This window comes from Sphaerisporangium aureirubrum (assembly GCF_042658925.1).
Classification (GTDB): Bacteria; Actinomycetota; Actinomycetes; order Streptosporangiales; family Streptosporangiaceae; genus Sphaerisporangium; species Sphaerisporangium aureirubrum.
Map to the genome: position 1 here is coordinate 2,794 of NZ_JBHSRF010000010.1, position 57,671 is coordinate 60,464.

The following is a 57,671-nucleotide window of genomic DNA, read 5'->3' on the forward strand; positions in this document are numbered from 1 at the left end:
GGCGGGGGTCACGGGGTCCGTGGCGGGGGTCACGGGGTCCGTGGCGGGGGTCACGGGGTCCGTGGCGGGGGTCACGGGGTCCGTGGCGGGGGTCACGGCTTCGGGGCCGTGTTGGAGGAGGGTCTGGAAGGACTCCTCGTCGAGGATGGGGACGCCTAGTTTTTCGGCCTTGTCGTACTTGGAGCCGGCGTTCTCGCCGGCCACCAGGAAGCTGGTCTTCTTGGAGACCGAGCCGGTGACCTTGCCGCCGCGGCCGGTGATGGCCTCGCCGGCCTCGTCGCGGGTGAAGGCCTCCAGGGTGCCGGTGACGACGAAGGTCAGGCCGGTGAGGAACTGCGGGCCCTGGGCCACGGGGGGATCGTCGGCCATGCGGACGCCGGCGGCGCGCCAGCGGTCGACGATCTCGCGGTGCCAGTCCTCGGCGTACCACTCGTGGATGGAGGCGGCGATGGTGGGGCCCACGCCCTCCACCGCGGCGAGTTCCTCCTCGGAGGCTCCGAAAATGCGGTCCAGGGAGAGGAACGCCGTGGCGAGGGCCTGGGCGGCGGTGGGGCCCACGTGGCGGATGGAGAGGGCGACGAGGACGCGCCACAGGGGCTGCTGCTTGGCCTTCTCCAACTGGGCGAGCATGAGCTCGGCGTTCTTGCTGGGCTTGCCGTCCATGTTGGCGAAGAGCGTGACGATCTTGGGCTGGCCGGTCTCCGGGTCGGTCTTGGGCAGGCCGGTGTCCTGGTCGCGCACCACCGATCTGATCGGCAGCAACTGGTCGATGGTCAGGTCGAACAGATCGGCCTCGGTGCGCACCGGCGGCTGCTCCGGCGGCTCGGGGGCGGTCAGCGCGGTCGCCGCGACGTAACCGAGCCCCTCGATGTAGAACGCGCCCCGGCCCGCCGCGAAGAAGATGCGCTCGCGCAGCTGCGCGGGGCACGAGCGGGCGTTGGGACAGCGGATGTCGACGTCCGCCTCCTTCATGTGCCGCAACTCGGTGCCGCACTCCGGGCAGTGGGTGGGCATGACGAACTCGCGCTCGGTACCGTCGCGCAGGCTGGCGACGGGGCCGACGATCTCGGGGATCACGTCGCCCGCCTTGCGCAGCACCACGGTGTCGCCGATCAGCACCCCCTTGCGCGCCACCTCGGAGGCGTTGTGCAGCGTGGCCCGCTCCACCGTGGACTGAGCCACGATCACCGGCGCCATCACGCCGTACGGGGTGACACGGCCGGTGCGGCCGACGCCGACCTGGATGTCCAGGAGCTTGGTGTTGACCTCCTCCGGCGGGTACTTGAAGGCGATCGCCCACCGGGGCGCCCGGGAGGTGGAGCCGAGCTGCCGCTGCAGCTCGATGCGGTCGATCTTGACCACCACGCCGTCGATCTCGTACTCGGTGTCGTGGCGGTGCTGCCGGTAGTACTCGACGAACTCGTCGATCTCGGTGAGGCCGCCGAGGACCTTGTACAGCTCGCTGACCGGCAGCCCGAAGTCCCGCAGCTTCTCGTAGACGCCGGACTGGGTGGACGGGAACGCCGGCCCGCCCTCCCAGACGCCGACGCCGTGCACGATCATGCGCAGCGCCCGCTGGGCGGTGATCCGCGGGTCCTTCTGCCGCAGCGAGCCCGCCCCCGAGTTGCGCGGGTTGGCGAACGGCGGCTTGCCGGACGCGATCAACTGCTCGTTGAGCCTCTCGAAGCCCTCGACCGAGAGGTAGACCTCACCGCGGACCTCCAGCAGGTCCGGCACGTCCCCGGTGAGCCGGTGCGGGATGTTGGCGATGGTGCGCACGTTGGGGGTCACGTCCTCGCCGACCCGGCCGTCGCCGCGGGTGGCGCCCCTGACCAGGCGGCCCTTCTCGTACACCAGGGCGATAGCCAGCCCGTCGATCTTCAGCTCGCACAGGTACGGCGCGGGGTCTCGCTCCAGCAGCCGCTCGGCCCTCGCCTGCCAGCCGGCGAGGTCGGCGCCGTTGAAGGCGTTGTCCAGGCTCTCCAGGCGCCTCAGGTGGCTGACCCGCGCGAACTCGGTGGAGATCGGCGCGCCGACCTTCTGGGTGGGTGAATCGGGGGTCCGCAGGCTGGGATGCGCCTCCTCCAGCTCACGCAGCTCGCGCATCCACGCGTCGTACTCCCCATCGCTGACGGTGGGCGCGTCGAGCACGTAGTACCGCCAGTTGGCCTCGTCGGCCAGCTCGGCGAGCTCGGCGTGACGATCCCGCGCACTCACCGGAACGCCCTCCACCTCAGCAGTCATGCCATCTCCCCTCATCGCTCGCCCCCCTGCAGAACGCTACGGCCGGCGACGGGCTCCAGCACCCCCGCTTAGCCGCTCTACCTGGGGAATCGTTACTCCTACCATGCCATCCAGCACCGACATTTCTCCACGAACCTCGCCATAGCCACCATCCCCCCACAACCCCCACCATTCCAACCCCTACCAGGCGTCAGCTCTCATGGCTCTCCGGGTCCTCGTGCAGGACCCGGGCCGCCTCGCGGCAGCGGGCGAGCGCGGCGCGGGCGTAGGGCGGGGAGGCGCCCGCGAGGCCGCAGGACGGGGTGAGGACGACCTGGTCGGCCAGGCGGCCGGGGGGGAAGCCCAGGCGGCGCCAGAGCTCGATGGCGGGCTTGGCCACGACGCCCTTGTCAGGGAGGCGGGTTCCGGTGCCGGGGACCACGCCGAGGAACAGGGCGGTGCCGGCCTCGATGGCCTCGCCGAGGTGGTCCTCGTCGCGGCGGCGCAGCAGGCCGAGGTCCAGCGAGAGGCCACCGGCGCCGGTGGAGCTCAGCACGTCGAACGGCACGCCGGGGGCGCAGCAGTGGATCACGGTGAAGGCGTCGGCGGGCACCACGGCTCTCAGCCGTTCGGCCACCAGTGGCGGCTCCACCGCGGCCAGCCGCCCGAAGCCCGAGGCGGTGGGCACGTCGCCGGCCAGCACGCCGGGCAGCCCCGGCTCGTCCAGCTGGACGAGCACCCGCGCGCCCGGCACCCGGGTGCGCACCGCCGTGATGTGCGCGGCCAGGCCCTCGGCCAGCGAGTCGGTGAGGTCGCGCACCGCGCCGGGATCGGCCAGCATCTTGTCGCCGTACCGCAGCTCGATGGCGCCCGCGAGAGTCCACGGGCCGCAGACCTGGATCTTCAGCGGCCCCTCGTAGCCCAGCGCGAGCTCCTCCAGCCCGTCCAGGTCGCGGGACAGGTGATCGCCGGCGCGGCGCGCGTCCCGCCCCGGGTGGCCGGCCATCCGCCAGCCGGACGGCTGCACCTCGACCGGCAGCTCAAGCAGCAGGGAGGCGGTGCGCCCGATCATGTCGGCCCCCACCCCGCGCTCCGGCAACTCGGGGAGGTAGGGCAGGTCGGGCAACTCGCCGAACACCACGCGCAGCGCCTCGACGTGGTCGGTACCCGGATGGGACCCGACCCCGGTCGCCGTAGCGGTATTCCAGGGAAAGTCGTTCACAGCCCGAAGCTTAGGACCGGCGGCACCCGCCGGTCCCCGCCCTGTGGACGAACGACGGGGCTGTGGACAGAGCGAGGCCCCTCGGGCCGAGATGTGGTAACGCGGCCTGGAGTCCGGGATCCGCCGTCCGGTCTTCAGGATCCCCCGTCCGCTTTCCTGTCCGCGGTCCAGTATTTCCGCGGCTGGGATCGGGTGGCGGATGGGAGTGGTGAGGTGATGCGGGTCATGATGGGAGGTATGAAGCTCACCAAACATGGGCACGCGTGCGTGCGGCTGGAGAAGGACGGGGCCACGCTGGTCATCGATCCCGGCGGGCTCACCGAGGAGTCGGCGCTGGACGGGGCGGACGCCGTCCTGATCACGCATGAGCACTTCGACCATCTGGAGGTCAAGCGTCTGGCCGCGCTGGGGCCTCAGGTGCAGATCTGGACGTGCGGGGCGGTGGCCGCGCAGCTGGAAGGGCTCAGCACGAAGGTCAACGTCGTGGGGGAAGGGGACTCGTTCAGCGCGGCCGGGTTCGAGGTCGGGGTGCTCGGGCGGGACCACGCGCGTGTCGCGTTCGACATGCCGGTGGTGCCGAACATCGGCTTCCTGGTGGACGGCGAGGTGTTCCACCCCGGCGACGCGTTCACCGTGCCGAGTGTCCCGGTGGGCACGCTGCTCACGCCCACCACGGGACCATGGCTCAAGGCCTCCGAGTACGTCGACTACCTGCGTGAGGTCGCCCCTCGGCGGGCCTATTCGATCCACGACGGCCTGTACAACGACATCGGGCTGTTCCTGGTCGACAGCATCCTGGAGCGCCGCGGCAAGGACCAGGCAGGCGATTTCCGCCGCCTCAAGCCCGGCGAGAGCGTCACCCTGCCCTGAGCGCCCGGGGGCCAGGGCTCAGGACGAGGAGGTGATGGTGGCGGAGCCGATGACGGTGTCGCCGTCGTAGAGGACGGCCGCCTGGCCCGCCGCCACACCCGTCGCCGGGGTGTCGAGCTGGATGTGCAGCTCGTCGCCGGACAGCTGCACCCGGCACCCGTACACCTCGCCGTGGGCACGCAGCTGGACCTGGCACGCCAGAGGCTGGTGCGGCTCAGCGGCGGGGCCGTTCCAGACCGGGCGCTCCGCCACGATCGAGGAGACCGCCAGGGCCGAGCGGGGCCCCACCGTCACCGTGTTGGACACCGGCTCGATGGACAGGACGTAACGAGGACGGCCGTCAGGGGTGGGCCGGTCGATCCGCAGCCCCTTGCGCTGCCCGACGGTGAAGCCATAGGCCCCGTTGTGCCCGCCGACGACCTCGCCGGACTCGTCCACGATCGGGCCGGGCTCGGACCCGAGCCGCTCGGCCAGGAAGCCGCGGGTGTCGCCGTCCGCGATGAAGCAGATGTCGTGGCTGTCGGGCTTGTCGGCGACGGTGAGCCCACGCGCGGCGGCCTCGACCCGCACCTCGGCCTTGGTCGAATCGCCCAGCGGGAAGATCGCCCGTCCGAGCTGCTCACGGGTCAGCACCCCGAGCACGTACGACTGGTCCTTGCCGGAGTCCACGCTGCGCCGCAGCACCCCGTCGTCCAGCCGCGCGTGATGCCCGGTGACCACCGCGTCGAACCCGAGCGCCACCGCCCGGTCCAGCACGGCCGTGAACTTGATCTTCTCGTTGCAGCGCAGGCAGGGGTTCGGGGTGCGCCCCGCCGCGTACTCACTGACGAAGTCCTCGACCACGTCCCGGTGGAACCGCTCCGCCATGTCCCACACATAGAACGGAATCCCGATCACGTCGGCCGCCCGCCGCGCGTCCCGGGAGTCCTCCAGCGTGCAACACCCCCGCGCCCCGGTCCGATACGACTGAGGATTGGACGACAAGGCGAGATGAACCCCGGTCACGTCATACCCGGCCTCAGCCGCCCGGGCCGCCGCCACCGCGGAATCGACACCGCCCGACATGGCGGCAAGCACACGAAGACTCATAACCCTTCGAGACTACCTTTCCCCGCACCCCCGGCGCCCCGCCCACCACCTGAACGTTGACGGCCCACCTCACCGCTGCTCTTCTGTCACCGCAAGACCACGCCCCTCCAGCACCAGCAATATGGACTTGGCCGCACCCACGACCACGCCCTCTTCGCGGCCCTCTTCGCGGCCTTGGGCGCGGATTTCGGAGATGTAGGCGTGGGTCTTGGTGGCCATGAGAGTCCTCCAGAGGTTGCGGCGTCACCTTCGCCGAGGCCCGCTTCGGTGAATTCGGCCAGGTTGGCGGCCTCTTTCTCGTCGATCTGCTGAAGTGCGCGCCGTCAGGTGTGAGCGCGGAGGGCCTTGCCGATCCAGTCGTGGGCGGCGGTCTGTGGGTGTGGCCATGGGGCGCCGGTGATGATCGCGGCGAGTTCCCACTGGCGGGTGGCGCGCGGGTCGTGCTCCTTGTACGCCCGCGCCAGGGCCCGGCGGTGCTCCGGTCCGTCCTCGGTGCCGTGCATGCCGGCGAGCAGGGTGATCACCTTCTCCAGTACCGGCACGGCCTCCGGCGAGGCGGGGTCCACGCCGTCCTCTATGGCGGCGAGCACGGTGTCCGCGACCACCTGGTTGTCGTCTCGCCACCGTTCCAGATCGGTCGGCCCCTCCCGCTCCTGCTTCTCCCAGAACTCCTCGCTCTGGCGGCGCAGGCTGGCCCGGTAGTCCTCGTCGGCCATCAGCTCCACCAGCTCCAGCCAGGCGTCCAGCTGACGCGAGGTGGGCTCGGCGGGCAGGTCGGGCACCATCGCCTCACGCAGCCCCGTCAGCCACTGCTCGCGGGCCCGGTTGCCCCCGCCCACCTCGGCGACGAACGAGTCCAGCAGCGCCGCCCGCTCGGCCGCCCCGAGCCGCCCGAGGGTGTTGAGCCTGCGCAGATCGCCCTCCGACGGATCCCCCTTGTCAAGGGTCGCCCGCAGCACCGCCCTGGTCCGCTGGAGGTTCTTGAGCTGGGTCTCCACGGTGCGCAGGTGCAGCATGAGCACCTGCTTGAGGTCTCGCTCCCCCAGCGACCGGATGGTGGCCAGATCGACCCCGATGTCGCGCAGCGCCCGCACCAGCTCCAGCCGCGCCAGGTCGTCCTCGCCGTACACGCGGTACCCGGCCGACGTGCGCTCCCGCTCGGGCAGCACACCGGCGTCGGAGTAGAAACGGATCGTCTTCACCGGCAGACCGGACATCCGGGAGAGCTGCCCGATGGTGTACCCGTCCCGCGGTGACGCCATGGCTCCGGCTCCTCATTTGACCCGTCGAGTCTCCAGCGAATGGATACTTTACCGATTCGCGCGACGGCGCGAAGTCATTCGCTTCACCTGCCGCGATCTTGATTGGGCGGTCATACCTCCGCCGGACGCCTGAATGAGCCGTCCGCGGGTGGACCAGGCGTTTCTCCCGGCCCACGGGGCGGCGGGGCCTATCACTTCAGTGAGTTACAGCGATCTTGCAGAGAATTTGGAGCACGTCGGAGTTTCGTTTGTCTCGACCGATACCGAGAGGAACGACTTCTATGAACCCTCCGCACGCACGGCCCCGCCGGGCACCGCGAAACGCCAAGCGGCCCGCCGGTCTGGTAGCGGCGATCTCGACAGGGCTGATATTAGCCTTCCCCACCGCCGCGGCGGCCGACCCCACGCCCTCGCCGAAAGCCAGTGACGTCAACGCGGCGCGGGCCCTCGCGGCGTGCGACCCCGCCGGGCCCACGTCCGCCGACGCCCGCCTCGCCGCGGAGTTGAACGGCAAGCTCAGGGCGAAGATGCGCGGTTACATGTCGGCGTACCGGGTGTCGTGCGCCCGGATGGTGATCAAAGCGGTCGCCGACAGGGGCCTGCACTCGCGGGCCGCCGTGATCGCGATCACCACGACGATCGTCGAGAGCAGCATCGACAACATCAGCGAGGAACTCGACCACGACAGCCTGGGGCTGTTCCAGCAGCGGGCGTCCTGGGGCACCAGGGCTCAGCGTCTCAATCCGACCTGGGCGACGAGCGCGTTCCTGAACAAGATGCAGTCGAAGTATCCGAACGGTTCCTGGCGGACGGCCCCCATCGGCGAGGTCTGCCAGGCGGTCCAGGTCTCGGCCTACCCGGACCGGTACCAGCCGCAGGCCGGCGACGCGCAGATCATCGTGGACACCGTCTCGGGCGGGCTCTCACGCACCGATTTCAGCGGTGACGGGAACGCCGACGTGTTAGCGCGGAACGCCACCACGAAGGATCTGCATCTCTACCGGGGCAACGGTTCGGGTGGCTTTGCCAGCGGGACCGGCGAGAACATCAGCAACAACTGGTCCGCCTTCGACACCATCTTCTCCCCCGGCGACTTCAACGGCGACGGAAAGACCGACATCCTGGCACGCAACGCCACCACAAAAGACCTCCACCTCTACCGCGGCAACGGCACCGGCGGCTTCGCCAGCGGCACCGGCGAAAACATCAGCAACAACTGGTCCGCCTTCGACACCATCTTCTCCCCCGGCGACTTCAACGGCGACGGAAACGCCGACATCCTCGCCCGCAACGCCACCACAAAAGACCTCCACCTCTACCGAGGCAACGGCTCAGGCGGCTTCGCCAGCGGCACCGGCGAAAACATCAGCAACAACTGGTCCGCCTTCGACACCATCTTCTCCCCCGGCGACTTCAACGGCGACGGAAACGCCGACATCCTGGCACGCAACGCCACCACAAAGGACCTCCACCTCTACCGAGGCAACGGCTCCGGCGGCTTCGCCAGCGGCACCGGCGAAAACATCAGCAACAACTGGTCCGCCTTCGACACCATCTTCTCCCCCGGCGACTTCAACGGCGACGGAAAGACCGACATCCTCGCCCGCAACGCCACCACAAAAGACCTCCACCTCTACCGAGGCAACGGCACCGGCGGCTTCGCCAGCGGCACCGGCGAAAACATCAGCAACAACTGGTCCGCCTTCGACATGATCTTCTGAACGGCCGGTCGCTCTATCGAGAACTTCCAGAGGATCCGCAGCGACGCGTATCGGTCTTCCACCCACAGGAATCCCTAAGGAAAGCAGCCATGTACCAATCAGCCATCCGCCTGACCTTGTTCCGCGCCGTCGCCATATTCGCGGCGCTCGTCACCGCCATGTTCGCCCTCGTCGCCCTCGACGTGGGCATGAAGAGGAACCACGCGAGCGCGGCGAGTACCGCCGGCGGGCCCATCACACGTTCTGAGGTGCTTACTCGGGCGCAGAACTGGGTGAGCCGCAACGTTCAGTACAACCTGACGCGCCGGTCCAACACGCTTGTCACCGATGTGGACGGGTCGCACAGGTACGGGCCCGACTGTTCCGGGCTGGTGTCCATGGCTTGGCACATCACGGCGAACTCCGGCAAGGGAGGGAACAGCACCTCCGATTTCGCGGGCTGGTCCGGCAAGCGCTACCTGTCGAGCCTGCACGATCTTCGGCCGGGGGACGCCATCCTCAAGGACGGGCACATGGAGCTGTTCGCCCGGTGGAAGAACTCCGCCGACCACAGCCAGGGCGCCTGGACGTACTCCCTGAACGGCGGCGCCGACCCGGACGGCGACGGCTGGCAGAACGACTGGGCCAAGGGGCCGAGCACGAACTCCCACGGCCAGGTCGGCAGCGAGTCCTGGTCGAGCATGCAGGACTACCGCCCGATCCGCTACAACAACATCGTCGAGGACGGCGGCGCCGGCGGTGACTTCAGCGGTGATGGGAACGCCGACGTGTTAGCCCGCAACGCCACCACGAAGGATCTGCACCTCTACCGGGGCAACGGCTCAGGCGGCTTCGCCAGCGGCACCGGCGAGAACATCAGCAACAACTGGTCCGCCTTCGACACCATCTTCTCCCCCGGCGACTTCAACGGCGACGGAAAGACCGACATCCTGGCACGCAACGCCACCACAAAGGATCTGCACCTCTACCGGGGCAACGGCTCAGGCGGCTTCGCCAGCGGCACCGGCGAAAACATCAGCAACAACTGGTCCGCCTTCGACACCATCTTCTCCCCCGGCGACTTCAACGGCGACGGAAACGCCGACATCCTCGCCCGCAACGCCACCACAAAAGACCTCCACCTCTACCGAGGCAACGGCTCAGGCGGCTTCGCCAGCGGCACCGGCGAAAACATCAGCAACAACTGGTCCGCCTTCGACACCATCTTCTCCCCCGGCGACTTCAACGGCGACGGAAACGCCGACATCCTGGCACGCAACGCCACCACGAAGGATCTGCACCTCTACCGGGGCAACGGCTCGGGTGGCTTCGCCAGCGGGACCGGCGAGAACATCAGCAACAACTGGTCCGCCTTCGACACCATCTTCTCCCCCGGCGACTTCAACGGCGACGGAAAGACCGACATCCTCGCCCGCAACGCCACCACAAAAGACCTCCACCTCTACCGAGGCAACGGCACCGGCGGCTTCGCCAGCGGCACCGGCGAGAACATCAGCAACAACTGGTCCGCCTTCGACGTGATCTTCTAGACGACAAAGCCCGAAACCCGGCCGCCGAGAACCGGCTGGCCGGTTTCGCGCGACCGGCGTGGCCGACGCCGGCTTGGGTTCAGCCGACCCCGGCGCGCCGGGCGCGTTCGACGACCGGGCCGAGGACCTCCAGCAGGCGGTCCACGTCGGCCAGGGTGGAGGTGTGGCCGAGGGAGAAGCGCAGGGAGCCTCTCGCGCGGACGGCGTCCGAGCCCATGGCGAGCAGGACGTGGGACGGCTGGGCGACGCCCGCCGAGCAGGCCGAGCCGGTGGAGCACTCGATGCCCTTGGCGTCCAGGAGCATCAGCAACGCGTCGCCTTCGCAGCCGGGGAAGGAGAAGTGGGCGTTGCCGGGGAGGCGGTCGTCGGGGTGGCCGTTGAGGATCACGTCGGGGACCGCCGCGCGGACTCCGGCGATCAGATGGTCCCGCAGGGAGCGCAGGTGGGCGACGTTCTCGTCGCGGCGCTCCACGGCCGTGCGCACGGCCGCCGCGAAGCCGGCGATGGCGGGGGTGTCCAGGGTGCCCGACCTGACTTCGCGCTCCTGGCCGCCGCCGTGCAGCACGGGGACCGGGTCGACGCCGCGGGCCAGCAGCAGCGCGCCGACGCCCATCGGGCCGCCGAGCTTGTGGCCGGACACGGTGAGCGCGGCCACGCCGGACTCGGCGAACGACACGGGGAGCTTCCCGACGGCCTGGACCGCGTCGGTGTGGAAAGGGATGCCGTGCTCGGCGGCGATGGCGGCCAGTTCGGCGACCGGCTGGACGGTGCCGACCTCGTTGTTGGCCCACATGACGCTGACCAGCGCCACCCGCCCGGGGTCGCGCTCGATGGCGGCGCGCAGGGTCTCGGGGTGGACTCTGCCGTACTCGTCCACCTCCAGGGACTCCACCGAGGCGCCCTGGCGGTCGGCGAGCCAGTGGGCGGGGTCCAGGGCGGCGTGGTGTTCCACCGCGCTGATCAGCACGCGGTCGGCTCCGGTGGCGGCGTGCCCGGCCCAGTACAGGCCCTTGATGGCGAGGTTGTCGGCCTCGGTTCCGCCGGCGGTGAAGACCACCTCGCTCGGGCGAGCGCCGAGGGCGCCGGCGATGGTCTCGCGGGACTCCTCGACGACTCTGCGGGTGCGGCGGCCGGCAGAGTGGAGTGACGAGGCGTTGCCGACCCGCACGAGCTGTGCGGTCATCGCCTCGATCGCCTCGGGGAGCATGGGCGTGGTCGCCGCGTGGTCGAGATAAGCCATGGCGTACTCAAGAGTACCCACTTTGCCCCCTGTACCGTCCGGCCGGTATAGTAACGGGTGTGAGAAAAGATGAGCTTTTGAACGCCGCGGAGACGCTGCTGGCCGAGCAGGGGGCCCCGTGCCTCACGCTGTCGGCCGTGGCCGAGCGCGCCGGCGTGAGCAAAGGCGGTCTTCTCTATCACTTCAGCACCAAGGAAGCCCTGATCAGAGGCTTGATCGAGCGGCTCGTCCGCGATTTCGACGAGCTGGTGGCCGCGCAGGACGAGCGTTCCTACACGCGGGCTTACCTCGCGGCGACATTCCTCGCCGTCCGGAGCGGACGGCTGAGACGCTGGGCCGTGGTGACCGGCGCGGCGGGCGATCCCGACCTGCTCGCCCCGTTACGCGAGGCCATGGCGCGCTGGCATCGGGAGGGCCTGGCCGACGAGCCGGACCCGATGGCGGCCCGGATCGTCCGGCTGGCCTGTGAGGGGCTGTGGGAAGTGGCGACACACGACCCCGGCTTCTACGACGAGTCCCAGTACGAAGACTTGCACCGCAGGCTCTGCGCCCTCCTGCCCGCGTGACGGTCTGACCTCGGTCCCGTCCGCGTCCTTCTCCCTTTTCACCTCACGTCTGTTTCGTCACGCACGCATGCCGTACACCCCCTCCGGCGTGTGATGACGCCGCATGCCCGCGCACTGCGGGCCGCCCCGAAGATCTTGAAAGGAAACGCTGATGAGCCGCGCCCTGAGGACCGCCCGGTACGGGGTGATCCTCACTTTTGTTCTCGCCGGACTGGTGTGTGGCACGTATACCGTGCGCATTCCCGCCCTCACCGACAAACTCGGCATATCCGAGGCGTCGATGGGCGTGGTCCTGCTCGCCTGGGGTCTTGGGGCCCTGGTGGCGATGCAGGCCATGCGCGGGGTGATGGCCCGGGTGGGCAGCGGCGCGGTGCTGCGGATCGGGGCGCCGCTGTGCGCGGTCTCGCTGCTCGCGGTGGCGGCGGCGCCGTCGTACCCGCTGGTCGTGGCGGCGTCCGCGCTGTTCGGCATGTTCTTCGGCACGGTGGACGTGGCGATGAACGCCCAGGGCGCGACGGTGGAGCGGGCCTACGGCCGGCCGCTGATGAACGGCATGCACGCCGGGTGGTGCGTCGGCGCCATGTCCGCCGGTGTGCTCGGCACGGTCGCCATCTCGTTCGGCATGTCGTTCACCGCCAACCTGGCACTGGTCGCCGCGGCGGCCATCCCCGCCTCGTTCCTGCTCAGCCGGACGTACCTGCCCGACCTGGCCGCCGCCCCCTCCGCCGAGGAGGGACGCCGTCGTCTGCCTCCCGTCGTCTACCTGCTCGGCGTGATCGCCTTCGCCGCCTTCATGGTGGAGGGGGCCGTCGCCGACTGGAACGGCCTGTACCTGCGCGACACCATCGGCGCCCCCGAGGCCGTCGCCGCGATCGGCTACCCGATCTTCGAGGCGGGCATGCTGGTGTCCCGCCTGGCCGGCGACCGCCTGCGCTCCCGCGTCGGCGCCCGCCGCCTGATCATGGCCTCCGGCCTGGCCACCGCCGCCGCCTTCGCGGTGGTCCTGACCACCTCGTCGATAGTGATCGCCATCGCCGGAATGGTCCTGATCGGCCTCTCCGTAGCCACGATCTCCCCCATGGCCCTCTCTTTGGCCGGCGCCGCCACCCGCACCCCCGGCCCCGCCATCGCCCAGACCGGCGCCATGGGCTACGCCGGCCTCCTCCTGGGCCCCGTAGTGATCGGCATGCTCACCCACACCACCTCCCTACGCACCGCCCTAACCATAACCATCGCCCTAGGCCTAGCCACCGCCCTAACCGCCCACTTCCTCCCCACCCCCTCCCCCCGCCCCACCTCCTCCCTCCGCCGCACCCGTCTCCGCCGCCCCACCGATCACGGCACGCCGGCACCTCAGCCGACTGGCGTGACGGCGTCCCGGAGTACCGGGGTACTGACACCCAAGGCGCTCGTCCTACCGACACCCAAGGCGCTCGGCACGGGGACGTCCCCAGTGACCAGCGCAGTGACAGCCCGGGTGCTCAGCGCAGGGACGCTCCAGGCGACCGGCGCAGGGACACCCCAGCCAATCAGCGCAGGGACATCCCAGCCGACCGGCGCGGGAACGGCCGGGGTGGGCGGCGTGCCGACGCCCCGGCCAGGCTCCGCGAAGCGGGGCCACGCGCTGGCAGGGGCGTGTTCTGTCGGCGCCGGGTCGGCGGGACGTGGTACGGCGAACACGGCGGCGTCGTACGGCGCTCACCCGGCGTCTGGCGCCTCCGGCCCTCGCCACCACTGATCCTTAGTGCGGGGACGTCCCGCTGGCCGACGCAGGAACACCCCGGGCGATCGGCGTGGAAACGCCCCAGCCGACCAGCGCGGGGACGGCCGGGGTGGGCGGCGTGCCGACGCCCCGGGAGAGCTCCGCGAAGCGCGGAACTCGCGCTCGCAGGGGTGTGTTCTGTCGGCGCCGGGTCGGCGGGACGTGGTACGGCGGAATCGGCGCCGTCGTACGGCGCGCATCCGGCGTGTGCCGCCTCCGGTGCTCGTCACCACTGATCCTTGTGGCAGGGGCGAAGATCGCCCTAATTCTCAGGGGACGTCACCAGCGATGTTCGAGGGCGGAGCCAAGGCGGCGGGAAAGGGACGGGCCGGCAGGCTCGGGGGTGCGGGGGTGTCCCCCGTATAAGCACAGCCCTTGCGGCTTTCGCGCGGAGCGCGGCCTCCGCGAGGACCATTTCACCGGCGCCGCACACACGCCGGGTTGTCCGCCGTACGGCGGCGCCGACTTCGCCGTGCTGCCTCCCGCCGTCGCGGCGCCGGTTGGGATGAGCATCCAGGGATCGGGAGAGGTGGGTACCGAAGGCCGGAGACGCGGTGGCCCCGCCGGACCGGGGTCGGTTCGGCGGGGCCGGGGGCGCTGGAGCTAGCGGCGCTTTTCGACCTCTTCGGTTAGTTGGGGGACTACCTGGTGGAGGTCGCCTACTACGCCGAAGTCGGCCAGTTCGAAGATGGGGGCTTCGGGGTCCTTGTTGATGGCGATGATGGTTTTGGCGGTCTGCATGCCGGCGCGGTGCTGGATGGCGCCGGAGATGCCGGCGGCGATGTAGAGCTGGGGGGAGACCGTTTTGCCGGTTTGGCCTACCTGGAACTGGTGGGGGTACCAGCCGGCGTCGGTGGCGGCTCGGGAGGCGCCTACGGCGGCGCCTAGGGAGTCGGCCAGTTTCTCGATCACGGCGAAGTTCTCGGCGGAACCCACGCCGCGGCCGCCGGAGACCACGATGGAGGCCTCGGTGAGCTCGGGGCGGGCGCCCTTCTCCTGCTTGACGCGTTCGACGACGTGGGCCGCCTTGGCGACGTCGGACAGGGCCACCTCCACGCGCTCCTCGGCACCGGCGCCGGCCACGGGCTGGGGTGCGGTGGAGTTGGGGCGGACGGCGACGATGGGGGTGCCCTTGCGGACGCGGGACTTGACGTTGACGCCGCCGCCGAAGATGGACTGCTCGGCGACGAAGCCCTCGCCAAGGCCCACGGCATCGGTGATGACGCCGGAGTCGGTCTTGATCGCCAGTCGCCCGGCGACCTCCTTGCCCTCGGCGGTGGCCGCCACCAGCACCCCGGCGGGGGCGGCGGCGGAGATCAGCTGGGCGAGCAGCTCGGCCTTGGGCGCGACGACGTGGTCGGCCAGCTCGCCGGCGTCCGCGACGTAGATCTTCTCGGCGCCGTACTCGGCCAGCCTGGCCTGGGCGTCCGGGGAGTATCCCGGCCCCGCCCACACCGCCGACGGCGAGCCCAGGGTGCGGGCCAGCGTCAGCAGCTCCAGAGTGACCTTCTTGACCGCGCCGTCGACGTGCTCGACGAGAACCAGAATCTCAGTCATCGGTCACTCCTCAGATGAACTTCTTCGACGCGAGGAAGTCGGCGGTCTTGCTCCCGCCGTCGCCCTCGTCCTTGACGATCGTCCCCGCGGCCCGCGGCGGCGCCACGGCGAACTCGGCCACCTCGCTCCAGGCCGCGGCCAGCCCCACCTGCCCGGCGTCGAGCCCGGCGTCCGCGACGCCGAGGGTCTCGACCGGCTTCTTCTTGGCGGCCATGATGCCCTTGAACGACGGGTAACGCGGCTCGTTGATCTTCTCCACCACGGACACGACGGCGGGCAGTGTGCCCTGGACCCGGTCGTACCCGTAGTCGGTGACCCGCTGGATCGTCACGGACGTCCCGTCGATGTCGACCTTGGACGCGAGGGTGAGCTGCGCCACGCCGAGCCGCTCGGCGAGCATGGCGGCGAGCATGCCGGTGCGCGCGTCGGTGGACTCCGAGCCGAGGATGACCAGGTCGAAGCCGATCCGCTTCAGCGTCTCCGCCAGGGCGTACGACGTGGACAGGGCGTCGGAGCCGTGCAGGGCGTCGTCCACCAGGTGGACGGCCTTGTCGGCGCCCATGGCGAGGGCCTTGCGGATCGTGTCCGTGGCCCTGGCCGGACCCATGGTGAGGACGGTCACCTCGCCGCCGTGGGCCTCTTTGACCTTGAGGGCCTCTTCGACGGCGTATTCGCACAATTCGTTGATGACGCCGTCCGCGGCGTCACGGTCGAGCGTGTTGTCATCGGACCTCAGCTTGCGCTCGGTCGCCGTGTCGGGGACCTGCTTCACGCAGACGACGATGTTCATGGCCGGTGGCCGACCTCCCGTATCCCAGGCGCTCGGGCGCCGTTTCGTCCGCGCGCGCGGGGTACGCGCGCGTCTCGCCTCATGTTACTCGACAGTAGCTTACGGATCCCGCGAGCGGGCCGGGCGTCCGGACCCGCCGCGGCGGATCACCACTCTCCCGGCCACCCTATACCGAACATTATTCCAGACCGCGGCCTCACCCCGCGAAGGCCACCATCACCAGCACGACAAGCACGGTCGCCAGCGCGAGCAACAGGGTGAAGGGGCTGAACACCGTGCTCAGCAAGGCGTACAGACCGACGGTACCCGCCCCGCTGACCAGGTCGAACACCGCGCGCGCCCGCGTGCCGGCCGCCAGCCCGACCCCCGCGTCCACCAGCACCCCGACGCCGTACACCGACAGCAGCAGCAACGCCACCTCCGGCACGTACGCCTCGGCCGCGGCGGCGGCCAGACCCGCCACCACCCCTGTGGACACCACCCAGCGCCTACGTACCTTCTCCCGGTGCCGCGCCCGCGCCTCCTCCACCGAGGTCGACGACGCGCGCTCGTCCCGGGCGCGGGCCGGCCGCCACTCCATCGTCGTGGGCTCGTCCCCGCCCGCGGCCCGCCGCGGCTCCATGGGCGGCGGCGCGACCGTCCCCAGCCTGGCGCACAGCCGTTCCGCCGTCGGCCGCTCCGCGGGGGCCGTCCGCAGGCACTCCTCCAGCAGCGGGGCCAGCCAGGCGGGCACCTCGCCGAGGTCCGGCGGGTGGTGCACGACGCGGTAGGCCACCGCGGACGCCGGGCCGGTGCCGTACGGCTGGCGGCCCGACGCGGCGTACGCCAGCGTGGCGCCGAGCGAGAACACATCGGCCTCCGGCCCGACGCTCCCGCCCTCAAGCACCTCCGGCGCCAGGTAGCCGGGCGTGCCCAGCACCGCCCCCGACGCGGTCACCGACGCCGAGTCCAGCGCGTAGGCGATGCCGAAGTCGATGACGTACGGCTCCCCGTCCGCGATGATCACGTTCGCGGGCTTGAGGTCGCGGTGCACCACCCCCGCGCCGTGGATCGCCGCCAGCGCCTCGGCCAGCCCCCGGGCCAGCCGCATCAGGTCGCCTCCCCGCAGCGGCTCCCCGCCCGCCAGCAGCGCGGCCAGGGAGCGCCCTTGGACGTACCGCGTGACGATGTACGGCCGGGTGCCCTCCAGCGAGGCGTCGAGGATCTCGGCGATGTGCGCCCCGCGCACCCGCCGCATGGTCTCGACCTCCCTGGCCAGCCGCGCGACCGCGGTCTCGTCCGCGGCGACGTGCGGGTGCAGCACCTTCACCGCGACCGTACGGCCCTCGGGGTCCAGCGCGAGGTGCACCTCGCCGAACCCCCCGGCCCCGAGCCGGGACAGCAGCCGGTAGGGCCCCAGCCGGTCCGCCGTAGGCACGCCCAATGCGACTCCTTCCGGCCCGCCTGTTCCCCTCACCTTTCCACGGTCACGTGCGGGGAAACGGCGGTATCACCTCCCGAACGGGAAGAACCCGAAGCCGTTGCGGCCGAGCAGGTCTTTCAGCAGGCCGCCGATCACTCCCATGGCGCTGTCCCTGGCCGACTGCCCGAGCGCGCTGATCGCGTCCGACGGCGGGCGCCAGGGCACCCACGAGGGGATGGTGTTCAGCGCGGTCGCCACGGCCAGGAACGCCACCGTGCCCACGATGATCGTCACGACCATGCCCGCCCCGGGGCTGCGGATCACCGCGGTGAGGCTGCGCGCCACCGCCTTGCGCGGCTTGCCACCGCCGGGCAGCAGGAACAGGCCCGCGACGAACGCCGCGGCGCCCCACGCGGCGGCGGAGTCGCCGCCGGACCCGGTGTCCCGGAACCCGGCCGCGTAGTACAGCCCGCCCCAGACGAGCACCCCGAACATCAGGGCCACCGGAGTGGCCAGCAACGTGGCGAACGCCGCCTTGACCAGCGCCCACGGCGTGCCGAGCACGGCGAGCAGCGGGTCGCTCGGGCTGCTGCCCCTGATCGAGCGCCGCTGCGCCAGGTCGCCCCACAGGTACTCCCCGACCCGAAGGCACAGCGCGAGCACGACCATCAGCGAGCCGACCAGCACGGGCAGCATGCGGGCCCCGGAGACCGCGATGACGAGCAGCAGGGCCGCGAGCAGGGGATGCCCGGTTCGGTACGGCTGGCGCGGCTCGCGTTCGGCGGGCTGCGGCGGCACGTGCGGCCGGGGCTGGTGCGGCGGGGCCACCGGCGTGGGGCGCCCGGACGGCGGGGGCGGCGGGTATCCGGCGACGCGCTGGTCGGCGTACGGCGCCGGGGCGTGCCCGTGCGGCGGGCCGTAGGGCGGCGGGGGGTAGGCCGGGGCGGGCGGCGGGGCGGCCGGGACCGCTCCCGCGGCGGGCCTCTCCGCGCGGCTGCGCTTCGGCCGGTCGGGCGGCTCGGCGTACTGCACGGGGGGCAGCAGGTCGGAGTAGCTGTCCTCGTACACGGGCCGGGTGCGCTTGGTGGGCGGCAGGTCGTCGCCCGCGCCGTTCGGGGAGGCGGCGCCGTCGAGCACCCGGGTGCCGTCCGGCACGCCGCCGGGCGGGCGGGGGCTTCCGTACGGGGCCGCGTCCGGGCCGGCGGGGTCGATCCGGCGGGTGTGGCCGGGCTGGTCGGTGCGCGGCGGGGACTCCTGGAAGGCGGTGACGCTGGGGTCCAGCGCCCGGGACCGCGACAGCAGCCCGTACGCGTCCGGCCGCGCGGAGGCGTTCACCGCGAGGGCGGAGTGGAGCCAGCCGCGCAGCCAGCCGGGTGCCCGCTCGACGTCGGCCCGGCCCTCCATGATGTTGTAGCAGACCGACTCGAACGAACCGGTGCCGAACGGCGGCCGGCCGGTGGCGCCGAAGAACACCGTGGCGGCCAGCGCGTGCACGTCCGCGGCCTGCGTGATCTCCTCGTCCCTGATGATCTCGGGCGCGAGGTAGCCGGGGGTGCCGACGAACATGCCGGTCTGGGTGAGCCGGGTGGCGTTCACCAGGTGGGCGATGCCGAAGTCGATGACCAGCGGGTCGCCGTTGACCACCATGACGTTGGCCGGCTTGAGGTCGCGGTGGATCACGTCGGCGTTGTGGATGGCGATCAGCGCCTCGGACAGCCCCCGCGCCAGGCGGATGACCTGCTGCGCGGACAGCGGGCCGTCCGTCAGCACGATCTCTTCGAGCGTGCGGCCCGGCGCGAACCGCGTCACGATGTACGGCTGGCGGCCGGTGAGCCGGGCGTCCAGCACCTCGGCGACCCGCGGGCTGCGCACCCGGCGCATGGTCTCGACCTCGCGGGTCAGCCGGTCGCGGGCCTTGAGGTCCGCGGCCACGTGCGGGTGGAGGACCTTGACGGCGACCTGCCTGCCCTCCTCGTCGAGCCCGAGGTGGACCACCCCCATGCCTCCCTCGCCGAGGCGGCGTAGCAGGCGGTAGGGACCGAGTCGTTCCATCGTGTCCGGCACGCGTTCCCCCGTCATCCCGCCTTCCTCCGAAGGCTCTGCAGCTCTTGCAGCCAGTGGTCGATGTTCACCGGGCTCCAGATCGCGTCCCCCGCCGGCGCGACCAGGGTCATCACCGCGTAGGCCGTGACCGCGGCGGCCAGCAGACCGGTGATCGAGGCGAGCCCGATGGCGGCGCCCCGCTCGGGGAACGCCGCGGCGAGCGTCCTGCGCATCTGGCGGCCCGGCCCCTCCACGCCCGGGCCCGCGCAGACGATCCACAACGATACGGCGACGCCCCAGCTCAGGCAGGTGCCCACCGGCACGTGCCGCACCAGGAAGGCCAGCACCAGCGTGACCGGCACGCCGAGGATGAGGGCGTACGGCACCAGCGCGAGGGTGACGCCGATCGACTTCAGCAGGGCGCCGGGCGCGAACCCGCGCAGCAGGCCGGAGCGGCCGTGCTTCTGGTGGGCGATGTCCGCGGCGCGCAGCAGCACGGCGGCGGGCACGACGACCGCCGACGCCAGCACCGGCGCCACGACCGCCGCGCCGACCACGATGATCAGCGCGAGGATCGAGGCGACGCCGTAGAGGGCCGATGTCTCGGGCAGCCCGGTGCGGGCCGGGCCGGCCCCGACGAAGGCGGGGGTCTGGTCCGGCGGCAGGTGCACGGTGGGGACGTAGCCCTGGTTCTGGGCGGGCTGGACGGGTCCCCGCACGTGCGGGGTCCGCTCGTAGACCTCCGACGGCTGCTCGAACAACGCCTGGTTGTACGACCCCGGCCGCGCGCCGTGGCCCGCGCCGCCTTGACCGGTACCGCCCTGACCCGTGCCGCCCTGCGCCGGGCCGCTCTGGCCGTACGGCGTGGGCGCCTGCCCGGCCGGGTATCCCTGCTGCCGTCGCGGCGGGGCCTCCTGGCCGTGCTGGGCTAGCTGACCGTGCTGGACGTGTTGCGCGTTCTGGCCGTACTGGCCGGGCTGACCGTACGGCGTGCCCTGGCCGGGCTGCCCGGACGGCTGGGCGTTCTGGCCCTGCTGGCCCGGGTGCCCCTGGGGGCCGGACTGCCCCGGGTGGCCGGGCCGGGCGGCGGTGTTGCGGCCCTGGGCGTCCCGGTCGAGGGCGAGCTCCTCGGGACGGACCCGCCTGGTCGGCACCTCGCCCTGGTCGGGCGCGGGCTGCTGTGCGGCCTGCCAGTACGACCCGGTGGCGGGCGGCGCGAACCGGGTGGGCACGTCGCCCTCGGGCGTGCGCCCCTCCGCGGAGTCCCCCGCGCCGGGGCGAGGCACGGGGGTGGGCAGGCCCGCCGCGCGCAACTCGTCGCCGGTCACCCGCACCGTGGGCCAGGGATCCCCGGGCGCCTGCGGCGACTTGAGCAGGGACACGTACTCGTCGGCCCCGGCGACCGGCCCCGCGGCAGCCCCGGTCGGACGACCGGCCCCGACAGGCGGCCCCGTGACGGGCCCCCGAGCCGGACCGGCCGGCCCGGCGGGCGGGCCCTGGGCCGGGCCGGTGGCGGGAGCCTTGCGGGACGGGTTGGTGGGCTCAGGGGTCAGGCCCGACATGTCCGGCATGGTGCGGATCTCGTCGGGGGAACGCGGCCGGTTCGAACCGGCCGGCGGCGGCGCGAGCCTGGACAGCTGCGCGGCCAGCTCCACCGCGGTGGGCCGCTTGGCGGGGTCGCGCTGGAAGGCGCCCCGCAGCAACGGCTGAAGGATCGCCGGGGCGGCGTCGATGTTCGCCTTGCCCGCGGTGATGTTGTAGAAGACCATCTCCAGCGTGCCCTTGCCGAACGGCGGCTGGCCGGTCGCGGCGTACAGCAGCGTGCCGGCCCAGGCGTGCACGTCCACCTCGGACCCCGCCTCGTGGCCCTCGATGATCTCGGGGGCGAGGTAGCCGGGGGTGCCGATGAACATGCCGGTCTGGGTAAGCCGCGTCGCGTCCACCGCCTGGGCGATGCCGAAGTCGATCAGCACGGGCTCGCCGTCCAGCAGCAGGACGTTGCCCGGCTTGAGGTCACGGTGGATCACCCCGGCCGCGTGCACGGCCGCGAGCGCGTCGGCCACGCCGTGCGCCACCCGCAGCAGGGCGGCGACGCCGAGCGGGCCGTCCTGCTTGACGGCCTCGTCCAGCGGCATGCCGGCGACGTAGCGGGTCACGATGTAGGGACGGCTGCCGGTGACGTCGGCGTCCAGTACCTCGGCGATGTACCGGCTGCGCACGCGGCGCATCGTCTCGACCTCGCGGGACAGCCGCCTGCGCGCGACGTCGTCCCCGGCGACCTCGGCGCGCAGCACCTTCACCGCGACCTGCCTGCCGTGGGAGTCCAGGGCGAGGTGCACCACGCCCATGCCACCCGCACCGAGCCGCCGGAGCAGCCGGTAGGGGCCCAAACGGTCGTCCTGAGTCATCTGTTCTCCGGCGGTGCCCCGGAACCGGTTTCCGGAAGGAAGCGCCTTGCTCCAATTGTGACATTCGGCTTACTCTGCGCAATGGCCGTTCGGGAAATCCCGTCCCGCCGGGTGACGGAGCCCGTCACCATGTGCCGCCGAACCGGGCGACCCCCGTCGCCACCCGTTCCACGGCCGGCCGTCCACCGGCCACCGGTTACCCCCTTCGGCCTGGGACGGCCATGAGAGCCCTCCGCGGGTTCGCATCCGCGGTCCTTTACGGCACGTAGCACCATACCGGCTTAAACCCCGCCCATGAGATGAACCAAGAGGTCACATTCCCGGTTGTACAACGGACGAACCGGCCCCAACGGTTTCCCAAGTAGCCCAAGATTTTCTTCGGCCCCGCAGGTCACTGCGCGAGGGAGATCACCTCGGCGGTCTTCAACCGGGCCAGGGCGTCCCCGGCGAGGGCCAGCTTGGAGCCCCGGATCCCGCTGCCGATGACCACCTCGGGACGCCTCGCGACCTCGGTGTCCACCAGCACCGGCCAGTCCTCGGGCAGGCCCAGCGGGGTGATGCCGCCGTACTCCATGCCGGACATCGCCACCGCGTCGTCCTGCGCGGCGAACGACGACTTCCTGGCGTCCAGGTGGCGGCGGATCACGCCGTTGACGTCGGCGCGCATCGTGGCGAGCACCATGACGGCGGCGTACCGCGTCTCGCCGCCCCGCTTGGCCGCGACGATCACGCAGTTGGCCGAGTCGTCGAGCGCCACGCCGTACCGCTCGCAGAACGCCGCGGTGTCGGCCAGCGCCGGGTCGATCGGGGCCACCGACACCGCGTCGGCCATGGTCTCGAGTGCCCGGACGACAGGATCGGCGAGCAGGTCGCGGCGGTCCAGGGCGGGAACCCATTCGAGCGTGCCGAGGCTCACGGGTCATCCCTCCTTCAGTACACGGTGGTGCAGATCGGTCACCACCCTACGGGCCGATTCCAATGCCCCGGCCTGCCAGGCGATGAGATGGGTCAGCCAGTCGCCCGCGAAGTACACCCGCCCGGCCGGGCGCTGGAGCAGCGACAGGCCGCTGGTGGACGGCCAGCGCACCCACGCCCCCTCGATGTGCGGCTGCCTGCGCCACGCGACCGACACCGCGTCCAGCAGGTCACGGCGGTAGCGGGCGCCGTGCACCCGCGCGCCGTAGGCGAGGGCGCGGCGCAGGCGCTCGCGGTGCGGCATCGCGTCGTACGCCTCGGCGTTCGGGCCGGTGTTGTAGTAGCCCACCACCAGGCCGCGCTCGGTGTGGTAGTCGTGCGAGGGGTACCAGATGTGGCCGATGTCCAGGTCGGTCTCGGTGGCGCCGCCGTACACGCGGTCCTCCAGCTCCCACCAGCGGCGGCCGTACTCCAGGCCGATCTTGCCCGCCGACATGGGGACGGGCGTGGCGAGCGCCGAGCGGACGTCGGCGCCGAGGTTGGCGGGGATGCGGGCCATGACGTGCGGGGGGAGCGCGGCCACGCAGTAGTCGGCCTTCAGCGGGGCGCCGCCGTCGATCTCGACCTCCACGCCGCCCGGCCCGGTGGTGATCCTCGTCGCCCGGGTGCCGGTGCGGATGCGGGCGGCGCCCACCCGGCCCGCCAGGGCGCGGACGATGGCGTCCATGCCGCCGACCGGCTGGAACATCGGCATCGCCTGCTCGTAGCCGGCGTCCATGGTCAGCATGCGGCCGAGGCCCTGGCTGAGGACCTCGGCCAGCTCCGGCGGGCGGCCGAGCGCGGTGCCCGCCTTGATCCCGGGGTCGGATCCGTACCCTCTGCGGTCCCCGCCCGTGTAGGTCAGGGCGGGGCCGATCTCCCCGAAGTCGGATAAGAAGTCCAGCAGGAGTGCCTGGTCGGCCGGGGTGAGGCGGGCGTCCAGGGCGCCCGCGTCGGTGGCCTTGGCGAGCAGCTCGGAGATGTAGCCGTAGGCGTCCGCGCGGGCCGTGCGCATGCGGACCGGGGCGGTCATGCCGGAGGTGAGGACGTACGCGCTGGCGTTGCTGTTGACGAACACCTCCAGCGGGACGCCGAGCTCGCGGCAGTAGTCCAGCGTCACCATCCACTGCGCGATGCGCGCGGGACCGCTGTTGAAGTAGGTGCCGGGGCCGAACCGCACGAGACGCCTGTCCAGTGCGGCGGCCGACGCGGCCGGGGTGGCCGTTCCCGCCGGCCCGCTCGATCCGTCCGGGGAGGCCCCGCCCGCGCCGCGCGCCGTCCCCGTGTGCTCCCCGGCCAGCTCGGTGACCGTGTCGCCGCCGCGCAGCGTCATACTGCGCCCGCCCACCCGGTCCCGGGCCTCAAGCACCACGCAGTCGTACCCGGCCTTGCCCAGCTCGTACGCGCACGCCAGCCCCGCCACCCCGGCGCCGAGCACCAGCACCCGCGCCGGACGGCCGCCGCGCAACGTGAAGTCCGACCGGCCAGGAGGGACGTACGGCGCCGGGCCGGACGCGCCGCCGGTGCGGGGCAGCGGGTCGGTGGCCGGGCCGGGCGCCAGGCCGAGCACCCCCATCGCGGCGTACATCGCGCCCGCGCCGCCGGCGGCGCCGATCCCGACGAGCAGCGAACGGCGCGTCAGCGCCCTCTTCGCGGAGTCCGCCACCCGCGTCAGCCGTACACGCCACTGCCGCAGGCCACCCGGCCCGCGATCATCGCGTAGACGCCCAGCAGGGCCATGATGTCCCGGAAGTCCTCCGTGGTGAACTCGATGTGCCGGGGGCCCGCCAGGCGGGTGCCGGGGATGAGGGAACATCCCGCCGCGATGGCCGTGGAGTTCCACTCCACGCCGAGCGTGAACGGCGACGGCACCACGTGCGGCCGGAAGTCGCTGAGCCGGTTCAGCGCCCGCGCGGCGGCCTCGCGGATCAGCGCCTGCGCGACGCCGGGCGGCAGCAGCTCGGCGGCGAACCGGTCGATGCCCTTCTTGACCGGCACGGTCTCGACGTCGCCCAGCAGGTCACGCGCCTCGTCGCACGCCGCCTCGTCCCCGGTGACCAGCGCCACCGGCACGCCGAGGAAGCCCGCGAACCCGGCGACCAGCCTGATCTCGCCGCAGACCTCGCCGTTGAGGTACACGTTCTGGATCTCTTTGCCCATCCAGGTGTGGTTGAGCACGCCGTGCTGGGTCCCGGCGCGGGCGTGGTAGCCGGTGAAACAGGCGGCGTCGAACTCGGCGGTGAGGCCCTGCGCCATGCGCATCGGCTTGCCCGGCCCACGGATCAGGGAGGCGCGGGCGTCCAGCAGGTCGACCCGGAGGTTCTTGGTGGAGCCGTGCGCGTCGTTGACCACCACGGCGGTCGCCCCCGCCTCGCCGGCGCCCGCGACCACGGCGTTGGCGTCGGCGGTCATCAGCTCGCAGCCGCGCTCGTAGCCCCGGCCGCCGGCGTGCATCTCCTCGGGGTCGGTGAGGCCGGTCACGCCCTCCATGTCCACCGACACGTACACCTTCATCGCCGACCCCTCATCCCCGCAGGCCCCAGCTCTCCACCCGGTGACGGTCCGCGGCGTCCATGAAGCCGAACCGGTCCGCCATGACCGCTTCGATCCCTTTGCGCCACCGCTCGGGGATCTCCTCGACGGCCGGAGGGTAGCACCGCTCCAGCCAGCGCGTGGACTCGACCGTGGCCTTCAGGTGCTCGGCGGCCCTGGCGAACGGGGTCTTCTCGATGCCCGGCACGTGGGCGCAGCCGTACTCGATCATCTCCTGCCCGCCGTACGGCGGCGGCAGCTGCCACTTCCGCGCCACCGGACGGTCGGCCGTGATCTCCGTACGCAGCGGCCGCCGTTCGATCGCCGCCTGGATCAGCTCCTTGTACAGGCATTTCCCGCACCGCCCGCACGGCCCGCTGCCATCCCCCCGCAGGCACCAGCGTACCTGTTCCCGCAGGTCGGACCCGAGGGCGATCCGCATGGTCATCGCCTCACTGATGCCCCCCGCCGGGAGCACCAGCGGCATCCCCACGGCCGCGAACAGCCGCCCCCACTTCCCGTGCCCCGACCACATGGGATTGTCCGGCGTGAACCTGTGCAGATACCGCCCGCCGCCGAGCCACCGCGACCCGATCTCGTACCCCAGCGCCACCCCGCCGAGATCCAGCTCGTCCGCCGTCAGCAGCGCCCCCGCCAGCACCGCGTGATGCTCGGGATACCCCGGCCGCGGCTTGCGCAGCAGGAACTCCAGATCCGACCGGACGACCGTCACGTCCCGCCCGGTCTTGTGCGCCAGCCCCGCCAGCACGTCCGACCGGTAGTGCGTCCACCGGTTGGGCACCCGCGGATGCGGCACCCGCTGAAAGTGCACCAGCGGCGCCTCCGGCAACAACGCCGCCACCGCCACCGAGTCCGCTCCCCCGCTGTACGAGATCGCCAGCCGCTCCCCCGGCTCCCGCGCCGTCCCTCCCACGGGTCCCGCGTCGATCCCCCACCCGCTCCCGAGCGCCTCGGCCAGCTCCGCCGAGATCGCCCGGTCGAACACCACCCGCCCACGGGCCCACGGCGCCGCCACCGTCCACGCGGCCAGCGCCACAAGATCGGGATGCGGCTCCCCGCCGCCCGTCCCGTCCGGCAGCCGCACATGACAGGTGTCCGTCGCCAGCTCCACCGCCTGGCCGTCGGTCACGACCCCCTCGACCCCTTCGCCGTCGCCGAGCCGCAACCGCAGCCGCCACTGCGCGCCGTCCCGCGCCCACCCCAGTCTCACGAGACCCCCTGGGAACTGCGCCCGGTCTCGCCGTCCTCCCGCAGCCCGTCGAGCGCCTGCCAGATAAGGACCTCCGCCTGCAACAGGTGATCGACGGCCGACGCCGCCTCCGTGGCCAGCCGATGCGCGTCCTCGACCTTCGCCGCCAACCCCCCGGCGGGGGCGGGGGCCTTGGCCCTCCGCAACTGCTCGACCTCCCGCCGCAACTCGGCGATCTCCCGTTTGAGCGCCTGCACCTCCCAGAGGGAGTCCCGCACATCCTGCCGATGCTCCGCCCGCGTGACGTACCGTCCGTCGAACCGCCCCAGCACGGCCCTCAGGATCCGCCGAGGCACCAGCACCCGCCACACAACCCGCGCCATGACCGGTCACCTTAGCGGAATCCATGATCTATCCCACAGATTCCGCCCGAACCGGCACGCGCACCTCTCGCCGCTCAAGTCGATTGACGCGCGCCGAATTCCACTATCAGCGCCGAATTCGCAATTAAATCGCGGAGGCATTCATAGCGCCTCGGACGAGGCACCCGGGCGCGGCTAGCCGGCCGGGGGCCGCCTCGCCGTCTCCGCCGTGATCCAGTTCAGGTAGTCCGCCAGGCCGCCCTCGATGGGGACCGCCACGATCTCCGGAGTCGTGTACGAGTGCACGGCCTTCACCGCGTCGACGAGATCGTCCAGCCGCTCCGCGCCGGTCTTCATGAGGATGAGGAACTCGTCGTCCCGCTGGACCTCCCCCTCCCACCAGTAGACCGACCTGATCGGCCCGACGACCTGCGCACAGGCGGCCACCCGCCGGTGCACGACGGTCGTACAGATCGCTTCCGCTTCCTCACGGGTCCCCGTGGTCACATGGACCTCGAAATGCCGGGTCATGCGATCAGCCTACGAGGCCTCCGCGTACGCGGGACGGCGATCTCGCAGGCGTGGAGAATGCGGCAATGGGGTCCATCGTCCTCGATCTCGCCGTCGGGCTGCTGGCCGGCTTCGTCGTGCTCTCGTTGCTGGTCAACGGGGTGGTTCTCGGGTACAGCTCGATACTGGCGCTGCGGGCGAGGTTCCTGTGGGCGTACCTCCGCGACCATCTCGGCGGCGGCGCCGATCGCGACGGGCGCACCTGGCACCCCAAGGGCATGTGGGGATTCCTGACCCACCTGGCCTTCGGCGCGGACAGCCGCCCGCGTTTCAACCCGCTGCCCGCCTCGTCCCCGCCGCCCCCGGGAGGGGAGGGTTCGCCCGGCACGGCCCTGACCGATCTGTTCTACGAGCGGCTGAGCACGATCGACCGCCCCAGGAACGGCCGCACGGGCATCGAACGCATCGTCCCCGCTCAGTTCGCCGACGCCATGACGGAACTCGTCCACGGGCACGGCGGCCCGGAGCGGATGGTGGAGAAGCTGCGCGGGGACCGCAGTCCCTTCGCCACGACCATGGACACGATGTGGCAGCGAGCGAGCGGCGACGCCGAACGGTTCCACCACGGCATGGAGGAATGGTTCACCAGGCAGATGCTGCTGCTGGAAGAACTGTTCCACCGATACCACAGACGCGCCACGTTGCTCACGGCCCTGTTCTTCACCCTGTTCTTCGCCGTCGACTCCCTGGAATACGTCCAAGCGATCATCGACGACAACGCATTACGCGCCCAGCTCGCGGCCGACGGAGGAATCCCGCCCGCCACCCTCCAGCAGATATGCCGCGAAACCCCCACCGACCCGGCCCTCTGCCTGGCCGAGTCCCTCCGCTCCCCCGCCGTGATCGACCTGTTCGCCCACTCCCCCATCCGAACCACCTTCGGCCCCGACCTCGCAACCTTCCACTGGTCCCCCACCACCTGGTGGACCCGCCTAACCACCCCCGGCCACCTCCCCGGCTACCTCCTGACCTTCGCCGCCCTCGCCATCGGCTCCACGTTCTGGTGGAACGTGGTCCTCTCCCTCATCGGAATGCGCGCCGAAAAGAAGTGACCCCGCTATCCGGCCGTCAGCCCACCGTCAATGGAAAGGGCGGCCCCGGTGATGAACGCGGCCTCGTCCCCAAGCAGGAAGGCGACGAACGCGGCCACCTCCTCCTCCTTACCGGCGCGCCCGACCGGCATACGATCCAGAAAGTACTTCTTGGCCTCCGGATCCCGCGCCACCTCCCGCCACAACGGAGTGTCCACCAGCCCCGTCACCAGGGCGTTGACCCGGATCCCCTCCCGAGCCACATCCAGCGCCGCGGACCGCGTGAGCCCCACAACACCATGTTTCGCCGCCGAATAAGCAGCCACCATGGGGTCCCCGTTCACCCCGGCCGTGGACGCGTTGTTGACGATGGAACCACCCCCCGAAGCCGCCATCGCCGGCGCGCACGAACCACTAAAGACACCACCCATAGTGATCAGGTCGCCGATAACCCACAAGACGACATTTTCACCCGCGCGTCCGCCTTCGGGCCCGCTCGCGATCCCGGCCCCGACGATCAACTGCTGTCCGCCGGGAGGACTCCCATGGCACCCGATGCGCTTCTCATTATCGGTTGGATTGTAATGGTATTGACGGACCGTCAATTACTGGACACATATTGTCATGGAAATTTTGGCATGATATAGGTGCGTTCAACCGGTCTGTCGTAGGCGAGGTAGCCATGAGAGCTGTCAGGCGGCTAGGTAGCACTCCAAAAGAGCGTGGCGACACCACAGCCGTGAGCGGCTCGCCGGATATCCTTGAACTGGACGACGGGAGCTTCGCTGTCATCGGTACCGATATCACCGATCGGATCGGGATCCAACCCCTGCTCGATGCCAGATGCGCCGCCGATGAGCGGATCGTGCGGATCTCCCGAGCTACTTTAATATCGGCAAAAAATGATATTCCGGACAGTTAGATGATTCCACCTCAGTGGGCGACGGAAACCGGTGAACGACTGACCATTGATGAGTTCGGCCGCCAGTTCTTGGCGGCGTGGTCGCGGATCGAGTGGCGATTTCTCAAGCTTGAATGCTGGCAGACATATAAAGAACCCGACGGTAACAAGTCTCAGGAGCTGTACCGCCAGGGTGAAATCGACCTGGCCATGGAGATTTTGGCAAAGGAAGCCGAAAGCGACCGGCCTCTTTACGATGACGTCAGGAGCCGGGGGATCGAATACTCGAGGATTCGTCTCGTTCAGGAGCCGCTGACTTCGTATCTGAGGTATGAGCTGCTGGCCTACCGGATCCGAGCGGAGCTCGGTGAGGTCATCGAGATCGTGCGCTGTGACAGTACGCTGCGCCTGCCCAACGAGGATCTGTTCGACTTCCTGATCTTCGACCGGCACACCGCACTGATTCACGACTACGGTGACGCGGGGTCACAGTCGGGAGGCTGGCTGACCCGCGACCCCGGGGTACTCGCCTCCCTGGAGAGCAAAGCCGTCGGGTTGCGGCGGAGGGCCGTACCGTTGCCACAGTTCCTGGCCGCAGAGTGACGTCGAGATTATGCTCTGGTATGTGCTGTTCTTCCGGGTCGGTTCCTCGACGGTCATGTGACTTCCCGATATGGTCTCTCGGGTGCGCCGTCGCTGGTTGAACGTCCTTCTCATTAATCTTGCCCTGCTGCTCGGCGTCACGGTGGTCGCAGCCGGTGTTGTTCTGCCGGTGTCGTATCTGTTGCACATTGATGCCGCCGAGTTGCACCGCTGGTCGGAGATCGGCCAAGCGGTCACGCCGGTCGGCATCTTCTTTTCCGGCATAGCCTTCATCGCCATCGCGGTAACGCTGTTTCTGCAGAGCAGAGACCTGCGGAACCAACGAGAAGAGCTGGCCATTGCCCGCGAGGAGCAGATCCGCAGCGGTGAGATCGCCCTACGGGAACTGCACACCGACCTCATCAGAATGGCGATCGACGACCCGGAACTCCGCCAGGTGTGGCCCGAGATAACGGTCGGCGTCGACATCACAAAGAAAGATCACTATTGCAATCTGATTCTTAATCTCCAGAAAGTCGCCTACGAGACGCACACCATCGAACTGGCCGAACTGCGTGGTGCGCTTCGATATCTCATGGCCAGTCGCGACATGTACTCCTTCTGGGCGAAGGCTCGCACCGCTCGTGTCGCAGTCACGAGCGGCGACGAAGCCGAGGACTTCTTCACCGCCGAGGTGGACAGCGCTTTCTCCGCAGCTTCTCCTCCTCAGCCGCGGACCTTGCGTCCCCACCGGCTTCTTCCGAAGCTCTTCTGGCGGCCACGGCGTCGCAGGTAGCCGAAGACAGGCAGGAAACGCGGAGAGATGGTCCCCGGAGGGGCTCCCGGGGACCATAGGTAGGGATGTGCGGTGGTCCCCGGAGGGGCTCCGGGGACCGGGGGGTGTTAGCGGAGGGTGCCGTTGGTCATGCCTGCGGGCTCTTCGGGGAGGGCCAACAGGCCGCATTCGGCGGGGCTGGACATCAGGGGGTGGGTGGGGACTACTCGGACGGTGTAGCCGAAGGCGCCGGTGCGGTCTAGGGGGACGGTGCCTTTGTAGGAGGCCTTGGAGTCGTCGGCCAATGCGTCGACGGCCAGGGTTATGTAGGAGGGGTGGAGGAGTTCGTCGTGGGGGCCTACCTTGCCGTAGGCCGCCTGGACGTTGACGTCCTCGGGGGACAGCTCGCCGAGAGCCACGGTGGCGCGGATCTCCATGGCGGCGCCCAGCTCGGGGGTGTCGCCGATTCCGCTGGCCTCGATGTGTTCCACGCGGACGCCGGGCCAGGCCCGGGTGAGGCGGAGTTTCCAGGCGGCGAACTCGCGGGCGCGGGTGTGGTCGGCCTTGGAGAGTTCGCGGGCGGAGCCGGCGGCGGGGGTGTAGAGGTCGACGACGTAGTCGCGGAGCATGCGGCCGGCGAGGACCTTGGGGCCGAGAGAGCTGAGGGTGTGCTTGACCATGTCGAGCCAGCGGCGGGGGTGGGCGCCGCCGGTGCGGTCGTAGAAGCGGTCGGCGACCTCGCGTTCGATGAGGTCGTACAGCGCGGTGGCCTCGATCTCGTCACGGCGGTCGGCGTCCTCCACGCCGTCGGCGGTGGGGATGGCCCAGCCGTTGTTGCCGTCGTACCACTCGTCCCACCAGCCGTCGCGGATGGACAGGTTGAGCCCGCCGTTCAGGGCGGCCTTCATGCCGGACGTGCCGCAGGCCTCAAGGGGGCGCAGCGGGTTGTTCATCCACACGTCGCAGCCCTGCACCATGAGCTGGCCGAGGTTCATGTCGTAGTCGGGCAGGAACACGATGCGGTGGCGCACGTCCTCGCGGTCGGCGAAGCGGACGATCTGCTGGATCAGCTTCTTGCCGCCCTCGTCGGCGGGGTGCGCCTTGCCCGCGATCACGATCTGGACGGGCTTGTCCGGGTCGAGCAGCAGGGACCGCAGCCGGTCGGGGTCCTTGAGCATGAGGGTGAGCCGCTTGTACGACGGCACCCGCCGAGCGAAACCGAACGTCAGGACGTCGGGGTCAAGCGCCTCGTCGATCCAGCCGAGCTCGGCCGTGGAGGCGCCGCGGGCCCGCCACGACTCGCGCAGCCGCACCCGGGCGGCGTCCACCAGGTTGCGCCGCAGGCGGCCGCGGATGGCCCAGATGTCCTCGTCGGAGAGCTTCTGCACGCTCTCCCAGCCCTGGGCCTTCTCGATCAGGGACGGCAGTTCCTTGCCCGCCAGCTCCATGACCTCGCGGGCGACCCACGTGGGTGCGTGCACGCCGTTGGTGATCGAGCCGATCGGGATGTCGTCGAGGTCGAACCCGGGCCACAGGCCCTGGAACATCTCGCGGCTGACCGCGCCGTGCAGCTCGGACACGCCGTTGACGCGCTGGGCGAGCCGCATACCCATGACGGCCATGTTGAAGATCGCGGCGTCCCCGGCGTTGTCGGCGGACGGCGGTTCGGCGCCGAGGGCGAGGATGCGCTCCGCCGGGACGGTCGGCCAGGCGTTGTCGCCGCCGAACTGCCTGCCGATCATCTCGGAGGGGAAGCGGTCGATGCCCGCCGGGACCGGGGTGTGGGTGGTGAAGACGGTGCCGGCGCGGACGGCCTCCAGGGCCTCGTCGAACGACAGCCGGTGCTCGGTGAGCTCGCGGATACGCTCCAGGCCGAGGAAACCGGCGTGGCCCTCGTTGGTGTGGAAGACCTCGGGCTCGGCGTGCCCGGTGATGCGGCAGTACGCGCGCAGCGCGCGCACGCCGCCGATGCCGAGCAGCAGCTCCTGCATGAGACGGTGGTCGGTGCCGCCGCCGTACAGCCGGTCGGTGACGTCGCGCGCGGCGGCGTCGTTCTCGGCGACGTCGGAGTCGAGCAGCAGCAGCGGCACGCGGCCCACCTGGGCGACCCAGATCTGCGCGTGCAGCGTGCGCCCGCCGGGCAGCGGGATGGCGACCCTGGCGGGCGCGCCGTCCTGCTCCTTGAGCAGGCTGAGCGGCAGGCCGCCGGGGTCGAGGCTCGGGTAGTGCTCCTGCTGCCATCCCTCGGCGGACAGCGACTGGCTGAAGTAGCCGTGCCGGTAGAGGAGCCCCACGGCGAGGATGGGCACGCCGAGGTCGCTGGCGGCCTTCAGGTGGTCTCCGGCGAGGATGCCGAGACCTCCGGAGTACTGCGGGAGGGCGGCGGCGATGCCGTATTCGGGGGAGAAGTAGCCGATGGCCGCGGGGGCGTCGGGGAGTGTCTGGTACCACCGGGGCGCGGTCATGTACTCGCGTAGGTCGTCGGCGGCATCGGCCAGCCGACGGAGGAATCTGCGGTCGCGAGCCAGCTCGGCGAGCCTGTCGGCCTCGACCGCCCCCAGCAGCGCTACGGGATCATGACCGACCCGCTCCCACGTGCCGGGATCCACTTCCGCGAACAGGTCATTGGTCTCGGGGTGCCATGACCAGCGCAGATTGTGCACGAGTTCGCTCAGAGCGGCCAACTCGGCGGGAAGGACGGTACGTACGGTGAACCTGCGGATTGCTCTCACGAGGCCAGACCCTAGTTACTCAGCGCCACGACGCGCGACCGAAACACCCTTGCGCCCTTGCCAGATCTCATCCGATTCGCTCTCACCACCGCCAAAACTAGTCAAACAACACTAAAGCCGACAGCCGAGGGCCAACTCAAATTGATCATGTACTGTTCGCGCTCACAGGGCAACTCTCGGGGATGAGAGCTTCCCGTCGCCCCCCTAACTTCCCTTGAACAGGCATGAAGCGCGACTATGGGGGCAGTCCCATGTAAGAACCTCACCACAATGTAAGAGTCCCACGATCGTCTCTCCCACCAGGGCGGCGACGCCGTATGCCGCCCGCCGGCGTGCGCCGTCACCACCGGGGGAGAAACCTCGTCGCCTGAAGGGTGGCCAAACCCTCCCTTCGGGTGAATACGATCATGCCCGTCGGTACGGCGGACCTTCGGGCCGGGTCGGCACCTGCACCAAAGATCACTTCATGCCCTCACAATTCCCGGCGGCGCCCGGTGCGCCGCCGCTACCTTGAGACGCGATGATCGGACGAATCCCAATACTGGACATCCACCCTGCCGTCGAATGCGGACAATGGCCGGCCAAAGCCGCGGCGGGGGAGACCTTCGAGATAAGCGCGGTCGTGTTCCGGGAGGGACACGACGCGGTGGCCGCCGGGGTGGTGCTGACCGACCCCCAGGGCGCCAAGGGGCCGTTGCTCCCCATGCGGGAGGGGGCGCCCGGCACCGATCGCTGGGCCGTCGAGGTCACGCTCCCCACCGAGGGCGACTGGAGCTTCCGCGTCGAGGCGTGGGGCGATCCGCTCGCCACCTGGCTGCACGACGCGGAGATCAAGATCCCCCGGGGCATCGACGCCGACCTGATGTGCGAGGAGGGGGCGCGCCTGTTCGAGCGCGCCGCCCGCGCGGTGCGGGCCCAGGGCTGTGAGGGCTGCGGGCACCGGGCCGCGCTGCTGGCCGTGGCCGAGCGCCTGCGCGACGACGACTACGACCCCCGCGCCCGCCTGGCCGTCGCCGAGCTGCCCGACACGGCGGCGGCGCTGGCCGCCCACCCGCTGCGCGACCTGGTCACCCGGGGGCCCCGGATGCGGGTGCGGGTCGACCGGCGGCGCGCGCTGTTCGGCTCGTGGTACGAGCTGTTCCCCCGGTCCGAGGGCGCGGTGCTCGAGGACGGCGTCCCCCCGAGGTCCGGCGACTTCACGACCGCCGCCGAGCGGCTGCCCGCCGTGGCCGGCATGGGCTTCGACATCGTCTACCTCCCCCCCATCCACCCCATCGGCTCCACCTTCCGCAAGGGCCGCAACAACACGCTGAACCCCGACCCGCACGACGTGGGCTCGCCGTGGGCGATCGGCGCGGAGGAGGGCGGGCACGACGCGATCCACCCCGACCTCGGCACCATGGACGACTTCGACGCGTTCGTGAAGCGGGCCAAGGGGCTCGGGCTGGAAGTGGCCCTCGACCTGGCCCTGCAGTGCTCCCCCGACCACCCCTGGGTCAAGGAGCACCCCGAATGGTTCACGGTCCGGGCCGACGGCACCATCGCGTACGCTGAGAACCCGCCGAAGAAGTATCAGGACATCTACCCCCTGAACTTCGACAAGGATCCCGAGGGCGTCTACGCCGAGGTCCTGCGTGTGGTGCGGCAGTGGATGGCGCACGGCGTGCGGGTCTTCCGGGTGGACAACCCGCACACCAAGCCGGTGGCGTTCTGGGAGAGGCTGCTCGCCGAGGTCAAGTCCACCGACCCCGACGTGATCTTCCTGTCCGAGGCGTTCACCAGGCCGGCCATGCTCCGTGGCCTGGCCAAGATCGGTTTCCACCAGTCGTACACGTACTTCACGTGGAAGAACTCCCGGGCCGACCTGGAGCAATATCTGGGCGAGCTCTCCCACGAGACGTCGCACTACCTCCGTCCCAATCTTTTCGTCAACACGCCGGACATCCTTCATGAATACCTACAAAATGGCGGAATTCCGGCATTCAAGATCCGGGCGGTCCTCGCCGCACTCACGTCACCGAGCTGGGGCGTCTACGCGGGCTACGAGCTCGGCGAGAACGTCCCGGTGCGGCCGGGCAGCGAGGAATACCTGCACAGCGAGAAATTCGAGCTGCGGCCGCGCGACTGGGCGGGCGCGGAGCGCGAGGGACGGAGCCTGGCGCCGTTCATCACTCGTCTCAATTTGTTCAGAAGAGCACACCCTGCGGTTCAGGAACTGCGTAATCTACGGTTCCACAACGTCGACCACCCGGACATGGTCTGCTTCTCCAAGCGGCTGCCCGGCGCCTACGACCCGTCCACACGACGGAACGGCCTAGGCGATGTGGTCCTGGTCGTCGTGAACCTCGATCCCCACAACACGCACGAGGGAATGGTCTGGCTGGACATGCCGGGCCTCGGCCTCGACTGGGACGCGGAGTTCGTGGTGGACGACGACCTTTCCGGGGAGACGTATCACTGGCGGCAAGCCAACTACGTACGCCTCGACCCCCACATCAATCCAGCACACGTCCTCACACTGCGCGCCCTACCGCAGAGCCGGGCATAGGCACATGCCCGGTACAGCGGATAGGCGAGCATAAAGCACAGCGGGGAGTCCACAGGTGAGCTTGACGCCTCAACCCGTCCCGAACACCTTCACACACGAAAAGCCGCGCGACCCAAGGTGGTACAAGCGCGCCGTCTTCTACGAGGTCCTCATCCGGGGCTTCGCGGATTCCAACGGGGACGGGACAGGTGACATTCGCGGCCTCATCAGCAAACTGGACTACCTCCAGTGGCTCGGGGTCGACTGCCTGTGGCTTCTCCCCCTGTACGAATCCCCGCTGAAAGACGGCGGGTACGATATTTCGGACTTTATGAAGATCCTCCCGGACTTCGGGGACCTGGGGGACTTCATCAAGCTCGTCGACGAGGCGCACAAGCGCGGCATGCGCGTCATCGCCGACCTGGTGATGAACCACACCAGCGACCAGCACCCGTGGTTCCAGGCGTCCAGGCACGACCCCACCGGCCCGTTCGGCGACTTCTACGTGTGGTCCGACGACGGCGACCAGTACAGCGACGCCCGCATCATCTTCGTCGACACCGAGACCTCCAACTGGACGTACGACCCGGTGCGCGGCCAGTACTACTGGCACCGGTTCTTCCACCACCAGCCGGACCTCAACTACGAGAACCCCGACGTCCAGGACGCCATGCTCGAGGTCCTGCGCTTCTGGCTTGACCTCGGCATCGACGGCTTCCGGCTGGACGCGGTCCCCTACCTGTTCGAGCAGGAGGGCACCAACTGCGAGAACCTCCCGCAGACCCACGCCTACCTCAAGCGCTGCCGCACCGAGGTGGACCGCCTCTACCCCGACCGGGTCCTGCTGGCCGAGGCCAACCAGTGGCCGGCCGACGTGGTCGAATACTTCGGCGACCCGGTGACCGGCGGCGACGAGTGCCACATGGCGTTCCACTTCCCGCTGATGCCGCGCATCTTCATGGCGGTGCGCAGGGAGACCCGCTACCCGATCTCCGAGATCATGGCCCAGACGCCGAAGATCCCGGAGAACTGCCAGTGGGGCATCTTCCTGCGCAACCACGACGAGCTGACCCTCGAGATGGTCACCGACGAAGAGCGCGACTACATGTACACCGAGTACGCCAAGGACCCGCGCATGCGGGCCAACGTCGGCATCCGCCGCCGCCTGGCCCCGCTGCTGGACAACGACCGCAACCAGATCGAGCTGTTCACCGCCCTGCTCCTCAGCCTGCCCGGCAGCCCCGTGCTGTACTACGGCGACGAGATCGGCATGGGCGACAACATCTGGCTGGGCGACCGGGACGGCGTCCGCACCCCGATGCAGTGGACCCCCGACCGCAACGCGGGGTTCTCCGACTGCGACCCGGGCCGCCTGTACCTGCCGGTGATCATGGACCCGATCTACGGCTACCAGGCGCTCAACGTCGAGGCGCAGCAGCGCAACGCGGGCTCGATCCTCCACTTCACCCGCAAGATGATCGAGATCCGCAAGCGGCATCCGGTCTTCGGGCTCGGGGAGTTCATCGAGCTGAACTCCTCCAACCCCAGCGTCCTGGCCTTTGTCCGCGAGCTCGGCGACGACCGCGTGCTGTGCGTCAACAACCTCTCCCGGTTCCCGCAGCCGGTGGAGCTCGACCTGCGGCGGTTCGAGGGGGTCACCCCCGTGGAATGCACGGGCGGTGTGCCTTTTCCCCCGATTGGCGAACTTCCGTATCTTTTGACGCTGCCTGGGCATGGGTTCTACTGGTTCACCCTTCCACCCACGACAGCAACCGAGGAGACGTGAGACCTACGTTCGAAGAGCTGCTTGCCGGCTGGATCACCCGTCAGCGGTGGTTCGCCGGCAAGGGCCGCGCGATCACCGACCTGGCCGTAGAGGCCGCCACCCCCCTGCCCCTTCGTGGTCCTGCAGAATCCCGCCACAGCGATGTGGCGGCTTCCTCCAGGACCACGGACGCCGCGAACACACTCCCCGTCACCGTACGCCATCTGGTGATCACCGTGCGCCAGGGCGCGCACACCGATCGCTATCAGCTCCTGCTGGGTTTCCGCCCCGAGCTGCCGCAGCGCCTGCGGCACGTGTCGATCGGCGCCACCGCCGAGGGGGTGGCCTACGACGCCGTGCACGACGCCGAGGTCACCGGGCTGCTGCTCTCCTCGATCGCCGAGGGCGCCGAGATCGGCCCGCTGCGGTTCCGCCACATGCCTGGCGTGGAGATCGACACCTCGCCGCGCAGCCTGGTGCTCGGCGCCGAGCAGTCCAACACCTCCCTGGTCTACGGCGACGCCTACATCTGCAAGCTGTTCCGCAAGCTGGTGCCGGGGGTGAACCCCGAGCTGGAGATCGTGTCGGCCCTGGCCAGGCGCGGCTCGCCGCACATCGCCAAGCCGTACGGCTGGATCGAGACCGAGGTGGACGGCGAGAACACCACCCTGGCCTTCACCCAGGAGTTCCTGCCCACCGCCTGCGACGGCTGGGCCCTGGCGCTGACCAGCGTGCGCGACCTCTACGGCTCGCTGGCGGGCACCACGGCGGGCGACGCGGGCGGCGACTTCGCCGCCGAGTCCCACCGGCTCGGCGTGGCGACCGCCCACCTGCACAAGGAGATGGCCTCCGCCTTCCCCACCGGCTCCATCGAGGCCCCCGACGTCAAGCGGATGGTCGAGGGGTTCCGCAGGCGGCTGGACAGCGCCATCGCCGAGGTCCCGGACCTCGCCGGGCACGCCCGGGAGGCCCACGAGGCGTTCGACCGGCTGGCCGACATCGGCCACCCCATCCCGGTGCAGCGGGTGCACGGCGACTACCACCTCGGCCAGGTCATGCGCACCCCGAGCGAGTGGGTCGTGCTGGACTTCGAGGGCGAGCCCGGCCAGCCCCTCAGCGAGCGCCGCGCCCTGGACTCCCCGCTGCGCGACGTGGCGGGCATGCTGCGGTCGTTCGAGTACGCGGCGCGCCACCTTCTGTTCGACCACCCGTCCCCGGCCGAGCTCGCGCCGCGGGCCGCCGAGTGGGCCGAGCGCAACCGCGCGGCGTTCCTCGCGGGCTACTCGGCGGGCGGCGGCGGCATCCGGGGGGACGACGCGGTGCTGCTGCGCGCCCTGGAGCTGAGCAAGGCCGCCTACGAGGTGGTGTACGAGGCGCGCAACCGGCCCACCTGGCTGGCGATCCCGCTCGCCGCGTTCAGCGGCCCCGGTGCCTGACCGCACGCCGTCCCTCATGACGGGCTCCACGTCGGATACGATCCGTCGCAGTCATGTGACGGTGCGTGAGATGTGGAGCAGGGGTGGCACGAAGGCGGCTCACGGTGGCGTTGGCGGGCGCTGCCACCCTCGCCGTGGGGCTCGGGGTCGGCCTGGCCGTCGGGCTCTCCATGCCGCCGCACGAGCCGCGGCGGACGGACGGGCAGGCGACCGCGCCCGTGGAGCCGCCGCCGCGCATCCGTGCCCTGGACACCCGCCCGGCCCCGGCCCGGTGGGAGGAGCGGTACGCCACCCAGCTGCTGCTGGCGCATCCCACGCTGGGCGAGACCATCCGCGGCGAGTACGCCAGGGCGACGGGCCGGCGGCTCGGGTCGGCGTCCGAGCTGCGGGTGCACACGCTGATCTTCCGGCGGCACGGGTGCGAGACGCATCGCTGCCTGCAGGTCTTCATCCGGTTCCCCGGCGGATCGTGGCTCGACGTGGGGCGGGTCGTGGTCGATCTCTCCACCGAGTCGGTCCGCGTTCTGGAATGGTGAAAAATCACTATCTGGGGGTCGGTGGTGGCACGCTCACCGGCCCGCCCGGCGGCACCGCCATGAGATGGCGCGCGGATCCGGGGCAGGGGTACATGACCGAACCACCGTGCTGAGGAGCGATTGGCGATCCGATGAACGCGGACCTTGACCTGAACCGGCTGGCCGGCGGCGCCCACCACGATCCGCACTCGATCCTGGGCGGGCACCTCACCCCCGAGGGCCTCACCGTGCGGGCGCTGAAACCGCTCGCCGAGAAGGTCGAGCTGGTGCTGGACGACGCCGTGCACGAGATGACCCACCAGGCGTACGGCGTGTTCGCCGTCACCCTGCCCGGCGTGGACAAGGTCCCGCCCTACCGCCTGCGGGTCACCTACACCGGCAATCCACCGGTCGAGACCGGCGACCCCTACCGCCACTGGCCCACGCTCGGCGAGATCGACCTCCACCTGATCGGCGAGGGACGGCACGAGCGCCTCTGGGAGGTGCTCGGCGCCCGGGTCGTGCGGCACGACGACGTGGAGGGCACCGCGTTCGCCGTCTGGGCGCCGAACGCCCGGGGCGTGCGCGTGGAGGGCGGCTTCAACCACTGGAACGGCGCCGCCTATCCGATGCGGTCCCTCGGCCGCACGGGGGTATGGGAGCTGTTCGTGCCCGGCGTCGGGGCGGGCGAGCACTACAAGTTCTCCGTGCTCGGCGCCGACTCGGTCTGGCGCTCCAAGGCCGACCCGATGGCCCGCCGCACCGAGCGGCCCCCCGCGACCGCGTCCGTGGTGGACGTGTCGGACTACACCTGGGCCGACGAGGAGTGGATGGAGGCCCGCGCCGGGCGCGACGCGCTGGCCGGGCCGATGACCGCCTACGAGGTGCACCTCGGCTCGTGGCGTCCCGGCCTGACCTACCGCGAGCTGGCCGACCAGCTGGTCGAGTACGTCAAGGAGATGGGCTTCACCCACGTGGAGCTGCTGCCGGTGGCCGAGCACCCCTTCGGCGGGTCCTGGGGCTACCAGGTGACCTCCTACTACGCCCCCACGTCCCGTTTCGGCGGGCCCGACGAGTTCCGCCACCTGGTCGACCGGCTGCACCAGGCCGGGATCGGCGTGCTGCTCGACTGGGTGCCCGCGCACTTCCCGAAGGACGAGTGGGCGCTGGCCAGGTTCGACGGCACCCCGCTGTACGAGCACTCCGATCCCCGGCGGGGCGAGCACCCCGAGTGGGGCACCCTCATCTTCGACTTCGGCCGCCGTGAGGTGCGCAACTTCCTGGTCGCCAACGCCGTGTACTGGCTCAAGGAGTTCCACATCGACGGCCTGCGGGTGGACGCGGTCGCCTCGATGCTCTACCTGGACTACTCCCGCCGCGAGGGCGAGTGGACCCCCAACGTCTACGGCGGCAGGGAGAACCTCGACGCCGTCGAGTTCCTCAAGGAGATGAACACCGTCGCCTACCGCGAGGCGCCCGGCATCGTCACCATCGCCGAGGAGTCCACCGCGTGGCCCGGCGTGTCCCGCCCCGTGCACATCGGGGGGCTCGGGTTCGGGTTCAAGTGGAACATGGGCTGGATGCACGACACCCTGGCCTACCTGCACCACGAGCCGGTGTTCCGGCAGTACCACCACCACCAGATGACGTTCTCCCTGATGTACGCCTACTCGGAGAACTTCGTGCTCCCCTTGTCCCACGACGAGGTGGTGCACGGCAAGGGCTCGCTGCTCGGCAAGATGCCCGGCGACGAGTGGCAGCGGTTCGCCAACCTGCGGGCCCTGTTCGCGTTCATGTGGGCGCACCCGGGCAAGAAGCTGCTGTTCATGGGCGGGGAGTTCGCCCAGGGCCTGGAGTGGTCGGAGGAGCGCGGGCTGGACTGGTGGATGCTCGACTTCGAGCCCCACCAGGGGGTGCGGCGGCTGGTCCGCGACCTCAACCACGTGTACGCCGCGACGCCCGCGCTGTACTCGCAGGACCACTCCCCCAAGGGCTTCGAGTGGATCGACGCCGACGACGCCTCCGGCAACGTCTTCTCCTTCGTGCGCCACGGCTCGGACGGCTCGATGCTGGCCTGCGTGGCCAACTTCTCCGGGTCGCCGCACGAGGACTACGTCATCGGGCTGCCCGCCGGCGGGCGCTGGGACGAGGTGGTCAACACCGACGCCTACGACTACCACGGCAGCGGCATCGGCAACCTCGGCGCGGTGGAGGCGGTGGCCGAGCCGTGGCACGGCATGCCGTTCTCCGCGCGGCTGCGGGTGCCGCCGCTCGGCGCGCTGTGGCTGCGCAGGCCCGCGCCGGAGGTCCAGGACGAGGCACCGGCCGCGGACCCTGCGGAAACCGCTGAGCAGGAGGAATCCCGCGGAAACTGACCGGTCGCCGTGCGCCTCTTCCCCCGGATCGTCGCCTAGGGTGTCGCTATGGACGCGACAAAGGCGATCACGGACACGGTCGACCGGTTCCGGCAGCGGCGCAGCGCTCCCCTGCTCCTCGAGCTCGATCTCACCGACGGCCTCATCGAGGGCCCGCCCGCCGATCCACTAGGCGCACTGCTGTCCATGCGCAAGACCCGCCTGGCCGACATCCTCGCGGGTCTGCGCCGGGCGCGCACCGACCCCAGGGTCAAGGGCCTGGTCGTCAAGATCGGCGGCCAGCCGATCGGACTGGCCATGGTGCAGGAGCTGCGGTCCGCGGTGACCGCGCTGCGCGAGTCGGGCAAGCGCACCGTCGCCTTCGCCGAGACGTTCGGCGAGTTCGGCGCGGGCACCGTGCAGTACTACCTGGCCAGCGCGTTCGGCGAGATCTACCTCCAGCCGTCCGGGGACGTCGGGCTGACCGGCATCTCGCTCGAACAGCGTTTCATCAAGAACGCCCTCACCAAGCTCGGCGTCGACTACCAGGTGGGGCAGCGGCACGAGTACAAGACCGCCGCCAACATGTTCACCAAGGACCACATGACCGAGCCGCACCGCGAGTCCGCGGCGCGGATCGCCGAGTCGGTCATCGAGCAGATCGTCGCCGGGATCGCCGACGGCCGCGGGCTGCCCGCCGAGCGGGTGCGCGCGCTGATCGACCAGGGGCCGTTCATCGGGACGGAGGCCATCGAGGCCGGCCTGGTCGACCGGCTGGCCTACCGCGACGAGGTGTACGAGGAGATCCGCGACGAGGGCGACCTGCTGCTGTACGTCGGCCGGTACGCCAAGGGGCCGATCGGCAAGAAGCTGCCGCGGCCCGGCGAGAAGGTGGTCGCGCTGGTGCACGGCACCGGCATGATCCGCCTCGGCCGCAGCGGCCACAGCCCGCTCGGCGGCGGCGGGGCCATGGGGTCGGACACCATGTGCGCGGCGCTGCGCTCGGCTCGGCGCGACGAGAACGTCAAGGCCATCGTGTTCCGGGTCGACAGCCCCGGCGGGTCGTACGTCGCCTCGGACGCCATCTGGCGTGAGGTGCTGCTCGCCCGGCGGGCGGGCAAGCCGGTGATCGTCTCCATGGGGGACGTCGCCGCGTCGGGCGGCTACTTCGTCGCCATGGGCGCGGACGTCATCGTCGCCCAGCCCGGCACGCTGACCGGCTCGATCGGGGTGTTCGGCGGCAAGCCCTCGCTGGAGGGCCTGCTGGAGCGCATCGGGGTGACCTCCGAGGCGGTGGACGTCGGCGCCAACTCCGGCATGTTCTCCACGAGCAGGGCGTTCTCCGAGCCGCAGTGGGCCCGGGTCAACGCCTGGCTCGACCGGGTGTACGACGACTTCGTGGGCAAGGTCGCGCAGGGCAGGAACATCGACCGCGACCGCGCGCACGAGCTGGCCCGCGGCCGGGTCTGGACCGGCGCGGACGCGTTCGGCCACGGCCTGGTCGACGAGCTCGGCGGCCTGGAGGACGCCCTGGCCCTGGCCCGCGGCCGGGCCGAGCTGCCCTCCGACGCCCCCGTGCGCAGCTACCCCCGCATGCACCCCCTGGAGCGCCTGCGTCCCGCGGACTCCAGCGAGGACAAGGCCGCGGCGCTGGCCCGTATCCGCCTGGAGTCCTGGGGCCCGCTGACCCGCCTGGCGGCCGAGCTCGGCCTGCCGAGCTACGGCCCACTCATGATGCCCGGCTGGTGGACCATCCGCTGAGCCCGGCGCCCGCCCCTCCCCGCGGCACGCGACGATGCCGACACGCGGTCAGACCATCCGGACGGGTGCGGGCTCGCCGGCGCGCGGGCCCGGCCGGACGATCCGTACGGGCTCGCCAGCGCGCGGGCCCGGTCAGACCGTCCAGGCGGGCACGAGCTTGTCCCCGTCCGGGACGGCGCAGCCCGGGGGGACGTCGAGTACGCCCTGGGTGGCGTACGCCCGGCCACCCGCAGGGGCGGCCACGACGGCCGTGAGGTCGCAGGGCCCCGTGTGCACCCGGCGGGGTGCCCCGGCGGGCATGACGACGGTGTCGCCCGGACCCACCTCGGTCGTCTCGCCGTCCAGCTCCACCGTCGCGGCGCCGGACAGGACGGTCCACACCTGCTCGGTGTCGAAGGCGTGCGGCGGGCCGGAGCGCCCGGCGGGCATGTCCACCCGCCAGACGGCGATGCCCGCGCCGCCCTGCCGCGGGGAGGCGAAGGTCGTCATGACGGCGATGGGTGTCTCGGTTCTGCGGCTGTCCGCGTGGCGGATCACAGGCATGGGACACGACTCCAATAATAGACAATGTGGTTGTCTATATAGTGAACGAGGTTGTCCATAGTGTCAACTGACCCGCCCGGCTTCGAGCTACCCCTCCGGCTCTTCCTCGGCTTCCGCACCCTCATCGACGACCTGCACGCCGAGCTGGCCCGCCAGGGCCACCCCGACATGCGCCCCATGTACGGCTTCGTCCTGCAGGCCATCGGCATCCGCGGCACCACCGCCGCCGACCTCGGCCGCACCCTCGGCGTCTCCAAACAGGCCGCCGGCAAGACCGTCGACAACCTGGAACGCCTCGGCTACGTCCAGCGCGGCAGCGACCCCCACGACGCCCGCCGCAAGACCGTCCGCCTCACCGAACGCGGCGTCGACTGCCTCGCCCGCTCCGCCCGCATCTTCGACGACCTCCGCGCCACCTGGGCCAAGACCATCGGCGAGGACCGCCTCCGCGCCCTGGAGTCCGACCTGCGCCAGGTCACCCCGCCTGCCCTGTTCCACCTGGACGTCCCGGGGTGGTTCAACGGCTATCAGTGAGCCTCGGCCGCCGAGCCCCTCGCGTACGGGATGGTGGGCACACGGACGGTGCGCAGGAACTCCGGCAGGAGCCAGGGGCGGCGGCCCCAGGCGGTGAGGCCGCCGGTGAGGATGGCGCGGGGGCGGCTGATGCGGCCGAAGAGCATCAGGTTCAAGGTGGCGGGGGCGAAGGCGACGTGAGCGTCGGGGGCGGGGCCGGGGGGTTCGGCGGTGACGTCGCCGTGCTGGACGACCAGGGTGGCGGGGATGGTGTGGCGGGAGTGGAAGCGGATGGCGATCCGGCGGGGGGAGAGGGGGCCGGGGCGGGTCAGGAGGCGGCCGGTGTCGTGGGCCAGCATGCCGAGGAGGAACAGGTTGAAGAACAGGGCGGCGTGGGGTGCGGGGATCGGCCAGCGGGAACCGGCGGCGGAGGCGATGTCCCAGCCGTGCAGGAGCATCTCGTTGACCAGGTGAGCGAGCAGGCCGCCGATCGGCACGATGGAGCCGCCGAGCCAGGGCACGGGGGTGGCGGGGTCGGCGTCGGCGGTGATCCGCAGGATCTCGGCGATGTCGTCGCGCAGCCGCGCGGCCAGCACCCGCGGGACGCGCTCGGGGAAGCGCTCCAGTGAGAGGTCGTTGAACAGGCCGATATTCTCGATGGTGACCGGCGCGAACGCGGCCTCCAGCCCGCCGATCGGCGGCGGCGAGCCGTCCGCCCTGACCATGGCCGTGTACAGCCGGGAGATGACCACGACGTGCGCGGCGGTCTCCGCCACCGTCCACTCCTTGGTCGCCATCGCGCCGGGGTCGGAGGCACCCGTCACCAGGTCGGCGAACCGGTCACCGGTCTCCTTCAGCGCGGTCCGCGCCAGGGTCCACTGGTCGTGCGGCACGGTCACGGCCATACTGCCCTCCGCCGGTCGGGGTACGGATCTCTCAAAGATCCACCCGATCGGCGGGCCCGGACAAGGCCAGCCGACGGATCGGGACCGGCACCGGGGTGCCCCTTGTCAGCCGAACGCGCGGTAGCGCCCGCGCAGGCGGACCAGAGGGGGCAGGGACGGGTCGACGTAGTCGACGGCGAGGACGGTGGCGACGAACAGGGTGTGGTCGCCGCCGGGGACCACACGGGAGGTCTCGACCTCCATGGCGGCCACGCCGCCGTCGATGATCATCGCGCCGGTGCGCGCGCCGCGGTGGTGGGGATCGCCCGCCACCAGCAGGCGGGCGCTCGGGCGGCCCGGGGTGGCGAAGCGGCTGGCGATCACGGCCTGGGTGCCGGACAGCAGGGTCACCGCCCACTGGTCCTGGCGGAGCATGACCTCGCACAGGTAGCCCGCCGAGTCCAGGCTCAGCAGGACCATCGGCGGATTCACCGACAACGAGGTGAAGGTGGTGACGGTGGTGCCGATGTCGTCCCGCCCCTCCTGCACGGTCACCACCGCCACCCCGGCGGCGAGCTGCCGCATCGCCTCGGTGAACTCGTTCATGGGGCTCTCTTCGTGGTTGGGGACGCGCGAGGGCGCCCGCCTCCACCGTACGGGGGAGAGGGCGCCCTCGGCCTGGATCAGGCGTCTAGAGCAGGCCGTTCTGGGTCAGCCAGTCCTTCGCCACGGCGGGCGGGTCGTCCTTGTCGACCGCGACGCGCTTCATCATGTCGGTCAGGGAGGTGGTGTCCAGCTTGGCGGAGATCGCGTTGAGCGTGGTGCGCACGGTGTCGTTGACGCCGGCCTTGAAGACCAGCGGGGTGACGTTCTGCGCGCTGAACACGTTCTTCGGGTCCTGCAGCGGCACCAGGCCGTTGATCAGGATCTTGGGGTCGGTCGTGAAGACGTTGCCCACCTGGATGTCGTCGCTCTTGATGGCGTCCGCGGTGGTCTCACCGGTCGGCTTCCACTCCTTGAACGTCAGGCCGTAGACGTCCTTGAACTGGGCCTCGCGGCGCTTCTTGAACTCCGGCGGGCCGCCGACGGTGAAGTCCTTGGCGACCTTGGCGAGGTCCTCGATGCTGGCCAGCTTGTACTTGTCGGCGTTCGCCTTGGACACCGTGAGGGAGTCCTTGTCCTCCGCGGGGGAGGAGTCCAGGAGCTCCACCTGCGGCGGCATCTTGACCTTCAGCTCGCCGTTGACCTCGTCCTTGCTCGCCCCCGTGCTGTTGGGGTCGAGGTAGCTGAGCAGGCCGCCGTTGTACTCGGGGAGCACGGTCAGCATGCCGTTCACGACCTGGCCGAAGATGACCTCGCGGCTGCCGATGTTGAACTTCTCCTCGACCGGCACCCCCTTGGCCTGCAGCGCCTGGGAGTAGATCGAGGCGAGCAGCACGTTCTCCGGGAAGTTGGCCGAGCCGATCACCACCTTGCCGGTCCCGGACCCCGACGCGGTCGGTGCCGGGGCGGGGCTGGCGTTGGTGAGCGGGTCACCCCCGCCGCATGCCCCCAGCGTCAACACCGCGGCCAGGGTGACCGCCGCGGCGCCTATGGTTCTTCTCATCGAAATATATTCCCTTCTAAACCAGGGGGTATTGTAGACTATCGGACCCGTGCCCGCTGGGAGACGCCTGGGGAGACGGCCACCCGCTGCAGGAGCGAGAAACCCGCCTGCACGAGCAACGCCAGCACGGCCACGAGCACCGCTCCCCCGATCGTGCTCGGATAGTCCTTGGTCGCCAGGCCGTCGATGATGAACCGGCCGAGCCCGCCGAGGCCGACGTACGCCGCCACGGTGGCCGTCGCGACCACCTGGATCGCGGCGATGCGCAGCCCGAGCAGGATCAGCGGCAGCGCCACCGGCACCAGCGCGCGCAGCAGCACCTGCCCGCCGCGCAGCCCCATGCCGTACGCCGCGTCGCGGAGGTCCTCGTCGACCCCGCGGATGCCCTCGTAGGTGTTGACCAGGATCGGCGGGACCGCCAGCGCGACCAGCGGGACCAGCACCGGCCAGGTGGTTCCCACGCCGACCAGCAGCACGATCAGCACCACCAGGCCGAGGGTGGGCAGCGCCCGCGCCGCGTTGGCGGCGACCACGACCAGCAGTGCGCCGCGGCGGGTGTGGCCGATCAGCAGGCCGAGGGGCAGCGCGATCAGAGCCGCCAGGGCCAGCGCGGCCAGGGAGAACTCGATGTGCTCCAGCACCCGCAGGGGGATGCCGCTGGAACCCGACCAGTTCGCGGAGTTCCCGAAGAAGTCCAGCAGCCAGTTCACGCGGTCCTCCTGGCCCTCGCCCAGGGCGTGAGCAGCCGCTGGGCCAGCACGATGAGACCGTCGGCGAACACCGCCAGCACGACGACCAGCACGATGCCGACGACGATGGGGGTCGGGAACTGGCGCTGCCAGCCGTCGATGAACAGGTAGCCGAGGCCGCCGCGGCCGATGAGCGCGCCGACGCTGACCAGGCTGATGCTGGACACCGTGGCCACCCGCAGCCCGGCGAGCACCACGGGGACCGCGATGGGCAGCTCCACCTGGAGCAGCCGCCTGGTCGGCCCGAAGCCCATGGCCACCGCCGACTGGCGCACGTGGCCCGGTACCGCCGCCAGGCCGTCCACCACGGCGGGGATCAGCACCGCGAGGGAGTAGAACGTCAGCGGGATGATCACCGTGGCGCGCTCGGCGAGGCCGGTCAGCGGGATCAGCACGATGAACACCGCCAGGGACGGCAGCGAGTAGATGACGTTCATCAGGCTCACCGTCGGCTGGTACAGCAGCCGCCACCGCGCGCCCGCCAGGCCGAGCGGCAGCGCGATGAGCAGGCCGAGGATCACCGGCAGGATCGCCATGATCACGTGGTCGACCAGCAGGGACTGGATGCTCGGCCAGTTGCGGCCGATCCAGTCCCAGCGGACCAGCGGCTCCTCACCCACGGGCCGCCACCCCCGAGGCCCTGGCCAGCGCGCGGTCCAGCGCCTCCCGGGTGACGATCCCGGCGAACCTTCCCTCGCCGTCCACCGCGATGGCGCAGCCGGACGGCGCGAGCAGCGCGGCGTCCAGGGCGGTCCGCAGGGAGTCCTTGCCGAGGTCGAAGGTGCCGAACGGCTGGAGCCCGTCGGTCTGCGCGTCGGGGCCTGCGCCCGCGTCCGGGCGCCAGCCGAGGGGGTGGCGGTCGGCGTCCAGGACGACCGTCCAGCCGGGCACGGCGGGCTCCTCGCGCACCTCCAGGTCGCCGGCCGGGACGAACGACAGCCGCCGGATGCCGCGGTCCTTGCCGAGGAAGCCCTCCACGAAGTCGTCGGCGGGCTCGGTCAGCAGGGTGGGCGGATCGGCGAACTGCGCCAGCTTGCCGCCGACCCGCAGCACCGCCACGGTGTCGCCGAGCTTGATCGCCTCGTCGATGTCGTGGGTCACGAACACGATCGTCTTGTGCAGCTCGCCCTGCAGCCGCAGCAGCTCCTCCTGGAGGCTGGCCCGCACCACGGGGTCGACCGCGCTGAACGGCTCGTCCATCAGCAGGACGGGCGGGTCGGCGGCGAGGGCCCTGGCCACGCCGACACGCTGCTGCTGACCGCCGGAGAGCTGGAAGGGATAGCGCCCGGCCATCTTGGGGTCCAGCCCGACCCGCTCCATGAGCTCCATGGCGCGCCCGCGGGCCTTTTTCCTGTCCCAGCCGAGGAGGTACGGCACGGTGGCGATATTGTCCACGATCTTGCGGTGCGGGAACAGGCCTGCCTGCTGGATGACATAGCCGATGCCGCGGCGCAGCGTGGGGGGATCGATCTGCCGAATATCTTGCTCGTCGAGCAGAATGCGCCCGCTGGTCGGGTCGATCATTCTGTTGATCATTCGCAGTGACGTGGTCTTGCCGCAGCCTGACGGGCCGACGAACACCGTGATGCTCCCGGTGGGCACCTGGAGGCTGAGATCGTCGACCGCCACCGTCCCGTCCGCGTAACGCTTGGTGACGCCTTCAAATGTGATCACGCACGACCTCGTGCTTCTCGGCCGGGACCGGCTGGCCCGGGATCGTCGAGTCGGCCGCCGACGGCTACCACCCGCTTGGCAGCCCCCACCGTAGGTGACACGCGGACCGCGGGTCCACTTGCCGTCCGCCGCCCCCAGACTACGACGATCTCCGGCATTACACCTGAAATCCCAGGTCATCTGGGCATGTCGGTTATTCACTGCGATTTCCGCTGATCAGTTCCCTGGGCTTTCGCGATATCTATCAAACTCGCATCGTTTGGTGCCGTCAGGTCCAAGAGCTTGGCATGATTGAACCTCCCGAGTCTCATCCTCCTCACGCCCAACCCCCGGCCCCGCACCAGAATTCCAAGAGGAACCGGTTGTGACCACACCGCTCATCGACCCGCGCCCCCGGGGCGCCGTGGTCGCCGAGCTCTACGACCGTCACGCCGCCGGGCTGTTCGCGTACTGCCACGACCAGCTCGGTGACACCGCCTCCGCCGCCAACGCGCTGGTGGCCGTGCTCACGCGCGTGCCTGCCGTCGAGCCGCCCCGCGCCGCGCTGTACGCGCTGGCCCGCCGTGAGATCTATCGGCGGGACGTCGCCTACGCGTTCCCCTTCGTCGACCCTGTCGCCGACCCGCCGACCGCGACGATCGAGCGGGTGCTGCGCGAGGTGCGTCCCCACCAGCGCGAGGTGCTGCTGCTGTCCGCGGTCTGCGGGCTGGACACCGCCGAGCTGTCCTGGGTGCTGGACGTCGCGGCCGACACCGCCGAGGACCTCGTGCTGAGCGCCCGCCACCGCTTCGCGCAGTCGCTGGCCCACTCGGTCAACTCCGCGCTGGCCGCCGGGGGGCTCCCGCCCGCGGTGGCCGAGGTGTACGAGGCGCTCACCGTCGCCCGTCCCGAGGACGCCCTGGCCCGGCTGCCCTGGCACCCGCCGCCCGCGGCCCTGCGGCTGCGCGTGCTGAGCGGCCTCCCCGACGAGCCCGTCCAGCCCGCCGCCGGCCGCCACCGCTGGCCCACCACGCCCCGCTGGCCGCTGCCCCTGGCCGAGCCCGACCCGCGCACCGCCGCCGCCGTCTTCCCCCCCAAGAAGCTGCCCCCGGTGACGCCGCCCGCCCAGCCGGAGCCCGCCGTCGCCGAGCAGGCCGCCGAGCTGGCCCCGCCCGTGCCCGGCCGCAGGTCCCGGCACGAGGCCACCACCGAGCCGCTGCCCAAGGTGCGCGACACGCTCCCCGCCGCCCCGGCCCGGCAACGCCGCCGCCTCCACGCCCTCGGCAAACCGCTCCCACGGCCCATCGGGGCCCCGCGCGACCCCGAGACGGCCACCGAGGCCGGCGCTCCCCCGCTCGCAGCCCCCGTCCTGGACGTCACCACGGCCCCGGACACCGCACCTTCCGACCCCTCATCGCCCGTCACCGATACACCCCGCAGGCGCAAGACCCCGCCACCTGATCGCAAGGTGGCCCCGTTCCCCTCCCCCGCCCGGCCGGAGCCCACCCGGGACGACGCGGCGGTCACGGACCCGGCGACGAAGCCGGAGCGCGTCACGGAGCCGGCGACGGACCGAGTCACCGAGCCGGTGAGCGATGGAGTCGCGGACCCGGTGACCGGTCGTGTCGCGGAGCCGGTGGCGGCGCGGGCCGCGGAGCCGGTGACCGCACCGCCCGCGGACCTCTTGTCGGATCCCGAGCCGCCCGTGGCGGATCCCCAGCCGCCCGTGGCGGACGCCGGGGCTCCCCCGGTCACCGGACAACCCACCGGCACGGCCGTGCCGGACACGGCCCCGGAGGGCTCGGAGACCGTCCCCGAGGCGGACAGCGGAGCGGTGCTCGCGGCGCTGACCCGCACGGCGGAGCCCAGGGCGGCGAAGTCGTCACGCGGGACCATGGGGCCGCGGCCCCGGCAACCCCGGCAGCACAAGCGGCCCAAGCCGATCAAGGTCGGCGAGCACCACTACGACTGGCTGTGGGAGCTGGTCGGCTTCATCCTGTGTGTAGCAATCGCCCTGGGTGTCTTCTTCGCGGTCCCCACCATCGTCACCCCTTGACCGAAAGCCCCTTACAATGGCGCCGAATTCGCCGTACCTATAATCTACATTCGAGCTCAAGTAAACTGCCTTGGTGCGACCTGAGTCCGGACAAGCACACGAGCGCCTATGCCCGAGTGGCAGATGCATTGATGGAGTTCTGCTGATTGGCTTGGTCGGCGCGGATGGCAAGGTGCGTTACCTGGGCGGCCCGGCACGGATCGACGACGGCTTCGTCGAGGCTGCCCGGAAGGGCCGGACTCCCGAAGCCCGCTTCCGTTTCGCGGAGCCGTGCGCCCAACGTTCATGCGATAACTGGGCTGAGGACCACTGCGCCCTTGTCGGCCGATTACAGGACGAGATTCCTCCGGCCGACGGCAGTGAGCCGCTTCCTAGGTGTGGGATTCGCGCTTCGTGCGTTTGGTTCCATCAGGACGGCAGAAGTGCGTGCGCGATCTGTCCCTACGTGGTGCACACGTCCCTTTAACCCGAGTAGATCTAATGCGCTGAGCACGAGCCGCTCAAGCCCAAGAAGATGCGGGTGTTCAGGGCCGGCTATCGCTGCTATGGCGTCGGCAAGACGTCAGTCGCCGGTGAGGATCAGGCCGCTGGTGGGGACGCCGGTTCCGGCGGTGACCAGTACGTTGCGGGCGGCCGGTACCTGGTTGACGGACGTGCCGCGCACCTGGCGGACGGCCTCGGCGATGCCGTTCATGCCGTGGATGTACGCCTCGCCGAGCTGGCCGCCGTTGGGGTTGACCGGCAGGTGGCCGTCGATCTCGATGCCGCCGTCGGCGATGAAGTCCTTCGCCTCGCCAGGGCCGCAGAACCCCAGTTCCTCCAGCTGGCACAGCACGAACGGCGTGAAGTGGTCGTACAGGATGGCGGCCTGCACGTCCGCTGGCGACATCCCGGACATCGCCCACAGCCGGGCGCCGACCACCCCCATCTCCGGCAGGCCGGTCATGTCGTCGCGGTAGAAGCTCGTCATCATCATCTGCCCGGCGCCCGACCCCTGCGCCGCCGCGCTGATCACCGCCGGGGAGCGCCGCAGGTCGCGGGCCCGCTCCGCCGACGTCACGACCAGGGCCACCGCGCCGTCGCTCTCCTGGCAGCAGTCCAGCAGGTGCAGCGGCTCCACGATCCACTTGGATCGCTGGTGGTCCTCCAGCGTGATGGGCCTGCCGTGGAACCAGGCGGCCGGGTTGGTCGCCGCGTGCCGCCGCATGGCCACCGCGACCCGCCCGAAGTCCTCGGAGGTGGCGCCGTAGGCGTGCATGTACCGGCGGGCGAACATCGCGACCCACGCGGCCGGGGTCATCAGGCCGTACGGCACGTGCCAGCTCATCTCGACGCCGGCCGAGGACGGCTCGCCGCCGAGCCCGGCGTTCGGCTGGCCGAACCTGCGGCCCGAGCGCTCGTTGAAGGCCCGGTAGCACACCACCGTGGACGCGGCGCCGGTGGCGACCGCCATCGCGGCGTGCAGCACCGTGCCGCAGGCGGCGCCGCCGCCGTACTCGACCCGGGAGAAGAACGACAGGTCGCCGATGCCGGTCTCCCTGGCGACGGCGATCTCCTGGTTGGCGTCCTGCGTGTAGGTCACCATGCCGTCGACGTCGGCCGGGGACAGCCCGGCGTCGTCCAGCGCGGCGAACACGGCCTCGGCGGCGAGCTGGAGCTCGGTGCGGCCCGACTCCTTGGAGAACTCGGTGGCGCCGATGCCCGCGATCGCCGTGCGTCCGGAAAGGGAGTGCACCGTCGGTGTGCCTTTCTGCCGGGGCGGGTTCTGTGCGGTCAGTGGGGCAGGCGGAACCGGACGGTGCCGGTGGCGTGGTCGCCGAGGCTGACCGCGCCGCGCACCTCGACGGTGAAGTCGCCGTCCGCGCGGGAGACGACCGTCCCGGTGAAGGTCAGCCTGTCCCCGGCGTACGCGGGCACGCCGAGCCGGACGTTGATGCCGCGGATCAGCGCCTGCGGCCCGGCCCAGTCGGTGACGTACCGCTCCACCAGCCCCATGGTGGTGAGGATGTTGAGGAAGATGTCCTTGGAGCCCTGGGCCCGGGCGATCGCCACGTCGTGGTGCACTGGGGTGAAGTCCATGGTGGCCAGGGCGGTGGAGACGACGGCGGTCGGCGTCAGCTCGACGCTCATCGGCGGCAGCGTGGCGCCGATCCGGATCTCCGCTTCGGTCAGGGTGCGCATCAGGCCTCCCGGGGAGCCCACATGGGCAGGGTCAGCTCGTCGTCCATCTCGCGGTACGACACCCGCACCGGCATACCGATCGTCACCTGTTCCGGGGGACAGTCAACGATATTTCCGACAATTCGCACACCTTCCGGCAGCGCGACGACCGCCACCACGAAGGGGGTCCGCGGTCCGGGCACCGGCGGGTTGTGGTGCACGACGAAGCTGAAGACCTCGCCCACCCCGGCCGCCGTGACGTGCGTCCGGTTGAGCGAACGGCAGGAGGGGCAGGCCGGGCCGGGCGGGTGCCGCAGCTCGCCGCAGTCGCCGCACTTCTGGATCCGCAGTTCACCGTCCTTGACACCTTCCCAGAAGAACGCGGTGTCCCGGTTGACGGCGGGGCGCAGAGGATAAGGCTCGCGCTTGCCGGGTGCCGGTTTCTCCTCCCACGGACGGAACTTCAGTACCCGGAACATCATCTCGGCCACCGGCTCGTCGCCGACGTACCACGTCGTCAGCCAGGTGACGAAGTAGCCGGTGCCGAGCGCGGTGGTCTTCGGCCCGGTCATGGCGCTCAGCCGGGTGGACGGCTCCACGCGCTCGCCGAGGCGCAGGTAGCGGTGGTAGGTCTGCTCGCAGTTGGTGGCCACCACGCCGGTGAACCCGTTGCCGTCCAGCATGGCCAGCAGGCCGGTCACCGGCGACTCCTCCTGCGCCTCCGCCTGCCGCACGCCCGCCATCGTCCACACCTGGATCATCGCCGGGGGCGCCACGATCTCGCCGTGCGTCCCCGACGCGGCGAACTTCGCGTCGGTGTAGGACGGGTTGGCGTCGCCCATCGCGTCGGCCCAGTGCCGGATCATCGGCAGGTTCACCGCGTCGACCGCGGCGGTGCCGCGCGCCTCCCCCGCGGCGATCATCCGCTCGGCCAGCGCCACCAGCCGTTCGTGCACGTCCGATCCCGCCGTCGTGGTCACGTCCCCTCCTTGCGGTTCAGCGTGGTTCAGGGTGGTTCAGCGCGGCGGGCGGGGCAGCTGGAGGCCGAGCATCGCGATCAGCTCGCGCTGCACCTCGTTGACACCCCCGCCGAAGGTCAGCACGATCGCTCCCTTGACCCCCTGGTCCAGCGCCTCCATGAACGCGGCGGTCTCCGGGTCGGACGGGTCGCCGTACCGCGCCACGGTCTCCCCCATGATCCTTCCCACGTCCTGCATGCGCTCCGAGCCGTAGATCTTGGTGGCCGAGGCGTCGGGCGCACCCAGCCAGCCGAGGTCCATGTTGGCCGCGACCTGCCAGTTCAGCAGCTCGTTGGTGCGGAAGTAGGCGTGCACGCGGGCCAGCGCACGGCGTACGGCGGGCTCCTCGATCGCGCCGGTGCGCCGCGCCCAGCCGGCGAACCTGTCGCGCACCCGGGCGATGTTGCCGGCCGGGCCGAGGGTGACCCGCTCGTGGTTGAGCTGGTTGACGATGAGGTCCCAGCCCTTGTTCTCCTCGCCCACCAGCATGCCCACCGGCACCCGCACGTCGCTGTAGTACGTGGAGTTGGTGTGGTGGCGGCCGTCCATGGTGATGATCGGCGTCCAGGAGTACCCGGGGTCGGCGGTGTCCACGATCATCATCGAGATGCCGCGGTGCTTCTTGGCCTCGGGGTCGGTGCGGGCCGCCAGCCAGATGTACTGGGCGTGGTGCGCGCCGGAGGTGAAGATCTTCTGGCCGTTCACGATGAAGTGGTCGCCGTCGCGCACCGCCGTGGTGCGCAGCGACGCGAGGTCGGTGCCCGCGCCCGGCTCGCTGTAGCCGATGGCGAAGTGGCAGTCCCCGGCGAGGATGCGCGGGAGGAAGAACTCCTTCTGCTCGGGCGTGCCGTACTGCATGAGCGTGGGGCCGACCGTCTGCAGCGTGATGATCGGGTACGGCACCTCCGCCCGGGCGATCTCGTTGGCGAAGATCTGCTGCTCCAGCGGGCCGAGGCCGGCGCCGCCGTACTCCTTGGGCCAGCCGAGGCCGAGCTTGCCGTCCCTGCCCAGCTTGCGGCAGTGCTCCTCGTACGCCTTGCCGAACGGGTCCTCGGCGAGCCGGGCGCGGTCCTGCGCGGTCAGGCAGGTGGTGAAGTAGTCGCGCAGCTCGTCACGGAGCCGCTTCTGGTCGGGGGTGAGGTCGATCAGCATCGGACCAGCTCTCCGATCGCGTCCAGCCGGGCCTCCACGCCGCCGAGGAGGTGGGCCCGGTGCTTGCCCCAGGCGAAGTAGCGGTGCAGCGGGTACGTCACGTCCAGGCCGAGGCCGCCGTGCAGGTGCTGGCAGGTGTAGAGGGCGAGCATGACGCTGTCGGTCACGGTGTGCGCGGCCACCGCCAGGTCGAGCTCGGCCTCGGCGTCCAGCCCGTGGTCGACGCGCCAGGCGCCCGACCAGACCGCGACGTCCAGGGCGCGGCCCGCGATGTACACGTCCGCGATCTGCACGGTGACCGCCTGGAACTCGGCCAGCACGCGGCCGAACTGCTGGCGGGTCCTGATGTGGGTGGTGGTCAGCTCCAGCGCCCCGGCCAGCACGCCGGAGGCGGTGGCGGTGACGGCCGCCAGGGACAGCAGCCGCAGCAGGCGGAACGCCGCGCCGTCGTCCGCGCCGACCAGGTCGCCGGGGGTGTCCGTCAGGGCCAGCACGGCGGCGGGCTCGCCGGTGGCGGTCGGGACCGCCGTCACCGTGGCGTCCCGCGGCCGTACCAGGAACAGGCCGACGCCGTCCTCGGTGCGGGCGGGCACCAGGATCGCCTCGGACTCGGCGGCGTAGCCGACCATGGACTTGCGGCCGGACAGCAGCCAGCCGTCGTCCGTCCGGCGGGCCACCGTCTCGGGCGGGGCGCCGAAGTCGCGGCCCGGCTCCAGCGGGGCGGCGGTCAGCACGGTCTCGCCCTCGGCCAGGCGGCTCAGGCCGGCGCGTTGCGGCGCCGAGCCGTACCGGCCGACCACCATGCCGGCGACCAGGGCGTCCTGGAGCGGCACCGGCGCCACGTGCGCGCCCGCCTCCCGCAGCACGACCGCCATCTCGACGGCGCCGAGTCCCGCGCCGCCGGACTCCTCCGGCAGGCAGGCGCCGAGCAGGCCCGCCTTGGCCACCGCGGACCACAATGCGTCGTCGTACGGCCGGCCGCTCTCGTCGTGCCCCGCCAGGCGCGCCGGGTCTGCCTCGCGGTCGAACAGGCCCGCGGCCAGGCTGCGCAGCTCGGCCTGGGTCTCGTCCAGGGTGAAATCCATCGAGCACCCCCATGAGCGTGTCAGCCGCAAACTAGAACAGATTCTATTCTATGTCCATAGCCATTTACCGAAGATCACCCTGGATACGTCCACGCAACACAAACGTCATGGAAGGACGGCATTCAATGTTGACCGGCCGGTAACAAGGACGACCTGCGGATAATCCGGTAACGTGTTCTCATGCGCACCTCGCATGGCGGCACGGCGACCGCCGCGCCCGCCGGCCGCCCCGACGTGCCCCCGGCCCAGCCCGCCCCGCCCGCCCACGTCGCCTCGGGCGTCCGCACGCGCAGCCAGCACCAGCGGCGCAAGCGCATCATCCAGGCCGCGGCGGCCCTCGCCTCGCGTGGCGGCGTCGAGGCCATGCAGATGCGCACGGTCGCCGAGCGCGCCGGCGTGGCGCTCGGCACGCTGTACCGCTACTTCCCCTCCAAGATGGACCTCGTCGTCGCGGTGGTCGGCGAAGAGATCGACCTGCTGGAGAGCAGCATCGAGCGGCGCCCGCCGCGCGCGGCCACGCCCGCCGGGCGCGCGGTCGACGTGCTGATGCGGGCCACCCG

At 70.9% G+C, this 57,671-nt stretch carries 48 protein-coding genes (1 of these 48 running past the window's edge); 17 read left to right on the forward strand and 31 right to left on the reverse strand.

Going from position 1 to position 57,671, the window contains the following annotated elements; translation table 11 throughout:
* Both ligA and ACFP1K_RS10005 read right to left on the reverse strand, forming a co-directional pair.
* Window positions 1-2,244, reverse strand: a 2,244-nt coding sequence (ligA, locus tag ACFP1K_RS10000; protein WP_380749481.1) for an NAD-dependent DNA ligase LigA, incomplete at its 3' end; no start/stop codon positions are given.
* A 190-nt stretch (window positions 2,245-2,434) separates the two neighbouring features.
* On the reverse strand, window positions 2,435-3,445 hold the full coding sequence (locus ACFP1K_RS10005; RefSeq protein ID WP_380749484.1) for a methionine synthase: 1,011 nt from the start codon (window positions 3,443-3,445) through the stop codon (window positions 2,435-2,437).
* 237 nt (window positions 3,446-3,682) lie between these two features.
* On the opposite strand from ACFP1K_RS10005, the gene ACFP1K_RS10010 reads away from it, so the two are divergent.
* Entirely contained in the window at window positions 3,683-4,315 is a 633-nt protein-coding gene (locus ACFP1K_RS10010) for an MBL fold metallo-hydrolase (protein ID WP_380749487.1), read from the forward strand.
* 18 nt (window positions 4,316-4,333) lie between these two features.
* On the opposite strand, the gene mnmA is transcribed toward ACFP1K_RS10010, so the two are convergent.
* From mnmA to ACFP1K_RS10025, 3 genes are all read right to left on the reverse strand, one after another.
* On the reverse strand, window positions 4,334-5,404 hold the full coding sequence (gene mnmA, locus ACFP1K_RS10015; RefSeq protein ID WP_380749490.1) for a tRNA 2-thiouridine(34) synthase MnmA: 1,071 nt from the start codon (window positions 5,402-5,404) through the stop codon (window positions 4,334-4,336).
* Between the two features lie 69 nt (window positions 5,405-5,473).
* Window positions 5,474-5,623: a hypothetical protein gene (locus ACFP1K_RS10020; RefSeq protein WP_380749493.1), complete on the reverse strand. Its 150-nt coding sequence runs from the start codon at window positions 5,621-5,623 to the stop codon at window positions 5,474-5,476.
* Between the two features lie 104 nt (window positions 5,624-5,727).
* Window positions 5,728-6,666 (reverse strand): MerR family transcriptional regulator, encoded by a 939-nt coding sequence (locus ACFP1K_RS10025; protein WP_380749496.1) that lies wholly within the window; start codon window positions 6,664-6,666, stop codon window positions 5,728-5,730.
* Between the two features lie 281 nt (window positions 6,667-6,947).
* Between ACFP1K_RS10025 and ACFP1K_RS10030 the strand changes: the two genes are divergently transcribed.
* Window positions 6,948-8,387: an FG-GAP repeat domain-containing protein gene (locus ACFP1K_RS10030; RefSeq protein WP_380749499.1), complete on the forward strand. Its 1,440-nt coding sequence runs from the start codon at window positions 6,948-6,950 to the stop codon at window positions 8,385-8,387.
* Between the two features lie 89 nt (window positions 8,388-8,476).
* The gene (locus ACFP1K_RS10035; protein ID WP_380749503.1) at window positions 8,477-9,916 is read left to right on the forward strand and encodes an FG-GAP repeat domain-containing protein; all 1,440 of its coding nucleotides are present in this window, start codon (window positions 8,477-8,479) and stop codon (window positions 9,914-9,916) included.
* 79 nt (window positions 9,917-9,995) lie between these two features.
* Here the strand turns inward: ACFP1K_RS10035 and ACFP1K_RS10040 are convergent, their stop codons facing one another.
* Entirely contained in the window at window positions 9,996-11,156 is a 1,161-nt protein-coding gene (locus ACFP1K_RS10040; RefSeq protein ID WP_380749981.1) for a cysteine desulfurase family protein, read from the reverse strand.
* Window positions 11,157-11,215: 59 nt separating this feature from the next.
* Between ACFP1K_RS10040 and ACFP1K_RS10045 the strand changes: the two genes are divergently transcribed.
* Window positions 11,216-11,722 carry a TetR/AcrR family transcriptional regulator gene (locus ACFP1K_RS10045; RefSeq protein ID WP_380749505.1) on the forward strand — a complete coding sequence of 169 codons (507 nt, stop codon included), beginning with the start codon at window positions 11,216-11,218 and terminating at the stop codon, window positions 11,720-11,722.
* Window positions 11,723-11,873: 151 nt separating this feature from the next.
* The gene (locus ACFP1K_RS10050; protein WP_380749508.1) at window positions 11,874-13,460 is read left to right on the forward strand and encodes an MFS transporter; all 1,587 of its coding nucleotides are present in this window, start codon (window positions 11,874-11,876) and stop codon (window positions 13,458-13,460) included.
* A gap of 627 nt (window positions 13,461-14,087) precedes the next feature.
* Here ACFP1K_RS10050 and ACFP1K_RS10055 read toward each other — a convergent pair.
* The 11 genes from ACFP1K_RS10055 to cutA form a co-directional block, all read right to left on the reverse strand.
* A complete protein-coding gene (locus tag ACFP1K_RS10055) occupies window positions 14,088-15,041 on the reverse strand; it encodes an electron transfer flavoprotein subunit alpha/FixB family protein (protein WP_380749511.1) in 954 nt (317 codons plus the stop codon).
* A 10-nt stretch (window positions 15,042-15,051) separates the two neighbouring features.
* Window positions 15,052-15,831 carry an electron transfer flavoprotein subunit beta/FixA family protein gene (locus ACFP1K_RS10060; RefSeq protein ID WP_380749514.1) on the reverse strand — a complete coding sequence of 260 codons (780 nt, stop codon included), beginning with the start codon at window positions 15,829-15,831 and terminating at the stop codon, window positions 15,052-15,054.
* A gap of 196 nt (window positions 15,832-16,027) precedes the next feature.
* On the reverse strand, window positions 16,028-17,248 hold the full coding sequence (locus ACFP1K_RS10065; protein WP_380749517.1) for a serine/threonine-protein kinase: 1,221 nt from the start codon (window positions 17,246-17,248) through the stop codon (window positions 16,028-16,030).
* 72 nt (window positions 17,249-17,320) lie between these two features.
* Window positions 17,321-19,312, reverse strand: coding sequence for a serine/threonine-protein kinase (locus ACFP1K_RS10070; protein ID WP_380749520.1), 1,992 nt, complete (start codon window positions 19,310-19,312; stop codon window positions 17,321-17,323).
* Window positions 19,309-21,684, reverse strand: coding sequence for a serine/threonine protein kinase (locus ACFP1K_RS10075; protein ID WP_380749523.1), 2,376 nt, complete (start codon window positions 21,682-21,684; stop codon window positions 19,309-19,311). Before ACFP1K_RS10075 ends, ACFP1K_RS10070 begins: the two co-directional genes overlap by 4 nt.
* Before the next feature lie 391 nt (window positions 21,685-22,075).
* Window positions 22,076-22,600 carry a YbaK/EbsC family protein gene (locus ACFP1K_RS10080; RefSeq protein WP_380749526.1) on the reverse strand — a complete coding sequence of 175 codons (525 nt, stop codon included), beginning with the start codon at window positions 22,598-22,600 and terminating at the stop codon, window positions 22,076-22,078.
* A 3-nt stretch (window positions 22,601-22,603) separates the two neighbouring features.
* A complete protein-coding gene (locus ACFP1K_RS10085) occupies window positions 22,604-24,304 on the reverse strand; it encodes a flavin monoamine oxidase family protein (protein ID WP_380749529.1) in 1,701 nt (566 codons plus the stop codon).
* A gap of 5 nt (window positions 24,305-24,309) precedes the next feature.
* Window positions 24,310-25,152: a M55 family metallopeptidase gene (locus ACFP1K_RS10090; RefSeq protein ID WP_380749532.1), complete on the reverse strand. Its 843-nt coding sequence runs from the start codon at window positions 25,150-25,152 to the stop codon at window positions 24,310-24,312.
* 10 nt (window positions 25,153-25,162) lie between these two features.
* Window positions 25,163-26,401, reverse strand: a complete 1,239-nt coding sequence (locus tag ACFP1K_RS10095; protein WP_380749535.1) for a DUF6395 domain-containing protein — start codon at window positions 26,399-26,401, stop codon at window positions 25,163-25,165.
* The gene (locus ACFP1K_RS10100; RefSeq protein ID WP_380749538.1) at window positions 26,398-26,763 is read right to left on the reverse strand and encodes a hypothetical protein; all 366 of its coding nucleotides are present in this window, start codon (window positions 26,761-26,763) and stop codon (window positions 26,398-26,400) included. The genes ACFP1K_RS10095 and ACFP1K_RS10100 overlap by 4 nt, the downstream gene beginning before the upstream one ends.
* Before the next feature lie 174 nt (window positions 26,764-26,937).
* Window positions 26,938-27,273 (reverse strand): divalent-cation tolerance protein CutA, encoded by a 336-nt coding sequence (gene cutA / locus ACFP1K_RS10105; RefSeq protein WP_380749541.1) that lies wholly within the window; start codon window positions 27,271-27,273, stop codon window positions 26,938-26,940.
* 65 nt (window positions 27,274-27,338) lie between these two features.
* On the opposite strand from cutA, the gene ACFP1K_RS10110 reads away from it, so the two are divergent.
* Window positions 27,339-28,364: a hypothetical protein gene (locus ACFP1K_RS10110; protein WP_380749545.1), complete on the forward strand. Its 1,026-nt coding sequence runs from the start codon at window positions 27,339-27,341 to the stop codon at window positions 28,362-28,364.
* Between the two features lie 5 nt (window positions 28,365-28,369).
* Here the strand turns inward: ACFP1K_RS10110 and ACFP1K_RS10115 are convergent, their stop codons facing one another.
* On the reverse strand, window positions 28,370-28,864 hold the full coding sequence (locus ACFP1K_RS10115) for an SDR family NAD(P)-dependent oxidoreductase (RefSeq protein ID WP_380749551.1): 495 nt from the start codon (window positions 28,862-28,864) through the stop codon (window positions 28,370-28,372).
* A gap of 401 nt (window positions 28,865-29,265) precedes the next feature.
* On the opposite strand from ACFP1K_RS10115, the gene ACFP1K_RS10120 reads away from it, so the two are divergent.
* Together ACFP1K_RS10120 and ACFP1K_RS10125 are read left to right on the forward strand one after the other, a co-directional pair.
* Window positions 29,266-29,847, forward strand: a complete 582-nt coding sequence (locus tag ACFP1K_RS10120; RefSeq protein WP_380749557.1) for a DUF6879 family protein — start codon at window positions 29,266-29,268, stop codon at window positions 29,845-29,847.
* 82 nt (window positions 29,848-29,929) lie between these two features.
* Window positions 29,930-30,622, forward strand: a complete 693-nt coding sequence (locus ACFP1K_RS10125; protein WP_380749562.1) for a DUF6082 family protein — start codon at window positions 29,930-29,932, stop codon at window positions 30,620-30,622.
* A gap of 107 nt (window positions 30,623-30,729) precedes the next feature.
* On the opposite strand, the gene glgP is transcribed toward ACFP1K_RS10125, so the two are convergent.
* Entirely contained in the window at window positions 30,730-33,333 is a 2,604-nt protein-coding gene (gene glgP / locus ACFP1K_RS10130; RefSeq protein ID WP_380749565.1) for an alpha-glucan family phosphorylase, read from the reverse strand.
* A gap of 520 nt (window positions 33,334-33,853) precedes the next feature.
* Here glgP and ACFP1K_RS10135 point away from each other — a divergent pair.
* The 6 genes from ACFP1K_RS10135 (at window position 33,854) to sppA (ending at window position 43,691) form a co-directional block, all read left to right on the forward strand.
* Window positions 33,854-35,881 (forward strand): alpha-1,4-glucan--maltose-1-phosphate maltosyltransferase, encoded by a 2,028-nt coding sequence (locus ACFP1K_RS10135; protein ID WP_380749568.1) that lies wholly within the window; start codon window positions 33,854-33,856, stop codon window positions 35,879-35,881.
* Between the two features lie 55 nt (window positions 35,882-35,936).
* Window positions 35,937-37,646 (forward strand): maltose alpha-D-glucosyltransferase, encoded by a 1,710-nt coding sequence (gene treS / locus ACFP1K_RS10140; protein ID WP_380749571.1) that lies wholly within the window; start codon window positions 35,937-35,939, stop codon window positions 37,644-37,646.
* Window positions 37,643-39,061 carry a maltokinase N-terminal cap-like domain-containing protein gene (locus ACFP1K_RS10145; RefSeq protein ID WP_380749574.1) on the forward strand — a complete coding sequence of 473 codons (1,419 nt, stop codon included), beginning with the start codon at window positions 37,643-37,645 and terminating at the stop codon, window positions 39,059-39,061. Before treS ends, ACFP1K_RS10145 begins: the two co-directional genes overlap by 4 nt.
* 83 nt (window positions 39,062-39,144) lie before the next feature.
* Window positions 39,145-39,597, forward strand: a complete 453-nt coding sequence (locus ACFP1K_RS10150; RefSeq protein WP_380749577.1) for a hypothetical protein — start codon at window positions 39,145-39,147, stop codon at window positions 39,595-39,597.
* A gap of 131 nt (window positions 39,598-39,728) precedes the next feature.
* Window positions 39,729-41,951 (forward strand): 1,4-alpha-glucan branching protein GlgB, encoded by a 2,223-nt coding sequence (glgB, locus tag ACFP1K_RS10155; RefSeq protein ID WP_380749580.1) that lies wholly within the window; start codon window positions 39,729-39,731, stop codon window positions 41,949-41,951.
* A gap of 48 nt (window positions 41,952-41,999) precedes the next feature.
* Window positions 42,000-43,691 carry a signal peptide peptidase SppA gene (gene sppA, locus ACFP1K_RS10160; RefSeq protein ID WP_380749583.1) on the forward strand — a complete coding sequence of 564 codons (1,692 nt, stop codon included), beginning with the start codon at window positions 42,000-42,002 and terminating at the stop codon, window positions 43,689-43,691.
* Between the two features lie 132 nt (window positions 43,692-43,823).
* On the opposite strand, the gene ACFP1K_RS10165 is transcribed toward sppA, so the two are convergent.
* Entirely contained in the window at window positions 43,824-44,234 is a 411-nt protein-coding gene (locus ACFP1K_RS10165; RefSeq protein WP_380749586.1) for a cupin domain-containing protein, read from the reverse strand.
* Between the two features lie 60 nt (window positions 44,235-44,294).
* Here ACFP1K_RS10165 and ACFP1K_RS10170 point away from each other — a divergent pair, with 60 nt between their 5' ends.
* The gene (locus ACFP1K_RS10170) at window positions 44,295-44,768 is read left to right on the forward strand and encodes a MarR family winged helix-turn-helix transcriptional regulator (protein ID WP_380749589.1); all 474 of its coding nucleotides are present in this window, start codon (window positions 44,295-44,297) and stop codon (window positions 44,766-44,768) included.
* Here the strand turns inward: ACFP1K_RS10170 and ACFP1K_RS10175 are convergent.
* The 6 genes from ACFP1K_RS10175 to ACFP1K_RS10200 all read right to left on the reverse strand — a co-directional run bounded on the left by ACFP1K_RS10175 (window position 44,762) and on the right by ACFP1K_RS10200 (window position 49,660).
* Window positions 44,762-45,652 carry a maleylpyruvate isomerase family mycothiol-dependent enzyme gene (locus ACFP1K_RS10175; RefSeq protein ID WP_380749592.1) on the reverse strand — a complete coding sequence of 297 codons (891 nt, stop codon included), beginning with the start codon at window positions 45,650-45,652 and terminating at the stop codon, window positions 44,762-44,764. The genes ACFP1K_RS10170 and ACFP1K_RS10175 overlap by 7 nt on opposite strands.
* A gap of 105 nt (window positions 45,653-45,757) precedes the next feature.
* Window positions 45,758-46,237 (reverse strand): flavin reductase family protein, encoded by a 480-nt coding sequence (locus ACFP1K_RS10180; RefSeq protein ID WP_380749595.1) that lies wholly within the window; start codon window positions 46,235-46,237, stop codon window positions 45,758-45,760.
* Window positions 46,238-46,322: 85 nt separating this feature from the next.
* Window positions 46,323-47,237 (reverse strand): ABC transporter substrate-binding protein, encoded by a 915-nt coding sequence (locus tag ACFP1K_RS10185; protein ID WP_380749598.1) that lies wholly within the window; start codon window positions 47,235-47,237, stop codon window positions 46,323-46,325.
* 38 nt (window positions 47,238-47,275) lie between these two features.
* The gene (locus ACFP1K_RS10190; protein WP_380749601.1) at window positions 47,276-47,947 is read right to left on the reverse strand and encodes an ABC transporter permease; all 672 of its coding nucleotides are present in this window, start codon (window positions 47,945-47,947) and stop codon (window positions 47,276-47,278) included.
* Entirely contained in the window at window positions 47,944-48,606 is a 663-nt protein-coding gene (locus ACFP1K_RS10195) for an ABC transporter permease (RefSeq protein ID WP_380749604.1), read from the reverse strand. Before ACFP1K_RS10195 ends, ACFP1K_RS10190 begins: the two co-directional genes overlap by 4 nt.
* On the reverse strand, window positions 48,599-49,660 hold the full coding sequence (locus tag ACFP1K_RS10200) for an ABC transporter ATP-binding protein (RefSeq protein ID WP_380749609.1): 1,062 nt from the start codon (window positions 49,658-49,660) through the stop codon (window positions 48,599-48,601). Before ACFP1K_RS10200 ends, ACFP1K_RS10195 begins: the two co-directional genes overlap by 8 nt.
* A 364-nt stretch (window positions 49,661-50,024) precedes the next feature.
* Here ACFP1K_RS10200 and ACFP1K_RS10205 point away from each other — a divergent pair, with 364 nt between their 5' ends.
* Complete coding sequence (locus ACFP1K_RS10205) at window positions 50,025-51,695, forward strand: RNA polymerase sigma factor (protein ID WP_380749612.1); 1,671 nt, start codon at window positions 50,025-50,027, stop codon at window positions 51,693-51,695.
* Window positions 51,696-52,257: 562 nt separating this feature from the next.
* On the opposite strand, the gene ACFP1K_RS10210 is transcribed toward ACFP1K_RS10205, so the two are convergent.
* Genes ACFP1K_RS10210 through ACFP1K_RS10230 form a run of 5 tightly spaced genes read right to left on the reverse strand, consistent with a single transcriptional unit; the run spans window position 52,258 to window position 57,111 of the window.
* Window positions 52,258-53,430, reverse strand: a complete 1,173-nt coding sequence (locus ACFP1K_RS10210) for a lipid-transfer protein (protein ID WP_380749615.1) — start codon at window positions 53,428-53,430, stop codon at window positions 52,258-52,260.
* Window positions 53,431-53,468: 38 nt separating this feature from the next.
* A complete protein-coding gene (locus tag ACFP1K_RS10215; protein ID WP_380749618.1) occupies window positions 53,469-53,876 on the reverse strand; it encodes a MaoC/PaaZ C-terminal domain-containing protein in 408 nt (135 codons plus the stop codon).
* Complete coding sequence (locus ACFP1K_RS10220) at window positions 53,876-54,835, reverse strand: bifunctional MaoC family dehydratase N-terminal/OB-fold nucleic acid binding domain-containing protein (protein WP_380749621.1); 960 nt, start codon at window positions 54,833-54,835, stop codon at window positions 53,876-53,878. Before ACFP1K_RS10220 ends, ACFP1K_RS10215 begins: the two co-directional genes overlap by 1 nt.
* Window positions 54,836-54,871: 36 nt before the next feature.
* Entirely contained in the window at window positions 54,872-56,026 is a 1,155-nt protein-coding gene (locus ACFP1K_RS10225) for an acyl-CoA dehydrogenase family protein (protein ID WP_380749633.1), read from the reverse strand.
* Complete coding sequence (locus tag ACFP1K_RS10230; protein WP_380749638.1) at window positions 56,020-57,111, reverse strand: acyl-CoA dehydrogenase family protein; 1,092 nt, start codon at window positions 57,109-57,111, stop codon at window positions 56,020-56,022. Before ACFP1K_RS10230 ends, ACFP1K_RS10225 begins: the two co-directional genes overlap by 7 nt.
* A gap of 180 nt (window positions 57,112-57,291) precedes the next feature.
* Here ACFP1K_RS10230 and ACFP1K_RS10235 point away from each other — a divergent pair, with 180 nt between their 5' ends.
* Window positions 57,292-57,671 carry the 5' portion of a TetR family transcriptional regulator gene (locus ACFP1K_RS10235; protein ID WP_380749642.1) on the forward strand. 283 nt of this gene lie beyond the right edge of the window, so 380 of the gene's 663 nt are visible here — the first part of the coding sequence; it begins with the start codon at window positions 57,292-57,294; its stop codon lies off the right edge, out of view.

Coding starts and splice junctions, on each gene's coding strand:
- ACFP1K_RS10010 (WP_380749487.1), top strand. CDS start 3,683: ATGAAGCTCACCAAACATGGGCACGCGTGCGTGCGGCTGGAGAAGGAC.
- mnmA (WP_380749490.1), bottom strand. CDS start 5,404: ATGAGTCTTCGTGTGCTTGCCGCCATGTCGGGCGGTGTCGATTCCGCG.
- ACFP1K_RS10020 (WP_380749493.1), bottom strand. CDS start 5,623: ATGGCCACCAAGACCCACGCCTACATCTCCGAAATCCGCGCCCAAGGC.
- ACFP1K_RS10025 (WP_380749496.1), bottom strand. CDS start 6,666: ATGGCGTCACCGCGGGACGGGTACACCATCGGGCAGCTCTCCCGGATG.
- ACFP1K_RS10030 (WP_380749499.1), top strand. CDS start 6,948: ATGAACCCTCCGCACGCACGGCCCCGCCGGGCACCGCGAAACGCCAAG.
- ACFP1K_RS10035 (WP_380749503.1), top strand. CDS start 8,477: ATGTACCAATCAGCCATCCGCCTGACCTTGTTCCGCGCCGTCGCCATA.
- ACFP1K_RS10040 (WP_380749981.1), bottom strand. CDS start 11,156: ATGGCTTATCTCGACCACGCGGCGACCACGCCCATGCTCCCCGAGGCG.
- ACFP1K_RS10050 (WP_380749508.1), top strand. CDS start 11,874: ATGAGCCGCGCCCTGAGGACCGCCCGGTACGGGGTGATCCTCACTTTT.
- ACFP1K_RS10055 (WP_380749511.1), bottom strand. CDS start 15,041: ATGACTGAGATTCTGGTTCTCGTCGAGCACGTCGACGGCGCGGTCAAG.
- ACFP1K_RS10060 (WP_380749514.1), bottom strand. CDS start 15,831: ATGAACATCGTCGTCTGCGTGAAGCAGGTCCCCGACACGGCGACCGAG.
- ACFP1K_RS10070 (WP_380749520.1), bottom strand. CDS start 19,312: ATGACGGGGGAACGCGTGCCGGACACGATGGAACGACTCGGTCCCTAC.
- ACFP1K_RS10075 (WP_380749523.1), bottom strand. CDS start 21,684: ATGACTCAGGACGACCGTTTGGGCCCCTACCGGCTGCTCCGGCGGCTC.
- ACFP1K_RS10090 (WP_380749532.1), bottom strand. CDS start 25,152: ATGAAGGTGTACGTGTCGGTGGACATGGAGGGCGTGACCGGCCTCACC.
- ACFP1K_RS10100 (WP_380749538.1), bottom strand. CDS start 26,763: ATGGCGCGGGTTGTGTGGCGGGTGCTGGTGCCTCGGCGGATCCTGAGG.
- cutA (WP_380749541.1), bottom strand. CDS start 27,273: ATGACCCGGCATTTCGAGGTCCATGTGACCACGGGGACCCGTGAGGAA.
- ACFP1K_RS10110 (WP_380749545.1), top strand. CDS start 27,339: ATGGGGTCCATCGTCCTCGATCTCGCCGTCGGGCTGCTGGCCGGCTTC.
- ACFP1K_RS10120 (WP_380749557.1), top strand. CDS start 29,266: ATGATTCCACCTCAGTGGGCGACGGAAACCGGTGAACGACTGACCATT.
- ACFP1K_RS10135 (WP_380749568.1), top strand. CDS start 33,854: ATGATCGGACGAATCCCAATACTGGACATCCACCCTGCCGTCGAATGC.
- glgB (WP_380749580.1), top strand. CDS start 39,729: ATGAACGCGGACCTTGACCTGAACCGGCTGGCCGGCGGCGCCCACCAC.
- sppA (WP_380749583.1), top strand. CDS start 42,000: ATGGACGCGACAAAGGCGATCACGGACACGGTCGACCGGTTCCGGCAG.
- ACFP1K_RS10165 (WP_380749586.1), bottom strand. CDS start 44,234: ATGCCTGTGATCCGCCACGCGGACAGCCGCAGAACCGAGACACCCATC.
- ACFP1K_RS10175 (WP_380749592.1), bottom strand. CDS start 45,652: ATGGCCGTGACCGTGCCGCACGACCAGTGGACCCTGGCGCGGACCGCG.
- ACFP1K_RS10180 (WP_380749595.1), bottom strand. CDS start 46,237: ATGAACGAGTTCACCGAGGCGATGCGGCAGCTCGCCGCCGGGGTGGCG.
- ACFP1K_RS10185 (WP_380749598.1), bottom strand. CDS start 47,237: ATGAGAAGAACCATAGGCGCCGCGGCGGTCACCCTGGCCGCGGTGTTG.
- ACFP1K_RS10215 (WP_380749618.1), bottom strand. CDS start 53,876: ATGCGCACCCTGACCGAAGCGGAGATCCGGATCGGCGCCACGCTGCCG.
- ACFP1K_RS10225 (WP_380749633.1), bottom strand. CDS start 56,026: ATGCTGATCGACCTCACCCCCGACCAGAAGCGGCTCCGTGACGAGCTG.
- ACFP1K_RS10230 (WP_380749638.1), bottom strand. CDS start 57,111: ATGGATTTCACCCTGGACGAGACCCAGGCCGAGCTGCGCAGCCTGGCC.